The sequence below is a fragment of the Aeromonas sp. QDB11 genome (genome assembly GCF_027705265.1).
GTDB lineage: Bacteria > Pseudomonadota > Gammaproteobacteria > Enterobacterales > Aeromonadaceae > Aeromonas > Aeromonas allosaccharophila.
In genome coordinates this window covers 1-57671 of sequence record NZ_JAPDBM010000020.1, presented here as the reverse complement: position 1 = coordinate 57671, position 57671 = coordinate 1, and the positions used below count along the sequence as shown (strand labels likewise).

The window sequence follows — 57671 nt, the reverse complement described above, 5'->3', positions numbered from 1 at the left end:
GCGCCTACTGGATGAGCGTTTGCTCACATTCCCCCACGCAATGTTTGCCGCGCGGCCGCAATCTTGCGTATATTCCCGACCCTGCGCCTCGCCAGATTTTTGACAACAGACCGATCCGATGAAGACCTATATCTACTACCCCGGCATGGAGGTACGCGACGAGCTCTGGCTCAAATTTGCCCTGCTCTATCTGGAGCGGCTCGCCTTCGTCTTCACCGTCAGTGAAAAAAGTGGCCTAACCACCCTGCTCGATACCCTGCAGCAGCAGACCGATCTGCTGGCCGAGCGGCCCGATGCCGCCTTCTTTGCCGCCATCACCCCGCAACTAGAGAGCCAGATCAGCGGCCTGGTGGCCCCCGATTTCGTACGCCACAAGGTGTTTGGCAACAAGGAGCTGATTGGTCGCTGGCGCCAGGGCGCCAACCACGACTGCTTCTGCCCGGAGCAGGCCGGACTGGAGCGGCTGCACGGCTTTTGCCTGACCCACGGCTTTGCGACCCGGGATGAGGGGGGGATCAGAATGGCACGGCGCTTTGCCAACCTGCTCTCCATGCGTCTCGCCCGTGAGTGGGCACTCGCCAATGACGGGGCGCTCATTACCGATCACGACTATCTCGACCGGCTGCTCCACCTGCTCGAATCCCGCTACCACAACCGGGGCGGGCAGGATTGCTTCCACCTCGAAATCCCGTTGCAAGTGCCCACTCACCTGGCCGACATTCCGTTTGCAGAGCTGATTGCCCTGCGCGGGCGCAGCGGCTTTCGCCAACAGCTGGCCGAATTTCATCTGGCCCTCGACAGCCTGCTCGCCATGCTGGGCAGCGGCTATGCAGACCCGGCGGCCCTGACTCGCTTTGAGCAGGCTCAGCAGGGGCTCAATCAACTACTGGGGCCCGAGACCCTCAGCATGCCACTCACTACCCTGGTCCGCACCAGCCTGCCTGCCGTGGCGATGCTCCACCAGTTAAAGGCGAGCCACCCCGAAAGCAACCTTATCTTCCATCCCATCAAGAAGAGCCACTTTCACCAGCGCAAGAGCCAGCACTTCTTCACCCGGCTCGGCCATCTGCGCCACCCGGGCTGAATTGGCGGAATGAAAAAGGGGTTGGCATCTGCCAACCCCTCTCGTTATCTGCGGCCTACCAATCATCACCACGGTGATTGGCCTGCTCTTGCGCCTGCCTGCGCGCCTCCATCGCCCTGTCACGGCGGATATTGGCAGGGGTACAGGCAAACTGTTTCTGATAGCAACGCACAAAACTCTCGGAAGCAGGTTCGAAAGGTGAATAGAACCCGGTACGTTCAGGATAAACATGGTGATCACCATGATTGGTTGTGGCACAACCCGCACTCATCAGCACCAGCAAGGGACACAGAACACGCAGCAAAAGAGAACTCCCGATTGGATTTGAATGAATTCGTAATTATTCATAAATTAATTCATCCAATCAAATATTGATGCATTTCAAATAGTTAATTACATTCACCTCAATGGCTGTCGGCAAAACGCTCAACGGGTGATGGCGCCGGCATCACTGTCAGGATGCACGACGCGAAACTCGATACGATCGCTGTTGCCCGCTGCATCGACCACAACCAACTGGTAGCGCCCCGCCACGCTCAGCACCTGATCCCCGTCCCAGCGCAGCCGCTGGCCGTTGAGAAACCAGGCCGGCTTGCCGACACCGCCCAGCACTTTGGGCTGCAGCCGATAGCGCTGACTGCGGATAAGATTGCCCTCCCCCAGCGCCACTATCCGAATCGGGGCCTGCAGCTCGGCGCTCTGCCCTTCCCCTGCACAACCGCTGGCGAGCAGCGCCTGCCGCCGCTCGCCGGGTGTTCGCCACGGCTCCAACGACAGTGGCCAGAGCGCCCGAAAACCGGATTGCGCCGCATCCAGGCAGCGAGTCAGAGTCGGCTTGCCCGCGGCGGTCAGTGCCACCTGGCGCAGCGGCGAGGGCCAGTCCATGGGATCCGGCAAGGTAGGGGGATCGCGCCCTTCCAGCAACCAGGCGCTCTGACGCTGCAAACAGGCCTCAGGCAGGGTCGTGCTCGCCTTGCGCCCCAGCGGCCAACAGATCTCGGCTTCGCTCACCGTGTTGGGCTGTGCTGGCAGAGGGTTATTGTCGGCCAGTCGCGAGTAGACCGAGAGCAGCAACGGCACTGCCGCACTCTGGCCGTAAAAACCGGGCATGGGGGTGCCGTCGGGGCGCCCCAGCCAGACGCCGATGGTCCAGCGACCAGAGACCCCCATCGCCCAGCTATCGCGATAGCCATAGCTGGTGCCGGTCTTCCAGGCCAGCCGGTTGACCCGGCCAGTCGCCTCGCTGGCAAAAGGCTGATCCGCCCGTCCCTGCACACTCAGGATCTGCCAGATGATCCAGGCCGCCCCTGGGCTCAGCAAAGGGCGCGATACTGCCTGCTGCCCCGCCAGCCAGACCGGCATTGCCACCTGCCCCTCACGGGTCAGCGCACTGTAGAGCGCCACCAACTGCTCGAGCCGAATGCCTGCCGCCCCCAATGCAATGGCCGAATTGGGCTTGTCGGAGAGCGCCAGCCGCACCCCGGCGTTGTCGAGGCGGCTGACAAGTTTGTCTGGCCCCAGCGCCTCCAGCACCTGCACCGCTGGCACGTTGAGGGATTGCTGCAGCGCCTGAGCGAGGGTTACCGGCCCCTGAAAGGCGCCGGAGAAGTTGGCGGGGCGGTACTCCGAGCCCAGTCTCGGTGCATCGGAGAGCAGGGAGGCCGAGTGCACCAACCCTTCATCCATGGCCAGACCGTAGATGAAGGGCTTGAGGGTGGAGCCGGGAGAGCGGATCGCCTGCACCATGTCGAGGTAACCGTGGCGGCGCAAATTGCCATACTCGGCGCTGCCCACATAGGCGCGCACCGCCATGGTTTTGTTATCTACCAAGAGCAACGCCGCTGAGGTCTGCTCAGGGAAGCGACCGATATAGCTCGCCACCCGCCCCTCCAACCAACGCTGCAGATCGCCGTCGATGGTGGTGTGCACCAGCGCCCCAGCCTGATTGTCAGCGGCAAGGCGGGCAAACAGCGGCGCCTCCATCGGCGTGAAGTGACCGCGGGCCAGCACCGGCTCGATGCGTCCCTCCAGCCACGCCTGTTCGGGCCAGACACCCTGCGTTACCAGTCGCTGCATCACCTTGTCACGGGCGGTGCGGGCCCGCTCGGGATGCCGGTCCGGCCGGTTGCGGCTAGGGGCCTGCGGCAGCACCGCCAGCAGCGCCGCTTCGGCATGGGTCAGCTTGGCGGCACTCTTGCCGAGATAGGCAAAACTTGCCGCCTGCACCCCCTCCAGATTACCGCCAAACGGCGCCCGATTGAGGTAGACGGTGAGCAGGGTGCGCTTGTCGTAGTGCCACTCCAGTTGCAGCGCACGCACCATCTGGCGCAGCTTGCCGGGCACGCTCCTGTGGTAGGGCTCGATAAGACGCGCCACCTGCATGGTGAGGGTCGAGCCGCCCGATACAGCCCGCCCATAGCGCAGCCACTGCCAGACCCCGCGCACCATGGCCACCGGATTGACCCCGGGATGACGCCAGAAGTAGCGATCCTCGTAGCCCAGCAGCGCCTCGATATAGCGGGGGGAGACCTGCTCCAGAGTCACGGGGTAACGCCACACGCCGCTGGTATCGGCAAAGGCGCGCAGCGGCCGCCCCTTCATGTCGAGCACCACCCGCGCATAGGCCGGGTCGAGTGGTGGCGGCGGGAAAATGCGATCCAGCGCCAGCAATAACAGGAGCAGTGCTACAACGCCCAGCACCGAGACACGCAGCCAGCGTGGCAAACGACCAAGCCAGCGCCAGCCAGCGCGGCCACTGCGACCCAATTTCAGCCAGCCACGCTGCCAAAAAGTGAGCGGGCGAACCCGCTCAAGGGAGGGAATGTTACTCAGAGATGCTCACCTCATGGATATCCTCACCCACGGCACGCAGCTCGGGACGGTACATATCTTCCACCTGGGTCGGCGGCACCTGATAGCGACCCGGCGTCACCGCCCGCATCAGGTAGACCAGCTGCTGGTTGCTCCCCTCGCTCAGATCCAGCGCCGCCGTATAGCGGTCATCGCGAAACTCCTGATGCTTGAGATAGTCGTTCCACTCGCTCTGCCACGCCGGTTTCCCCTCAATGGAGAGCTCTTCGAGCTTGATGCTGTTGCCAAGAGCCGGGTTCTCCAGCTCGAAGCCGGCGGGCACCATCTCCACCAGCAGGGCATCGGGCACCGCCGATCCGCTGCTGACGTTGAGCCGCACCACCACCAGATCGCCGACCTTCACCTTGGCGGGATCAAACGGCTGACCATCGCTGTTGAACCAGCTGCGGGTCACACTCATGCCCTTGCTGATCCGGGCAGGAGCCTGCTCGGGGTAGCCGATCAGGGTGCGCTGCACATAGAGGGAGCCCTTGCCCTCGTTGGTGACGGAGCTCGCGGCCAGCGCCTCGGGGGCCCCCAGCTGCAACGGGGCCGAACCGCTCAGGGATCCACTGCCAAGAGAGGAGGTCACCTTGGCCTGCCAGTCGACGGCCGGATCGACGCGGGCGAGTTGCAGCAGGGCGAGCCGCTCCTGAGTGCTGAGCCACTGACGGTGGGCCAGAGTATCGGCCACCTTGGCACTGAGGGCCGACCAGCGCTCCGCAGCCAGCTTGTGCTGGCGCAGCAAGGCAAGCTCGAGGGCTTCATCGCGCAGCGGTGAACCGTAATCCCCCAGATAGTCGTCCCCGCGCTCGGTCGCCAATGCCCGGCTGAGGGCCTTGGCGGCGTTCTGCTCATCCCCCATGGCCGAGAGGGCCAGCGAGAGGTGGAGCAGCGGCAAACCTGAGCGGGCGTGATCGGCCTGCTGCTCCCAGATAAGACGCAGGGTAGCGAGCGGTGCCTTGCCCACCCGGGCCAGCACATAGGCACTGTAGGCCTGATAGGCCAGCCGGCTGTGCTCGGGGGCACTGCTCCAGCGCTCACCATACTGACTGTCGGTGAGATAACTTTGCAGCCGGTTCAGCGCCTGATTGAGCATGGCCTCCGGCACTGCGTCGCCCGCCTCCTTGCGCGCCAGCAGGTAGTCGGCGGCATAGGCGGTGAGCCACTGCTCCTCGTCGGAGCGACCATCCCACAGACCAAACCCGCCGCTTGGCAGTTGCAACCGCTGCAGCCGCTGCAGCAGGGCGCGCTGCACATCCGCCTCGCTCACCGCGTTCTTGCCCTCTGCGGGGTTGCTCCAGGCAGCCCGCTCATCCGCAGTGGTCAGCAAGTAAGGCCAGGCACGGGACAGGGTCTGCTCCAGACAGGCGTAGGGGTAGTCAGCCAGCGCCTGCCACTGGGCTGCCGGATCCCAGGGGGGAGTGCCGGAGAGGCTGAGCTGCCCCTGCAGATTGGCGCGATCCAGCCCGGCCAGCTCAGCTGGCGCAAAGCTCATCTGCTGGCCGGGGGCCAGCATCTGGTAGCGTTGGCGAGTCTCGGCCGGCCAGGGGGAGCGCAGGGGCAGAGACCAGTCGCGGCTGATGGCAAAATCCTTGCCGCTGGCCGCCAACTGCAGGCTCGCTACGCCGCTCGCCCCGGTCACGGTGAGCGGCAGGGTCAGCCACTGCTCTTCGCCGTTTTTGAGGGACAGCGTGCCGGGCAACTCGCCGTTTGCCTTGAGCCCACCGTTGAGGGTCCAGGCAAGGGAGAGGGTCTGATCCTCGCCACTCATGTTGCGCAGTTGCACCAGCGCCCGGGTCTCATCCCCTCGGGCGCCAAAGCGCGGCCAGCCAATTTCGGCCACCAAGGGCGCCACTACCTTGACGGCGCGCTCGGCCTCCCCGACTTGCCGTTCGTTCCAGGCCAGCGCCATCAGTGCCAGCTCGCCGTTGAAGTTGGGCAGATCGAGCGGGATCACCGCCTTGCCCTGCTCGTCAAAACTCACATCGCCGCTCCAGAGCGCGGCAATCTCGACCCGGCTCTCCAGCGCACCGCCCTTTTTCAGTGGCGCCCGATCGCCGCCGTAGTTGAGGCGGGCCAGCTTGCCATCCTGCGGCGGGATCACCTGGCCATAGTTGTCGAACAAATCTTGGGAGAAACGCTTGCGACCAAAGAAGATCTCGAACGGGTCGAGCGGCTGGTAGTCGCTGATGTTGAGCACGCCCCGATCCACCGCCGCCAGCACCACGCGGCCCTGACTGTTGGGGGTGGAGGTCGCGGTCACTTCCAGCCGGGTAAGCGGCACCGCTTTATCAGGTGCGCTCAGGGTAAGCGGCAGACGGCGCGCTTCCCGGTCCAGGGTGAGCGGCACCAGACCGACCGAGCGCAAGCTCTGTCCTTGCTGCTTGCTGACCGGTCTGGAGGCGCTGTCTGGCGCGGCGATCTGGGCCGAGATATGCAAGTCATGACGCTGCCACTCGGGGCTGACCGGGATCTCGAACTCGCCGCGGGCATCCTTGGCATCGCCACCGGCCCCCTTGAGCTCGATACGCTGCCACCAGCGCAGGCCGTCGCCATCTTCCACCAGCAACAACCCCTTGCCGGGGCGCGGGGCTACCAGCGTCACTTTGGCCTTGTCGCCCGCCTGATAGGCGCGCTTGTCGAGGGTGATGGCAATCTTGTCAGGCCGCGCCTGCTCGCCACCACCGCCCCAGGCGTAACTGCCGATCTCCACCCGCAGGCTCGATTGATGGCCCTGACTGTTCTCCACCTCCAATCGATACCAGCCCGCCGCCAGTAGCAGCGTGAGCGGGGTCGGCCCCTTGCCATCCAGCTGCAGGGTCTGCTCCTGCTCCAGATAGGGCTGGCTGTTGAATTCGTACTTCCACCCCTCCCCATCGGCGTAGTGCCAGTAGTAGTCGCGGTACTCGTTGATAAGGCGCACCTTCACCGCCCCCGCCACCGGCTGCCCCTTGTCATCGAGGTTGAGGATCTGGAAGGGGAGCGGCTTGCCCCCCTCTACCCGATCCGCCACAAAATCAGCCTTGAGTGCCGGCCACTGGCTGCCCGCGGGCCAGCCATACTGGGTGCGGCTGCGATTGACGGCGCGACCACCGGGCTCGGAGAGCGACACCCGATAAGCTACTTCCAGCGGCCCGAGAACGCGCACCCCATCGAGTTCATCAGTAAGCGAAAAAGCCCCCTGCCCCTGCGCATTGAGGGTGATAATGAGAGGCTCAGGCTCCTTGTCCTGTTCGGCCAGCAGCACATCCCCCAGAGTGAACTCCTGCCACTGGGTAAAGGGCATGATGGCACGGCTGATCGTCACTTCCGCCTTGGCCTTGGTGGCACTGGCGGGAGCACCGTAGAGGTAATCCCCTTGCAGCGGCAGGGTAAGCGCCTGTTGCGGGGTCAGCACTTCCCCATCCGGCCCCTTGCCGAGCTGCAGTTTCAACCGCTCCGGCAGAAACTCCTCCACCAGGAAAGGCCACTCGAAGCGGCTGCCGGCGGCAGTCTTGAGGTTGATGGTCCAGCGCCCGAGCGGTGCATCATCCGGCAGACGCAAACCGTAGTGGGCAGCGCCAAGATTGTCCGGCAGCAGCCGCTTTTGTTCGAGCAGTTGGCCGTCCGGCTGTTTCACCTCCAGCTCTACCGCCATGCCGGGCAACAGCTGGCCATCCTGCCCCTTGAGCAGGATCTCGCTGTCGAGCCGCTCGCCGGGGCGATAGAGGTCGCGACCGCTGAACAGATAAAGCTGCTGGGCCTGCCAGGGCTGAGTGCCGAGATCGAAAGTGGAGAGATCGAGCGCCGCCCCGTCGAGGCGCAGCACCGCAAGATGGTTGCCCTGCTCGGCCAGCAGCAGGCGGGCCCCCTGCACCTGATCGAAGCGGCGATGACCCTGGGGATCGGTATTTTGCACCTGCAGCCGGTTGCCCTTCTCGTCGAGCAGAGAGAGTTGCACATCCTTGAGCGGGTCGGCGCTGGCCAGCGAGCTGACGAACACCTCCAGCTGATCGCGATAACGACGGGCACTGAGCCCCATGTCGCTCACCGCGAAATAGGTGGTCTCCTTGCGCCAGTCGTAGTTGCCAAGGGGCGACATCACCGCAAAATAGACGCCAGCCTCCGCCAGCTGCGGCTCCTTCACATTGACTAGACGAGTCTCGCGCCGGTTGGCATCGAGCTCAAGGGCGTAGCGGCCGCTGAACACCCGCTTGGCCCGCTTGGTGATCTGCTCAAGCTCCCAGTTGCCCATGCCGGAACCGGGGCGATACTCGGCCAGAAAACGGGGCAGATACTCGGCATCGACCCGGAAGAAGTCGATATTGACCTCGTCCACATTGACCGCGCTGATGGGCAGGCGCAGCTCGTCGCGCAGCGGCAATACCATGCCGCTGGCGGTAAAAGAGGCCCCCGCCTCCAGCGGCCGAGTCTTGAGAGTCCAGCTCTGGGGGGATGGGCCCAGCCCCGCCTTGAGGCTCACCTCGTAGCTTTTATCGGGATGAACGTTCGGAAAATAGAGGGTGCGACCATCGTCGGCGAGGATCCACTCCCCCTGCACCTGCTTGCCCCCCTCGCTCACCGCTAGCCAGCTCTGCCAGTTTGCCTTGGGTGCCAATGGGCCGGAGAAGACCAGCGCCAGCGCCGGGGCATCGCGATATTGGCGGGCATTGGCCTGCACCACTGTACTCGGCGCCCCAGCCTCCTGCTGGGCTGTGGATTCTGTGGTCGGTACTTGGCTGGCGGGCTTGTCAGGGCCGCAACCGGCCAGCAGCAAACCGGCCAGCCCGGAGAGCAGCAGGGCCGACCAGCGGTGGCGCAGAGCGCCAGTTCCAGCGTGAGAGCGGTGAGAAGCAGAGGGAGAGTCGAAGAGGCGCATAGGTTCCATCCCGAGTTGGAGCGCTGCAAGCGCAGCGTGGCAGGAAACAGGATAAGGCATCCTGCTCACCCGACACAAAGCTCATTACCCGAATGGGCACAATTCAGCGCCCCTGCAGCGCGAGACCCCCCTTGCCCACTGATTTAGTGCGGCAAGGGTTGTCATCTAGTCGTGGGTGGTCTCGTTTTTTGCCCCGCCTTTGAACCAGCGAAACAGGATGGCCATGACGGCCGCCAGAAACAGCACCAGCGAGGTGATGAGCAGCGCCCGGGTCAACAGTTCGCTGTGATGAAGGAAGAAGGGGGTATTCATCGCCAGCTTGCCCAGCAAGCTCACCGTGAGCGCCCACATAAAGGCACTGGCAAAGCTGGCCACGCACATGCGCACTACGCTCAGGCGGCCAATCCCCATCAGCATGGGGGTCAAGACCCGCACGAACGGGATAAAGCGGGAGGAGAACATCGCCAGAAAACCGTACTTTTTCAGCAGCCGGGTCGCCTTGGGCAGGCTGTCGGGGGGCAACATCCGCTCGATATGCTCCATAAAGCGGGTGCGCTGCAGGGCCCGCCCCTGCCAGTACGCCAGCACGGATCCCAGCCCCGCCGCCAGCGGCAGATAGCAGAGAGTCACCTCGGGGCCGAATACCCCCATGCCCACCAGCCCGCCGGCCAGCAGCACCAGACTGTCACCCGGCAGGGGCATGAAGACGAATGCGGACTCCAGCAGCAGCACCAGCATCAGGCAACTGATCAGCAGGGGCACTGCCTGCATCTGAACCAGGGCGTCAAAATCCTGATGCCAAATGGCCATCAGCATATCCAGCATGTCACTCTCCCTACTACACGGTTCATCATGAACGAGGCAGGGGTTATAGCACCCATCCCCTGAACAAAACGTTAATTTTGTCCGGTGCAGGAAAAAAAGTGTGTCGAAATATTGCAGCAACGAGGGGGAATGCAAGAAGGGCGAACAGCAGAGGCAAAAAGCCCCTCATCTTGCACGCACAAGGGAGAGGGGCAAACAGGCACAGAAATAAAACGGTTACTCGGCGGTGGCCATCTGCCAGGTTTTGAAGCCGCCGGAGAGATTCTTCACTTTAAAGCCGTGCTGGCTCAGCAGGCGGCAGGCGACATGGCCGCGCAGCCCGACCTGACAGCTGATAAGCAGCTCTTTGTCCTTGGGCAGCTCATGGAGGCGACCACGCAACTCGTCGAGGGGGATATGCAGCGCCCCCGGAATGCGGCCCAGCTTGTCGAGCTCGGGGCCATTGCGCACATCCACCACCAGCTGGTGCGGGTGGCGAGCCTGCACCTCGGCCACGTGGCAGAGCAGGGTGTCCCCCTTCAGGTGGTTGCTCGCCACAAAGCCCACCATGTTGATCACATCCTTGGCCGACCCGAACGGCGGCGCATAGGTGAGCTCCAGATCCTGCAGATCAAACACGGTGAGACCGGCACGCTGGGCCACCGCCAGCACGTCGATGCGCTTGTCGATGCCATCCTTGCCGATGGCCTGGGCGCCGTAAATCTTGCCATCCGGGGCAAACAGCAGCTTGAGGCTGACCGGATGGGCGCCCGGGTAGTAACCGGCATGACTGCCCGGGTGGACATAGACCTTCTCGAACGGCAGCCCCAGCTGCACCAGTCGCTTCTCGTTGAGCCCGGTGCTGGCCACCGCCAGATCGAACAACTTGCAGATGGCAGTGCCCTGGGTCTTCTTGTAGGTTTCGCTGCGGCCCAGCATGTTGTCGGCGGCGATGCGCCCCTGCCGGTTGGCCGGACCCGCCAGCGGGATCAGCACAGCTTCGCCGGTAACGAAGTCAATCTCTTCGACCGCATCCCCCACCGCATAGATAAAGGGATCCGAGGTGCGCATGCCGGCATCGACCTTGATGCCGCCGCGCGGGCCCAGCTCCAGCCCCGCCTTGGCGGCGAGCAGGGTTTCCGGTTTGACGCCGATGGCGAGGATCAGCAGACCGGTATCAAGATGTGAACCATCATTGAGGGTCAGGCGCAGGCCACCGCTGTTGGCGGTCGGCACGGCGGAGGTCTTCTCGGCAGGCAGATCCAGACTCTCGATGGCGGTGAGGCCGGTACGCAGGCGCAGGTCGATCCCCTCTTCCCGGATGCGAGCATGGAGCATGTTGGCCATCTCCTTGTCCACCGGCGCCATCACCTGATCGGCCAGCTCCAGCAGGGTGACCTCCAGCTTGCGCTGGTGCAGCGCCTCCATCATCTCCAGCCCGATAAAGCCGCCGCCCACCACGGTGACGTGGCGCGGCTGATCGTGGTGCAGAGCCGCCAGAATGCGATCCATGTCAGGGATGTTGCGCAGGGTATAGACATGGGGGCTGTCGATGCCAGGGAAGGGAGGACGGATCGGCGCCGCCCCCGGGCTCAGCAGCAGCACATCGTAATGCTCGTGCTGCTCTTCACCGGTTTGCAGGTTGCGCACCAGCAATGTCTTACCCGCCTTGTCGATCTCGATCACATCGTGGAAGACCCGCACATCGACGTTGAAACGGCGCTTGAAGCTCTGGGGAGTCTGCAGCAGCAAGGCATCCCGATTGGGGATATCGCCCCCGATGTGGTAGGGCAGACCACAGTTGGCGAAGCTGACAAACTCGCCCCGCTCGAACATCACGATCTCTGCCTCTTCACTCAAACGACGAGCGCGAGCCGCCGCTGATGCGCCCCCCGCGACACCACCGATAATCAGGATCCGTTTCATCTGCAAGACTCCTCAAACATGATAATGGGCAATAAATTAGGCTTTTCTAATTTAGAATTCAATGAAATTTTGTTTCACACCATTTTGCAGTATTCTTGCAACCCCGACGGTTGCTTAACAGGATGTTGTTTGTTCATGTCGTCTACCGCACTCAGTCATCTTCCTCCTGCCCTCCAGACGCCGCTCTTTTTCCGTCTGGATCTGCGCAGTCAACGGCTGGTCGCCCTGACCGACGTGATGCAAACCCCGCTCTACTGGCTCGACGAGCCGCGCGCCCCCTGGCCTGCCCAGCTGCCCGATGCCCTGCGCCTGCCCATCGAACAACTGCTGGCCAACGGTCATGGCGGCAAGATCACCGTGCGCTTTGCCAGCCAGCTGTGGCATATCGCCCTCGCCCACGAGCAGGATGGCTTCTGGCTCATCTGTCTGCAGGCCCTTCGTCAGGAGCCCATCGCCGATCTGGCATTGCAACTGCCGCGCCTCAGCCAGATGGCGAGCCAGCAGCAGTATGCGCCCCTGCTCGAGGCCCTGAAAGAGAGTTTGGGGGCCGATCGGCTCATCCTCTGGCACTATCAGGCCAACGGCGATCTCGGCAGCGAGCAGCTCACCCCGGTTTTCACCCTGGGGATTGAGGCGCTCTACCCCATTCGCGGTGACAGCCGCTATATCCGCGCCCTGCGCACCCGTAAATCCTTGAGCTTCTCAGAAGCAGCCCACCAGCCGATGCTGAGCAACCACCTCTATCTGACCAGTGCCGGTGTGCGCTCGCGCCTCGATGGCGCCCTGCTGGAGCAGGACAAGCTGTTCGGGGTGCTGAGTCTGGAGTATCTCGATCCTACCCCGCTCAGCGAAGAGATGCTGCAACTGGTGCGCAGCAGCGCCCAGCTGCTCGGCCACTGGCAGCCACAACCGGAAGAGCACCGTGCCGAGCTGGCCCTCCCGCCCGAGCTGCACCAACAGACCGGCATCGATTACTGCAAGACGCTGGTGAGCTGGGCCATGAGCGCCAGCGGCGCCCGGGTGGGCTGGATCGGCGAGTTTCAGCCCCGCGGTCAGGATCTCTGGATCATCCCCCGCTGCGTCATCAACGAGGAGATCTTCTCCACCCTCAAGCCCATCCAGCTCGACCCCGGCCCCGCTCAGGAGCTGTTCCAGCATGGTCAGGCCATCTATGTGGAAGATCTGCCTGTGCGCTATCCCAAGGCGACCCGGCTGCTGGCCCTCAATGCCAACACCTATATCGGCATTCCGCTCCATGGCCAGAGCGGCGCCCCTATTGGCCAGATCACCCTGCTGCTCGATACCCCCCTTGCGGATCCCGAGCATTTGCTGGATCTGTTGAGCAGCCAGCACGAGCGAGCGGCCATCGAGCTCAAGCGCCTCGCCGCCGACGACGCCCTGCGGCTGGCCGAAGTGGCCTTCAATACCCACGATGGGCTGATCGTGATGGATCACAGCGGCATCATCCTCAAGGTCAACCACTCCTTCAGCCGGATCACCGGGTTTGGCGAGGTAGAGGTGATCGGTCACTCCATTCGCAAGCTGCGCCCCACCTACTACGGGGATCATCTCAAGGAGGATGTCAGCCGCACCGTCAACGAGCAGGAGTTCTGGCTCGGGGAAGAGCGCTGCCTGCACAAGGATGGCCACCTCTTTCCGGTGCGCTTGATGGTGAACGGGGTCAAGGATGAGCGGGGGGAGCTCAGCCACTTTATCTGCAGCTTCTACGACATCACCCAGGAAAAAGAGGCCGCCAAACATATCGAGCAGCTCGCCTACTACGACGACCTCTGCGGCCTGCACAACCGGCGCAGCCTCAACCAGATTTTGCAGCAGACCCTGAGCGCCCCCAACGGCCAGTGGGGTGCCCTGCTACTGGTGGATCTCGACAACTTCAAGTCGATCAACGACTCCCTCGGTCACGCCTGCGGCGATCAATTGCTGCAGGCCGTAGTGCAGCGTTTCAGGGAGCTGCCTCAGGACAACCTGGTGCAGGCCCGCATCTCGGGGGACGAGTTTGCCCTGCTCTTTACCCAGCTTGGGCAGGGTGAGGTCACCGCCAAAATTCTGGCGGAGCACTTCGCCCGCGAGCTGATGGGGCTGTTTCGCACCCCGTTCGACATCGGTGATCACAAGCTGCACTGCAGCGCCTCGGTGGGGATCAGCCTCTTCTCCGGCAACGAGACCGATCATCTGGTTCTGATGCAACAGGCCGACACCGCGACCCACATGGCCAAGCGGGCCGGTCAGGGCCACTATGTTTTCTTCACCGAGGCGATGGCCCGGCACGAGAAAAACCGGCTGACCCTCACCAATGAGCTGCGCGATGCCCTGCGTCATCACGAGCTGCAACTCCACTATCAACCGCAATACCGGGTCGACAATGGCTCGCTGTCGGGTATCGAGGCGCTGCTGCGCTGGCAGCGCAGCGACGGCACCATGGTGCCGCCCGGGGAGTTTATCCCCATCGCCGAAGAGACCAGCCTGATCCTCGAGATCGGCTACTGGGTGATGAAGACCGCCTGCGCCCAATACAGCTTCTGGCTCAACCGTGGCCTGCAGATCCCCCATCTGTCGGTCAACGTCAGCGCTCGCCAGTTCCACACCCAGGGCTTCGTACAACAGGTGGAGTACATCTTGCGCGACACCGGTGTGCCCCCTTCCCGCCTGCTGCTGGAGGTGACCGAATCGGTAGTCTTGGAGAATCGGCAGGAGAGTATTGCCAGAATGCGCCAGCTCAAGGAGCTCGGCATCCTTATCTCCATCGATGACTTCGGCACAGGCTACTCGTCGCTGGCCTATCTGCGGGATCTGCCCGCCGACGAGGTGAAGCTGGACAGAAGCTTCATTCAGACCCTGGTACACAGCGAACAGGACAGAGCCATCGTCAAGGCGATACTCGATCTGGCCCAGGTCTTCCGTTTTACCGTCACCGCCGAAGGGGTGGAAGAGGAGGCGCAGCTGGCCATCCTCAAAGCGCTGGGATGCCAGCATTATCAAGGGTTTCTCACCAGTCGGCCGCTCACCGTCAAGGGGCTGGAGCAGCTGCTTGGCAGCCGGGCGCCGGACTAAAGGTGTAGGATCAATAGGGGTTTATGTAATAAAATAACGGCCTGCTCGAATCGTTGGAGTTGTTTATGTCTGTCATTAATCGGATCCCTGCCGTTGAAATCAGCCAGCCAGCCGGAGCTCACGGCACCGTTGGCCGGATCCATTCCGTCGAAACCTGCGGCACTGTCGATGGCCCGGGAATACGCTTTATCGTATTCATGCAAGGCTGCCTGATGCGCTGCAAGTACTGCCACAACCGCGATACCTGGGATACCGAAGGTGGCCGCGAAGTGACCGTACCGGAGTTGATGAGTGACATCACCAGCTATCGCCACTTCATGAATGCCTCCGGCGGTGGCGTGACAGCGTCCGGCGGTGAAGCCATGCTGCAACCGGCTTTCATTACCGAACTCTTTACCGCCTGCAAAGAGAAAGGGATCCACACCTGTCTCGACACCAACGGCTTCGTCCGTCATCTCGACGAACAGGTGGACAAGCTGCTCGACCAGACCGATCTGGTGCTGCTCGACATCAAACAGATCAATGACGAGAAACACATTCCACTGACCCACGTCAGCAACAGATACACCCTGGAGTTTGCCCGCTATCTGGCGGCCAAAGGCAAGACCATGTGGATCCGCTACGTGGTGGTGCCGACCTGGAGCGACGACGACGAGAGCGCCGAAGGGCTGGGCCAGTTTATCGCCGAGCTGGGCGATAGCGTGGAGAAGGTGGAACTGCTCCCCTACCATGAGCTCGGCAAACACAAGTGGGATGTGCTGGGCGACCCGTACGAGCTCAGCGGGATCAAGCCCCCCAGCAAGGAGACCATGGAACGGGTCAAGGGCATCCTCGGCAACTACCACAACAACGTCAAATATTGATGGTAAAAGCAGGCTGACTCGTCAGCCTGCTCTGCTATGGGCGGTCGGGAAGGCCGCCCGGACTCTACTGCATGAATGGACGACAAGATGAGTGAAGGACAACTCGCCGCCCTCCTGATCTGGCTGGTACTGCTGGCCTTCAGCCTGCGCCGCTCCCTGTGGCAGACCCTCCGTGACAACCCCCTCTATCAGCACCTGTTGCTGGGTAGTGCCATCGCGCTGGTGCCGCTCTGGTATCTAAGGGCCGGTCTGCATGAGGGGCTGGAGGTCCATTTTCTCGGGCTCACCTCCCTCACCCTGCTGCTTGGCTGGCGGCTGGCACTGCTCGCCCCTTGCCTGACCCTGCTGGTGCTCGGTTACTTCGGTGTCACCAATCTGGCCGATTTTGGCTGGCAAGCGCTGGTGGGCATCGCCCTGCCGGTAGCCACCAGCTGGCTGCTGTTTCTGGCCAGCTGGGCCTGGCTGCCGCGCCACCTCTTTGTCTATATCTTCGTGGCCGCCTTTCTCGGCGGCGCCATCACCATCTCGGTCAAGGTGGCCGCCAGTGCGTTGCTGATGGGGCTGAGTCACAGCTACCCCTGGCACACCATCACGGCGGATTACCTCTCCATCTGGCCACTGCTGCTATTCCCCGAAGCCCTGCTCAACGGCATGGCGATGACGGTGCTGGCCATCTACCGCCCTCACTGGGTCAATACCTTCTTCGACCGTACCTATCTGGGCAAGTAACGCTCTCTTTCCTGATCTGCGCCCATAAAAAAGGAGAGGCCATCGCCTCTCCTTTTGGTATTCAACATGTTGCCAAATCCCGGCTTAGTGCAGCTTCAGGGTCGGGCGCAGTACCCGGTTGATGCGACCCACCAGCATGATGAGGCCGGTCTTGACGTAGCCGTGCAGGGCGATCTGGTGCATCCGGTAGAGGGAGATGTAAACCAGACGGGCAATGTAGCCCTCCACCATCATGGAGCCGCGCATCAGGTTACCCATCAGGCTGCCCACGGTGGAGAAGCGGCTGAGGGAGACCAGCGAACCGTGGTCGTGGTAGAGGTAGGGCTTCATCTCGCCGCCGTTCATCCTGGCCAGGATGTTCTTGAACGCCTGGCTGGCCATCTGGTGGGCAGACTGGGCGCGCGGCGGCACGAACTTGCCATCCGGCTGCGGGCAGGCGGCACAGTCACCGATAACGAAGATGTTCTCGTCACGGGTGGTCTGCAGGGTCTCTTTCACCACCAGCTGGTTGATGCGGTTGGTTTCCAGACCGGCGATATCCTTCATGAAGTCAGGCGCCTTGATACCGGCCGCCCACACCATCAGGTCAGCTTCAATCAGCTCGCCATCCTTGGTGTGCAGACCGTCGCTGGTCGCTTCGGTGATCATGGTGGCGGTACGCACGTCCACACCCAGCTTGACCAGCTCCTGATGGGCGGCGCCGCTGATACGCTCCGGCAGGGCCGGCAGAATGCGCGGGCCCGCTTCCACCAGCGTCACCTTCAGGCTGTCGGTGGTGAGGTTTTTGAAGCCGTAGGCGTAGAGTTGCTCGACCGCGTTGTAGAGCTCGGCAGAGAGCTCGACGCCGGTGGCGCCGCCGCCGACGATGGCAATCTTCACCTTGTCGCCCGGCTTATATTCAGTCGCGAACTGCAGGAAGCGGTTCATCATGCTGTTGTGGAAGCGGTGCGCCTGGGAGGGGCTATCGAGGAAGATGCAGTGATCCTTGATCCCCTTGGTGTTGAAGTCATTGGAAACAGAACCGATGGCCATCACCAGAATGTCGTAAGGCACGGCGCGCTCGTTGACCACGATGTCGCCATTGTCGTCGTGGATCGGGGCCAGCACGATGCGCTTCTCGTCGCGCTGGATGTCGGTCAGGGTGCCGAGCTGGAAGTCGAAACCGTGGTTCTTGGCATGGGACTGGTAGCTCAGGGCATCGATGCCCGCATCCATGGAGCCGGTGGCCACTTCGTGCAGCAGGGGCTTCCACAGGTGGGTGCGGTTACGGTCAACCAGGGTGATCTTGGCCTTGTTCTTTTTGCCAAGCTTGCGACCCAGACTGGTGGCCAGCTCCAGGCCACCGGCGCCGCCGCCTACAACGACAATATTCATCATGATGATTTTCCTCGGTTCCTCAAAACGAAAGGGAGCCATTGGCTCCCTAAAACGAAATCGGTCGACGTGATGGATCAGGCTTCTTTGAAGGCCTTCATCCGCTGCAGATGATGCGAGATATTTTTGAACTTATGGGTCTCGCGCTCATCCCACACGATGTCGTAATAGTTCTTCAATTCACGTTCAGTGTCCCGATTATCGCGCACTTCATCCTGAACGGAAAGGATGCACAGACAGTTTCCTGAATTTTTCTTACGAAATTCAGTTACACACTTGGTGCCGATATCGTCATATTCCTCTGGCCGGTCGATCTTGCCCTGCATGTTCTCTTCCGGATGGAGGTTGGGGTTGAAAATCACCTGGCGAATGCCGCACAGAAAGCCGATCCGCTCACTCCAGTAACCACCGAGACCCACACCGCAGATCAGCGGCTTGGGATCGGTACTCATGTCGAGCTGTTTCTTCACTTCCTTAAGCAGGTGGCTCATATCATGACGGGGGTGAACCGTGCTGTAGTGCACGAAACGCACATCATCATCAATAAACTGCAACTGCAGCACTTTCTCGTGATTGCCGGGGCTGGTGGCATCAAAGCCATGCAGATAGATGATCATGGATAAGACCTCAGGATCTGTGTCGGTTTTATCGAAACTACCCCAGCGGCGGCCCCGTGCGCCACCAAAACATCGCACTTTCTTGCTTTGGATCACGCCCGCCCCCTGATTACGCACTGGGGCAAGGGGGCGCCATCAGGCTCTTGCCAGAGCGTAGCTATCAAAGTGAGATCGCCAGATCGATAATGATAAAACGCTTACCAATCTGAGATGCCGCTGCGAACGCCCGCCCCCTGACCAGGGCATTTATCGGGCCGGGATGTGACTCACCCCACAAAAACAAGGCGTTACAGCCAAACGTTTTCGCTCATGACCGGCGTTGTGCATGTTTTGTGCACTGACCCACACCAGCACCAGATCCCCTCATCACACCTGCGGATGGATCGGGTACGTCAGACCATGCTCGCTATCAATGACCGGGAAAGCGGCGGCTTTCACTATCTTGCCTGTGGCGGTAGCGCGGGCTTCAAGGAGTGCTGTGTTCATGAACGAGACCAATCCCCCCTCCCCCCGACAGGGTGCGCGCAAGTACCCGGTGGATGAAGTGGAGCGCATGCTCCCCATGGGCCAGCTCTTTACCCTGGGCCTGCAACATGTGCTGGTGATGTATGCCGGCGCCGTGGCGGTGCCACTGGTGATTGGCGGCAGTCTGGGGCTGCCCAAGGATCAAATATCTTATCTCATCAGTTCAGATCTCTTCTGCTGCGGCATCGTCACCCTGCTGCAATGTGTCGGGATTGGCCGCTTTGCCGGGATCCGGCTGCCGGTCATCATGTCGGTCACCTTTGCCGCCGTGATGCCGATGCTGGCCATCGGTGCCAACCCGGATCTGGGGCTGACCGGCATCTTTGGCGCCACCATCGCCGCCGGTATCATCTCCACCCTGTTGGTGCCGCTGATCGGCCGACTGATGCCGCTCTTCCCCACAGTGGTGACCGGGGTGGTCATCACCTCCATCGGGATCAGTATCATGCAGGTGGGGATCGACTGGATGGCGGGGGGCAAGGGCAATCCGGAATATGGCAGCCTGCGCTATATCGGCACCAGCTTTGCGGTGCTCGCCTTCATCTTGCTGGTGACCCGCTTCACCAAGGGCTTTTTCAGCAATATCTCGGTGCTGCTGGGGATCATCTTCGGCTTCGTGGTGGCCATCGGTATGGGCGAAGTGAGCCTCGACGGTCTCGGCAATGCCGCCTGGTTTGCCCCCATAGTGCCGTTCGCGTTTGGTTGGCCCACCTTCGATCCCATCTCCATCGCCACCCTGACGGTGATCATGCTCATCACCTTTATCGAGTCGATGGGGATGTTTCTGGCCCTTGGCGACATTGTCGGCCATCCGGCCAGTCGCGGCGACATCGTACGCGGGCTGCGGGTCGATGCCATCGGCACCATCGTCGGCGGGGTCTTCAACAGCTTCCCCCACACCTCGTTTTCCCAAAATATCGGGCTGGTGAGCGTGACCGGGGTATCGAGTCGCTGGGTCTGCGTGATGTCGGGGGGGATCCTGCTCGCCTTTGGCCTGATCCCAAAAATGTCATTGATGGTTGCCTCCATCCCTCCTTTCGTTCTGGGGGGCGCTGGCATAGTGATGTTTGGCATGGTGCTGGCGACCGGCATTCGCATCCTGGCGCGCGCCGATTACAACAGCAACCGCCATAACCTCTATATCGTCGCCATCAGTCTCGGTCTTGGCATGATCCCGACGGTCTCCGGCTCCTTCTTCCAGCACTTTCCGGCGGCGCTGCAACCACTGGTCCATAGCGGCATCCTGCTAGCTACCATCAGTTCAGTGGTGCTCAACCTCTTCTTCAACGGCTACCAACCGGACCTGACTCACCAGACCAAGCCATTGCTGGTCGGTCCGGTCAAACCGGAGCAGGAGCAGGCATAACAAACAGGCCCCCGGACACTCTCGCGGTCCGGGGGCCTGTTACTCACATCACCGCTCAGCCAATCAGGCGGGCAGCTGCTCGAAGCGTTCTACCGCCTGCGCCACCTGTGCCAGACTCCCCTGCCAGAAGGCAGCCTCACGGATATCCTGCCCCAGATGTTTGGCCACCAGCTCTTCGGCGCTCATCCGGCCGGTATCGCGCAGCAAGGCGCGATACGCCTCGGCCACCCCCTCTTCCCCTGCAGCTTTGCGGCTCATCAACTGCTGATAGACCCCGAGGCTGAACAGATAACCGAACAGATAGGGATAATTGTAAAAACCCAGCCCGGCGATGGAGAAGTGCGCCTTGGCGGCCCAGAACATGGGGTGATAGCGGGTCAGGCTCCCCTCATACCAGCGCCCCCACGCCTCGTCGGTCAACGCCTTGAGCCGCTCTGCCGGCACATAGCCCTGCGCCCGCTCGGCAACCAAGGCCTGCTCGAAATCGAAGCGGGCCGGGATATTGACCAGGAAAGTGGCGGCGCCATCGGCTTCCGCCCAGGCGATGGCCAGCTGCTCTTCCGGGCTTTGCGCCTGCTCAAACAGGGCGATGCGCACCAGGGTTTCAGCGAAGATGGAGGCGGTCTCCGCCAGCGTCATGGGATAGCTGCGCTGGCTCATCGGCAGATCGCGAATGACCCAGTTGTGCCAGGCGTGGCCCAGCTCGTGAGCCAAGGTAATGACGTTATCCATGGTACCGGCGTAGGTGACAAAGACCCGCGGCTCCACCGGCGCGGCAAACTTGGTGCAGTAGGCGCCGGTACGGCGATTTGGCGTGGGCGCCGCATCAATCCACCCCTTCTCGGCCATCATGCGGGCAAATTCCCCCATCTCGGGATCGAAACGGCTAAAGGCATCGGCAATCAACGCGATCGCCTCCTCAAACGGGATCTCGCGGCTGCTGGCAGCCGGGGGCGGCGCAAACAGATCCTCCGGCCCCAGTTCGTCGAGTCCGAGACGCGCGGCCATCAATCCCAAGGCGCGCTGACCCAGCCCACGGGCCCGCCAGGTTTCGCTCATCAGTGCATCGAGGGTGGTGCGCTCGATGTGGCTCTGGTGGCAGGAGAGATCCAGCGCATCGAGCAAACAGGTTTTGCCGCGCTGGCGGGCCAGCTCCAGCCGCCAGCCGTTGAGGGCATTGAGGATGGCGGCGACCGTCTCCTGCTCCCCTTGCCAACCGGCACTGATGGCATCAAACGCCTCAAGGCGCAGGGTCCGCACCGGACTGGAGAGCAGATTGCTCGCCTCCGCCAGCCCCATCTCGCGGCCATCAATGGTTAAGCGGATCTTGCCCACCAGATCGTTGTAGAGGTTGCCCCAGCCGTGCAGGCCATCGGTGCCCAGACCAATCACCAGCTGCTCCGCCGCCACCGGCAGGCGCTGATCCTGCAAACGACGCTCATGGCGCAAGCGGTACGCCTCCTCCCCGAGCAGCGGATCCCTCATCAGCGCGGCGAATTGATCTTCCGGCAGCGCCAGCATCAGATCTTCCACCGGCGCCAGGGTCTTGAACAGATCGGCGTTGAGGGCGCGGGCGCGAGATGCCAGCTGTTTGGCCTGCGGATCCCGCGCATCCTGACTGCCGCGACACGCGGCCAGAATGGCCACGTTCCAGCCGATATGGCGGATATCACGGGCGCGCAGCCGCACCTCCCGCAAAAAATCCAGCAGCGCGGCGTCATCGCCGCGCACCCCGTCCAGACCCGCCATATAGCTGGCCAGCTCCCCCAGCGCATGGCGGGCGGCGTTCATGTCCGCCTCCAGCTCTGGGCTGTCGAGGCCCGGGTAGATATGGTCGTTATTCCACTGTTGTTGATACATAGCTTCTCGCAAAGGCCTTCATCGGGAGGCGCAACAGGCCTGCGGGCACCAAGCCAGAAGCCGAGCATCCCGCAGGCAGAAAAATGAAAAGAGGAAAAAGAGCGAAAATGGCCCGTAAGCTCATTTATCCCTTGGCCGGGGCAAGACGGCTCACCAGCGTCATCACCGCAACCAGCAGCAGACCCGCCACCACACCGGCCACGGCGTTGAGCAGGGTCGGTGTCACCGCCGCCAATACGGCCCCCACGGTGGGCAGGGTGGCGACAACGGCGGCTACACCTTCAATCAGGTGATGGGCAAAAGGCCAGCCGTGTACCAGAATGCCGCCCCCCACCATAAACATAGCGATGGTGCCGACCAGTGCCAGCAGATGCATCAGACGGGGCGCCGTCACCAGCAACCCCTGCCCCACCGCGCGGCGCAGGGCGCTGCCATCGGGCTTTTGCAGCAGATGCAGACCGATGTCATCGAGCTTGACGATAAGCCCCACCAGCCCGTAGACCCCCACTGTCATCAGCACGGCGATACCCGCCACCACTGAGATCTGCAGCGCGAGGCTCGCCCCCTGTACCGTGCCAAGGGCGATGACGATGATCTCGGCTGAGAGAATAAAATCGGTGCGGATCGCCCCTTTCACCTTCTGCTGCTCAAACGCGGCCAAATCATCGGGAATGGGGGTGGCGTGACTCTCCCCCTCGCTCACCTCATGAGGCAGGAACTTGTGCGCCAGTTTCTCGGCCCCCTCAAAGCAGAGGTAGGCGCCCCCCAGCATCAGAAGCGGCGTGATCAGCCAGGGCACCAGCGCACTGATGGCGATGGCGGCGGGCACCAGGATCAGCTTGTTGCGAAATGAGCCCTTGGCCACCGCCCATACCACCGGCAGCTCCCGCTCGGCGCGCACCCCGGAGACCTGCTCCGCGTTGAGGGCGAGATCGTCCCCCAACACCCCGGCGGTCTTCTTCGCCGCCATCTTGGTCATCAGTGCCACATCATCGAGCACGCTGGCAATATCGTCGAGCAGGGCCAACAGACTGGTTCCGGCCATATCAGAGATTCCTTATATCAATGGAAGAGCCCCCGGGCGCGGCCACATGCTGCCTGTTTATGACGGGTCATCAGGGCAACGCCATGGCAGATGCCAACCGTCATCACCGACAGAGCCCGTCAGCTGGCCACGGCCATCGGGGTTACTTATTTCGGGCAAAAGATGGCACAGTGTAACGAGAAGCCGCCGTTTCGGCAGCACCCCTGAGCCATTTGATCTTGGTTCCCTCTGAATCACCTCAAGGAGTTCCCATGCAACCCTGGCAACCTCTGCTCGATCTCTGGTTCGGCGATGATGCCGACGACGCCACCCGCGCCAAACGGCAAGCCCCCCTCTGGTGGGGCAAAAATCACGAGACCGACCTGCTGCTCGCCCAACGCTTTGGCGCGCTGGCAGCAGCGGCGGCCAACGGAGAGCTGGCCGACTGGGCCGACGTGCCCCAAGGCAGACTGGCGCTGATCCTGCTGCTCGATCAGTTGCCCCGCAATATCCATCGCGGCACGCCAGCAGCGTTTGCCCAAGATCCGCTGACACGGGATATCTGCCTGAAGGGGCTGTCCATCGGTGCAGACAACGCTCTCTCGCCGCTGGAGCGGGTCTTCTTCTATCTGCCGCTGGAACATGCCGAATCTTGTGAACAGCAAGCCAGAAGCGTGGCGCTGTTCGAGGCGCTGGCAGCGGAGCAGGCCAGCACACCGGCGCAAGCGACTTTCGCCGGATTTGCCGACTTTGCCCGCCGCCATCAGGTGATCATCGAGCGCTTTGGCCGCTTCCCGCATCGCAACGACATACTGGGCCGCATCAGCACGCCGGAAGAGGTGGCATTTTTGCAGCAACCGGGCTCCGGCTTCTGACACCCGCCATATAAAAAAATCCCCGTCATGGTCATGACGGGGATTTTTCGTTCAACCTGCCAACCCTGCGGGTGGCTTAAACCGTTGTTACGCCTTGGCGGGCTCGCGCTCGCCCAGTTCATCGGTTTCGCCCAGACTGTCTTCGGTCTTGGCCACCACGCTGGCAGCGATGGCGTTACCCAGCACGTTGGTGGCAGAGCGGCCCATGTCGAGGAAGTGGTCGATACCCAGCAGCAGCAGGATGCCCGCTTCCGGAATATGGAACTGGTTCAGGGTGGCGGCAATCACCACCAGAGAGGCGCGCGGCACCCCGGCCATCCCCTTGGAGGTGACCATCAGCAGCAGCAGCATGGTGATCTGCTGGGCCATGGAGAGCTCGATGCCATAAGCCTGGGCGATGAACATCACCGCGAAGGTGCAATACATCATGGAGCCATCGAGGTTGAAGGAGTAACCCATCGGCAGCACGAAGCTGGCGATGCGCTTGTCACAGCCGAACTTCTCCAGACGATCCAGGGTCTTGGGATAGGCGGCTTCAGAGCTGGCGGTAGAGAAAGCCAGCAGGATAGGTTCGCGGATAAGCGCCAGCAGTTTGATGACGCGACCACGCAGGAAGACGCTACCCATGGCGATCAACAGCAACCAGAGGCAGGCCAGCGCGATGTAGAACTGGGCCATAAAGCTGCCATAGGTGACCAGAATACCCAGTCCCTCTTTGGCGACCATGGCGGCGATGGCACCAAATACCGCGAACGGCGCAAAGTTCATCACGTAACCGGTCACTTTCAGCATGATCTCGGCAGCGCTGGCCATCAGCACCACCACCGGCTTGGCCAGATCGCCGAGCGCGGCGGCAGCCAGACCGAAGAAGAGAGAGAACACCACGATCTGCAGGATCTCGTTGGTGGCCATCGCCTCGACCACGCTTTTGGGGATAGCGTGGGTCACAAAATCTTTCAGGGTAATGGCACCGGCAGCAATACCGGAACTGGCGGTGTCATTGGGCAGGGAGAGTGAAAGACCCACGCCCGGCTGCATCAGGGTCACCATCACCAGACCCAGGCTCAGTGACATCAGGGAGGCCAGCATGAACCAACCGAGGGTTTTGGCGCCGATGCGGCCGACAGTGCGGGTGTCGCCCATCTTGGCGATGCCGACCACCAGAGTGGTGAAGACCAGCGGTGCGATGATCATCTTGATCAGTCGCAGGAAGATATCGGTCAGGATCGTGATGTTATTGGCGAAATCCGCAGCCTGATCTGCGGCAAACATGCGATAGCCCTGGCCGGTGAGGATGCCAAACATCATGGAGATGAGGATGGCGACCGTCAGTTTATTCATTTTCATGGGGGAGTCCCGGTTTTGATTGGTGCAAGCCGTTAACGGTGGCATGGGAGCCACTACAGTCCGTTTTTGTGATCCGAGCCGTTGATTCCTGGCGGCTGGTATGCTGGGAGAATGCCTAAAAGCAGGGGGTAAATCTAGAGGGTTGTTCCAGAATTTTATGCTACCATTAGGTGTATGTGATATGGATCTTGCAAACCACCAATATTAATCGCTGTTGGTTTTAATTGTGGCGAGATATTTCGCGTTGAGGGTTCGCTCGTCGATTGCCCGTGGCAACAGGCGAAAAGTGAGCAGCGCCGAGATGCGGTGCTGCACCTGCATCTGGGCCATAAAGAGATCCGGTTCATCATCGTCAAAGCCGAAGATCGGCCGTGATGGCGTCACCCTGACGGCATCACGGGTAATAGTCAGTTCATCGACGCCGAGCCAGCCATAGCCTTCTGCGAGCGCCAGCTCCCCTGCCCGCTTGAGCACATATTTGCGGGCGGTCTCCCTGTCTACCAGATCGTTGCCGACAAACTCCAGCTGCCACTTGTCCGGGCCAAGCCGGGTCTGGGAGAAACCGGTCTGGCCATTCCAGAACGACTTTTCACTCTGGTAAGGGGTGGCGCAACCCACCAACAGCAGGGTGAGCATCAGCAGACAAACCGGTTTGAACAGACGTGCAGGCACAGAAGACCTCGGCTGGGGGGGGGTGGCAACTGAGCCGTTACTACAGCACAAACCCCGGTGGCGACACAATCACAGTGGCTATCTCCGCTCTCCGTTGCTTCTAGCCGCCTCTTCTACCCGTCTCTGTTCGCTGCTGCCTCTGCCCGCCCTTCCGGCCAGCTTCGCCTGTCCGGGCCACATATCGGCACCGAATTGCGCGCAAAAGAAAAGGCCTTGTCGTTTGACAAGGCCTTTACCGGGGAATTTGGTCGGTGTGAGAGGATTCGAACCTCCGACCCTCTACACCCCATGCAGATGCGCTACCTGGCTGCGCTACACACCGACGGAGTCAGCTCGGCTGACGGGGGCAGAGTTTATGGAGATGACCCCGCCCTGTCAACAGGGAAACACGGCCAATTCCCCGACCACGGTGCGTTCGCCTGCTTTGCGAACAATCAGCGGTTAAAGGTCAGCCGCTTGCCCAAAATACCGTCGCTAACCTGACCGTTCTGCCAGGCAATCTGGCCGTTCACCAGAGTCATCTCTATCGTGCTGTGGAAGCGGTAGCCGTTGAAGGGCGACCAGCCGCAGTGGTAGAGAAGGTTGTCATCGTTGACCACATAGGGCTTGCCCAGATCCAGCAACACCAGATCGGCGAAGTAACCTTCGCGGATATAACCGCGATCTTCCACCTGAAAACGCTCGGCCACCGCGTGGGAGGTCTTCTTGACGATGGTCTCCAGAGTGAACACGCCGTTGTGGTAGAGCTCCAGCAGCGCCTGCAGGGAGTGTTGTACCAGCGGCACGCCGGACGGCGCCTTGAAGTAGCTGTTCTGCTTCTCTTCCCAGGTGTGGGGGGCGTGGTCGGTGGCAATGATATCGAGCACGTCATTGCGCACCGCATCGAGCAGCGCGTGCTGGTCAGCCGCGCTCTTCACCGCCGGGTTGCACTTGATCTGGCTGCCCAGGGTGTCGTAATCGGCCTCGTTGAAGAACAAATGATGCACACACACCTCGGCGGTGATGTTTTTGTCCTTCAGCTCGCGCAGATCCGGAGTAGCGGTAAAGAGCGACAGCTCCTTGGCCGAGGTCAGATGCAGCACGTGCAGCTTGGCGCCGTACTGTTTGGCCAGCGCCACCGCCATGCTGGAGGATTTGTAGCACGCCTCGTCACTGCGAATGCGGCCGTGCTCGCTCATCGGCACATTCTCGCCCCACTTGGCCCGCGCCGCCTCTTCCGCTTTGGCGATGGTCGGGGTGTCTTCGCAGTGGGTGACGATCATCACCGGACTCTCGCGGAAGATGGCCGCCAGGGTCTCCTGATTGTCCACCAGCATGTTGCCGGTCGAGGAGCCCATGAACACCTTGACCCCGCAAGACTGCTTGGGATCGAGTCGCTTGATCTCTTCCAGGTTGTCGTTGGTGGCGCCGAGATAGAAGCTGTAGTTGGCGACGGAGGAGTTGGCGGCGATCTGGTATTTGGCTTCGAGGGCGTCGAGGGTGGTGGTCTGGGGATTGACGTTGGGCATTTCCATGAAACTGGTGGTGCCACCGGCGACGGCGGCGCGGGATTCGCTGGCGATGGTCCCCTTGTGGGTCAATCCCGGCTCCCGGAAGTGGACCTGATCATCGATCATTCCGGGGATGAGGTGACGACCTGCGGCATCGATGACCAGCGCATCGGGCGCCTCGATATCCGGGGCGATGCGGGCAATCCGTTCCCCCTCGATCAACACGTCAGAGGCATAGATGCGGCCTTCGTTGACCAGGGTGGCATTTTTGATAAGCAGTTTGTTCATGGGGGGTTCCAGTTCCTTTGCCGATAATCGCGGGTCATAATATCGCAAACTGCCCTTTCTCTGTAGCAAGGCCTGACTGATGAAGTTATTTGTAAGAGATTTGACCGTGATCGACTCCAGCTACCTGTGCGAACGCCGCGGCATGGTCGGCGAGAGCTGGCTGGTAGATATCGAAATGAGCGGTGAGCTCAACGAAATGAGCATGCTGCTGGACTTTGGCCGGGTAAAGAAGCTGATCAAGTCGATCATCGATGAAGAGGTGGACCACAAGCTGCTGGTGCCGACCGAGTGCCCGCTGATCCATATCGAAACCCTGGATGGCGACGAAAGCACGGTGGATCTGCTGCGCCCGGGGCGCTCCATCCACCTGCGTTGCCCAACCCAGGGCTTCGCCTTTATCCCCGCGCCTCTGGTCGATAAAGAGTCGGTGACTCGCTACCTGCTGGCGGTACTGGCCAAACGGCTGCCGGGCAATATCAAGGATCTGTCGCTGACCCTGCGCCACGAAGCCATCGACGGTGCCTTCTACCACTACAGCCACGGCCTGAAAAAGCACGATGGCAACTGCCAGCGCATCGCCCACGGCCATCGCTCCCCCATCGAGATCCACGTCGATGGTGAGCGCGATGGTGAACTTGAGCTCAACTGGGCCGAACGCTGGGGCGATATCTACCTCGGCACCGAGGAAGACAAGGTGGCGCAGACCGAGCTCGCCTTGAGCCCCCGCGCCAATGCCCAGCTTGGCGAGCATCACACTGGCTTCAAATATGTGGCGCCGCAGGGGCTGTTCCAGTTGGCCATCCCCAGCGCCGAGGTGGAGATGATCGACACCGACACCACGGTCGAGCTGCTGGCCTGCTACATCGCCCGCGAAGTGAAGAAGATGGTGGGCGACAAGTTCGTCAAGATTGTCGCCTATGAAGGGGTCGGCAAGGGTGCCATCGCCTACGCGTAATTTCTGCGTTGACTACCGCAATAACAAGGCCCCGCATCTGCGGGGCCTTCTATTTTCAGCTCTTTCAGCTCGCGACCATCAAGCACTGAGGCGGAAGCGCTTGACCAGACTCTCCTGCTGCTCGGCGAGGGAGTCGAGCTGCTGGCTGGTCTCGGCCACCCGCTCGATCCCCTGATAGTTGAGATCCGAGATATCGGAGATGCGGTTGAGGTTGGTGGCGATATCGGCGCTGGTAGCCTGCTGCTGCTCGGCGGCAGAGGCGATCTGGCTCGACATGTCGCTGATCAGCACCACGATCCCCTGCACCTCCTCCATGGCGTTGTTGGCGTGAGAGCTCTGCTCCACGCAGCTATCCATTTCGCGAGAGCACTCCTGCATCACGGTCACCGCCTTGGCAACCCCCTGCTGCAGGTTCTCGATCATGGTCTGGATCTCGCTGGTGGACTGGGCGGTGCGGCCAGCCAGACTACGCACCTCATCCGCCACCACCGCAAATCCGCGCCCCTGCTCACCGGCCCGCGCCGCTTCGATGGCGGCGTTGAGGGCCAGCAGGTTGGTCTGCTCGGCGATGCCGCGAATGACGTCGAGGATATTGCCGATCTGGCCGCTCATGTCGCTCACATCGCCAATCACCTTGCCGGTCTGTTGCAGCTTGCCCGCCAGCTGATGAGTGGTGGTGATATTGCCTGCCATCACCTTGCGGCCGGTCTCGGAGGCCTTCTCCACATCCTGCACCCGCTCCAGGGTCTGGTTGGCAGCCTGCGCCACCTCCCGCACCGAGGCCTCCATCTGGGTCATGGCGGCGGCGACCGAGGCGGTCTCCTGACGCTGTTTCTCCAGATCCGCCCGCACCGATTCGGTGGTGTGGCGGTTGCCGTGGGCGGCATCGTTAAGCTGGGCCGACGCTTGTGAAAGCTGCGCCAGCACCTCCCCCATCTGAGCGATCAGCAGGTTTATCTGGCTGCCCAGCTGACCGAATTCGTTCTTGCTCTGAAAACCGATGCGCTGGGTCATGTCGCCCTGAGTCACTTCGGTCAGCACCCGCAGCAGCTCCCTGAGCGGGCGGCGAATGGCTTTGCCGAGGGTGTAGGCCACCAGCATGGCGATCAGGATGGCGACCACGATGCTGGCCCCCTGAGTCAGGGTGCTCTGGCTCTGCACCGCTCTGGCGTGCGCAATGCTCTGGCTCATCAGCTGCTGGCTCTGGCCGGTGATCCGCTCAAGCCGGTTCTGGATCTCGACGATGAGCGCGCTGGCCTGCTTGCTCTTCTCCCGCATCTGCTCCTGCTGCTTCATCAGCGCCAGATACTGGGAGAGCACGCCTTCGCTCGCGGTGGTGTCACGTACGAAGCCGTGAACATAGTGGCCCATGTCGTTCTCGAAGTTCTTCAGCTCACTCTGCAGATCCTTGATGGTGCTGTTGAACCCTTCAATCTGCATCTTGTTGCGCTTGAGCGCCCCTTCGATTGGAGCCGGAATGGTCTGGTTGAGGGCGTCCATGGTGGAGAGTTCGATGGCGGAGAGCTTGGTGGTCAGGGTCTCGGAGAGCATCTTGATGAAGCTGTCGTCGATGGTGACCATCATGTCCCCCAGACTCTTCTTGAACTGGGGCAGACTGACCTGAAACTGCCCCTTGGCCAGATTGACCTTGTGCAGCCGGGTGAGCAGCGCCTCATGTTCGCCGGGCAGGGTGTCAGTCAGTTGCAGATAGCTGTCGACCTGCTGGCTGAGGCTGCTCATCTCCCCTTGCAGTTCGGGGTGGTGGGCGACCTGCTGGCGCAAGGCGTCAAGACTCTTGCCTACCGCGGCCTTGGCCTGTTTCAGTTCGGCCACTTCGGCCGGCAGCTGTTTGGGATCCTGCTCGGTGAGCACATCCCCCAGCCACTTGTTGGCACTGAGCAGGGTGATCTGGGTCTGGCTGCTGGCAATCACCAGCGGCATCGACTGCTGGGTAACCTGTTCCAGTGCGTTCCCCAGGGTCTCCTGACTACGAAATGTGAGCAGTGAACTGGCCACCATCACGGCCACCAGGATCGCGAAGCCAAGGTAGACTCGCTGCAAGATGGAGAGATCCGACATTGTTTGTTTCATTATTGTCCCGCTGTATATGCAAAAGTCCCTTGCCTGAGTACCCCGTCCTTTTGATACCCTGCAGACCACCCTGAACAGGCGGTGCAGATGACGTCCCTCTGGCTATCGGTATTTTTAACAATAACTGAAGGGAATGGGACATCAGCTGTGTCAAATGTCGGCTTGTGTCACACTTGGCGTGCTGCTCGCCCCCCTTTCGGGAGCCGCTTGGGGTTCTAGTTCAATTTTCTGTTTCATATAAGGGAGTTAGCCATGGCGCAAGAAACCATTTTCAGCAAAATCATCCGTAAAGAGATCCCTGCCGACATCCTTTATCAAGACGATCTGGTCACCGCATTCCGGGATATCCAGCCCAAGGCCAAGACCCATGTTCTGATCATCCCCAATACCCTGATCCCCACCGTCAACGACGTGGAAGCCGAACATGAACTGGCCCTTGGCCGGATGTTCACCGTGGCCCGCAAGCTGGCCGCTGAGGCGGGCATCGCCGAAGATGGCTACCGCCTCATCATGAACTGCAACCGCCACGGCGGGCAGGAGGTCTACCACATCCACATGCATCTGGTCGGTGGCCAGCCGCTGGGGCCGCTGCTCAGCCTGTAATGAATCGCCACGCCTCAACCTGCCGCAGCGCCCTGTTGCTCTGCGGCGCCCTGCTGTTGCTGGGGGGCTGCGCCTCCCAGTGGCAGGATATGTTCGTCTCCTGCTCCGATCAGATGGTGCCCCTGCGCAACCAGCTGCTGCTGGGCCATGCCGCCGAGGCGCTGCCCGAGGTGCGTGACTCCACCCTTGGCGATGACACCTTTGTCCTCGATCGCCTTGAAGAGGGGCGCATCGCCTGGCTGGCGGGACAGGATGCCGGCAGCAAGCAGGCGTTCACCGCCGCCGACAGCCGCCTTGAGTGGGAAGACAATCAGGCCGAATACCGGCTGAGTCACGGGCTCGATCAGGTGGGCAGTCTGCTCACCAACGATCAGTCGATGGCCTATCTCACCCCCGATTACGAACGCACCATGCTGCACCACTATCTGGCCCTCAACTACCTGCAACGGGGAGATGCCGATGGCGCGCTGGTTGAGGTTCGCCGCGCCAATCAGGTGCAGGAGCAAGCCCTGAAACGGCGAGCCGATGAGGTTCGCAAGGCAAAGGACGAGAGCGAAGAGGCCGAGGCAGAAGGCGAGATGCGCCAGCTGATGTCGCGCGGCGCACCGGATCTCGACCGGTTGATCGGTAAGGTCAAAAACGGTTTTCAGAACGCCTACACCTTCTATTTTTCCGCCGTGCTCTATGAAGCTGCCGGGGATCTCAACGATGCCTGGGTCGACTATCAGCGCGGCTACCAGATAGCACCGGACAACCGCAGCCTGCAAGATGCCTTGCTGCGACTGGCGCGGCTGCGTGGTTCGCCGGACGAGATCCGCGCGACCGAAAAAAAGGTGGGCCGCAAAGCGCCGCCGCTTGCCAAGGATCAAGGCCAACTGGTGGTGCTGTTTGAAGATGGCTTGATCCCGGCGCGGCGCGAGCTGTTCCTGCCGCTGCCCATCTCCACTTCCAGCGGCGATTTTCGTACCTTTACCGTCGCCATCCCCTATTACGATAATCGGGCCAGCGACACCGGCCCGCTGACGGTAGAGAGCGGCAAACGGGTCGAGCAGACCAGCGAGCTGGTGCGACTGGAAGCGCTGGCCGCCAAAGACCTGCAAGAGCGGCTGCCCGGCATGCTGACCCGTCAGGCGCTGCGACTGGTGGCCAAAGAGCAGATGCGCCACACCGCTGCCAAAGAGGGGGGCGATGTGGGCAATATTCTGGTGGGGATCTTCAATACCCTCTCCGAGCGGGCCGATACCCGCAGCTGGCTGACGCTACCAGCTAAGGCATCAAGCTGGCAGGGGATGGTGCCTGCGGGCGATGTGAACCTCACCCTGAGCGCAGGGGCGGCGCAGCGGCAATTGCCGCTCTCCATCCACAAGGGACGCACCACCCTGGTCTGGGTACAGCGCCTCGGCGCCGGTCTGACCACCCGGGTGATGCCGCTCTGAGCAGACGGCGAAGAGAGATGAGCAAGACGATTAACCGGGCAGCCCCAGTGCCGCCCCACTCACCCCGATTAAGGAGAGCAAGATGAAAGCATACGGGTTGGCCCTCGGGCTCGCGCTACTGCTCAGCGGCTGCGCCACCAATACCTCCGGCATTGCGCTCTATGGCCCGGCGGGCGGCGCTCCCACGCTGGAGCAGCATCAAAACGTCAATGTCACCCTGACCGAGTTGAGCCGCCGCCAGCAAAATGGCCTGCTGCAGGTCAATGTGGCCGCCGCCAGCACCCAGCGCGGCGATAACAAACTGCAATACATGTTCTATTGGTATGATGAGGCCGGTCAGGAGGTCGCCAGCGATGGCCGTGGCTGGACCCCCATCAAGCTGCATGGCTATCAGACCCGCACCCTCTCGGCCCTGGCGCCCAGCCCGGCGGCGCAGGGTTACCGGATTTACGTACGCGAAGTGATTGAGGAATCCAACTGATGAAAATGAATCATGCCCTGCTGATCCTGACCGGCGCGTTGCTGCTGGGCGGCTGCTCCAGCACCACCGTCAGCTATGGCGATCCCACTGAAACCGAAACCGTCACCGTCGATTACGGCTCAAGCGATCTGCAGGCCATCGCCGACAAGATGGCGGACTCCATGCTCGCCTCCCCCGCCACCAGCGAGATCACCGTGGGCGGTCGTCCGGTGATGTTTATGGACTCCATCCGCAACAAGACCTCCGAGCACATTGATACCGAAGCCATCACCGATACCATCCGCACCAAGCTGCTGCGGGCCGGCAAATTCCGCTTCGTTGACATGAGCAAAGTCGCCGCCGTCAAACAGCAGCTCGAATATCAGCAGAGCAGCGGCATGGTAGACCCGGCCTCCATGGTACGTCTGGGCAAACAGACCGGTGCCCGCTACATGGTCTATGGCAACCTCAGCAGCATCGTCAAGGACAATGGCAAGGTGAAGGATGTCTACTACCAGATGACCATGAACCTGATGGATCTGCAAAACGGCGAACTGCTGTGGGCCGATCAGAAAGAGATCCGCAAACAGGCGAAGAAATCCACCTTTGGCTGGTAACCGACCGGGCAACGGTGATCCGCTGCTGGCCAGACTGCCCGCCCCCTGGCGGGAGGGGCAGCTGGAACCACTCGGGTTAGGTCTGACCAACTGCAACTATCGACTGCGCCTCCCCTCGGGGCGCAGTTACTTTTTGCGTCAGGGCCACCCCGACCCGCTGCGCCTTGGCATCGACCGTCTCACCGAGTGGCAGCTTTATCAGGGGGCGATGGCCGAAGGGCTGGCGCTACCCTGCCACTATGGCGATCCCGCGAGCGGACTGATGCTGCTCGAATGGTGCGATGAGCCCAACTGGGCGCACGCGGCGCCACCGGCAGCCGATCAGCCCCGTCTGCTGGCTGAGGTGCTGCGCAAGCTCCATCACCTGCCGCTGCCTGCGGTGGTGATGGCGGTGCGAGCCCACGCAGCAGGCTATCGCGCCCGGCTGGCCCACATACCCTCCTGGCTGCCTTCGCTGGAGCGGGGCTTGCTCGCCAGCAGTGAACCAAATGATTGCTGGCGCCCTTGCCACCATGATCTCAATCCGGCTAACTTGTTGGGAAGCAACCCCTGGGTCATCGACTGGGAATATGGCGCGGCAGGTCACCCCGGCTTCGAGCTCGCCAGCATCCAGCGCACCCACGAGTGGCCCGCCGAGCGGCGCGACGCGCTGGAAGCGCACTATCTGCAGGCCCTGCCGCGCCACCAGTGGCCCGATTTTCAGAGCGAGGCATTTTTACCCTGGGTCGACTATATCGGCCTGCTCTGGGCCCTGCTGATGGCAGAGCAACAGGCCTCACACGACTATGACACCCTGATCGCCATCAACCGGCAACGACTGGAGTAACAGATGATAAACAAGGTGCGCTGGCACAAGCCGAGAACCTGGGGTCTGCTGCTGATCGGCCTGCTGCTGACCGGCTGCTCTACCCGGGTGATCTACTACTGGCTCGATACCGCCATCATCTGGCAGCTGGATGACTACTTCGCCCTCTCCTACGCCCAAAAGGATCTGCTCAGCCGCGAAGTGAAGGGGTTGATGGCCTGGCACCGCCAGCATGAGCTGCCCCGCTACGCCAAGGATCTCGATGCGCTGGCCAAAGCCATTGCCAGCCCCATGACTCCGGCACAGATCTCGACCAACCTCGATGCGGTGCAGCAGAGCCTGACCCGCACCCTGGAAAACACCATTCCCCGCGCGGTCAGACTGGCGCGCACCCTGACCGACGATCAGGTCGCCCGCTTCATGACCGATCGGGTCAAGCGGCAACAGGAACGGCAGCACGACTTCGCCACCGAACCCAAAGAACAGATGCTGGCGGAGTTTCGCGACAAGATGAACAAGCGGCTCGAGTTCTGGATTGGCGAGGTGAAACCGGCACAGGCGCCACTGGTGGCCCAGTGGGCCGAGTGGCAATACGAGCTGATGCCCCCCTGGCTGGAGTTTCAGGCGTCATGGACCCAGGAGCTGGACAGGCTGATGAAGCAGCGCCAGAGTCCCGACTTTACCCGCGAGCTGACTGACCTGCTGGCCGAAGGAGATGGCCTGATGGATGGCCGCTTTACCGGCTATACCGAACAGTCGCGCCAGCGCACGGTCAACTGGCTGAGCGCCATGAGCCAGTCGCTGGACATCTCCCAGCGGGCCCATCTCTACTCCCTGCTCAAGGGCTACGCCCGCGACTTCGAGCAGATGACCGGAAGCTGACAACGCGACCTCGGAATCATCCTAATTAGGCGGCAAGGGTTGTCCCTCCGCCGCCGCCTGTGGTAGTTTGCCCTTTCTATTTATCGGGAATTAACTTTTTGCGCCTTATCGACAAAGCCAAACTGGTGCTGGTAACCCTGGTTATCGCCCTCACCCTGCTTTGTTCCATCACCCGAATGGAAGGCCCGCTGCTACCCGCATATCCCCACAGTGAACAGCAGCAGACTCAGGTGTTCAATCAGTTGAGCGACAGCGATGATGGCGTCATCAAGTTTGTCGGCAGCCATCAGAATCACCTGCTGCGTCTCGAACAATCCCTGCGCAGTGACGACCAGCCCGACAGCGTGGTCTACGAGCTGATCCAGAGCTGGTCTGCCCAGGCCATCCTACTGTTGCTGCTCGGCTGGCTGATGCTGGCCCCCGAGCTCTATCACAAACAGAGTTTTCGTCATCGCTTCGGCGCGATCCACCGGCGTCATCTACAGCGCCAACATCTGCAATACCGCTTCAGCCAGAGCTATCTGAGCGCCTGACCCCGGAGGGGTTGGCACATCCACTGTTTGCACATCTCCTCATTCTGACGGATCCGGCTGCCGCCTGATCCGCACCCGATGCATCCCATTTTTTGCGCCTTGCCGAGCCTTGCTGCTATCGGCCTGCGCACCATTCTCCTGACAGAGGCTTGTTTGCCATGAGAAAGAGCAATCGCACCATTCTCAACCGCATGAGCAAGTGGCAGTACGCACTGCTGCTGTTGATGCTGTTGACCTTTACCTTTTACTCCCTGCCCACCTTTTTCGGTGAGCAGCCCTCCCTCGGTCTGCACGGACAGCAGCGCCTGACCACCCAGCAGCAGATGCTGCTGACCGACAAACACCTGACACCGCTCAAGGTGATCGAGCAGCCTGAGCGGGTCGAACTGGTCTTTGCCAGCCAGGGCGAGCAGCAGCGCGCCAAGCAGTTGCTGGAGCAGCAAGGGGTCGACAGTGCCGCCCTCACCCTGGAGTTTCACTCCAACGCACCGAGCTGGATCACCCGCCTCGGCGCCGATCCCATCAAGCTGGGGCTCGACCTACGTGGCGGCTCCCAGCTGCTGATCGGGGTAGACGTGGATTTTGTCATCGATACCCAGACCAAGAACCTGGTGGATACCCTGCGCACCCGATTTCGTGAAGCGAACCTGCGCGGCGCCAGCGTCATGCGCAGCGCACAGGGCGCCGTAGCCGTGACCCTGCCGGAGGTCGCCGAACAGGAGAGCTGGCTCTCTATCATCAAGGAGAGTGCCGGTACCCGTCAGGATCAGTGGAAGCTGACCCGCTCCGGCAATGATCTGAAACTGGTGCTGAGCGACGCGGAGCGCACCCTGCTGGTCAACAACGCCGTGACCCAGAACCTGTCGATCCTGAAAAAACGGATCAACGAGCTCGGCATCGTCGAGGCCTCGGTGGTGCGTCAGGGGCAGGATGGTATCCGTATCGAACTGCCCGGGGTTCACAACCCCAAGCAGGCGAAAGAGGTGATCGGCGCCACCGCCTCGCTGGCTTTCTACGAGGCCAAAGCCGACAGCCACTTCTATATCGCCGATCGCAGCGGTCAGGCCGTCGGCATGGCGCGCAAACCGGTGCTGACCGGCGAGCACATCGTCGATGCCCGCGCCAACATGGGTGAGATGGGCCAACCCCAGGTCAACATCGTGCTCGACACCCTGGGTGGCAGCAAGATGAACCAGTTCAGCCGCCAACATGTGGGCAAACCGATGGCGACCGTCTTCACCGAGTACAAGACCAACGCCCATGGCAAGCTGCGCGCCCAGAGCGAGGTGATCAACGTCGCCACCATCCAGACCGCCCTTGGCAACCAGTTCCGCATCACCGGCATTGGTAGTCTGCCGGAGGCGCAAGAGCTGGCAATGCTGCTGCGCGCCGGCGCCCTCACCGCCCCTCTCAAGATCCTCGAGGAGCGCTCCATTGGCCCGACCCTGGGGATGCAGAATATCGAGGCGGGCTTCACCGCGCTGGCCTTCGGCATGGCGGGCATGATGCTGTTCATGATGGCCTGGTACCGCAAGTTCGGCTGGGTTGCCATCACGGCGCTGGTCGCCAACCTGTTGATGCAGGTCGGCATGCTGGCGGTGCTGCCCGGCGCCGTACTGACCCTGCCGGGGATCGCCGGTCTGGTGCTGACGGTGGGCATGGCGGTGGATACCCATGTGCTGATCTTCGAGCGGATCAAGGACCGTCTGCGAGAAGGGGGCTCACTGGCCAACGCCATCGACTTTGGCTATCGCTCGGCCTTCCACACTATCTTTGATGCCAACATCACCACCCTCATCTGCGCCGTGGTGCTCTACTCCATCGGCTCCGGGCCGCTGCAGGGCTTCTCCATCACCCTCATTCTGGGTCTGCTCTCCAGCATGATCACCGGGATCTGGGGGACGCGCGCCATCATCAACCCCCTGTGGGGACGCAGCAGCGAGCGCACGTTGAAGGTGTAACGGGACAGCAGTCCCTCTGATGAGCGGCTTTGACTGCGCCATCGGCCATGGAGATGGCCGGGGCGGGCCAAAGCAGAACCCTTTTCCCCGGCGTGTTGCGACACGTCGTGATGGGCCAACAGCCTGATGCTGGCTGGCCAAGGAGAGAATTATGTTGAGAATGATCGTTGCCATGGGGCTGACCCGTTGGCGCTATATCGGCCTGTGGGCTTCCATCCTGCTGACCGTGGCCAGCGTCGCCATCTTGCTGGTGAACGGCCTGACACTGGGGCTCGATTTTACCGGCGGGATCCTGCTGGAGTTTCATATCCAGACCCTGAAAGAGGCCCATGAGCTCAATGCCATGCTGGTCTCCCCGCTGGCGGGGGCCGTTGAGCTGAGCTCGGCCGGTATTCCCGGCGAGTGGCTGATCAAGCTGCCACCGCACGAACTGCCCTGGCCCGCGGCGGATCTCGCCACCATGCTGACCCAGCAGTTGGGGATGCCGGTCGAGCTGCTGCGCACCACCATCGTCGGCCCTCAGGTGGGCGCGGAGCTGTTCCAGCAGGGGATGCTGGCAGTGCTGGTGGCTTCGCTGGCGATGTCGGCCTATCTGGCATTTCGCTTCGAGTGGCGTCAGGCCATCGGCATCCTGCTCTCGGTGGTGCATGACGCCATAGTCGCGCTGGGGCTGCTCTCCCTGTGCCAGATCGAGTTTGACCTCAACATCATCGCTGGCTTGATGGCGGTGATCGGCTACTCCCTCAACGACAGCATCGTCATCTCGGACAGGCTGCGGGATCTGCTGAGCTCGCGCACCCAGATGGGGATCCACGAGTGCTCCGATGTGGCCATCAAGGCGACCTTCAGTCGCACTATGATCACCTCGGGCACCACCCTGTTTACCGTAGGCGCCCTGCTGCTGTTTGGCGGTGACGCCCTCTACGGCTTCTCCTTCACCCTGTTTGCCGGGATCCTGGTGGGCACCGTCTCCTCCATCACCGTCGCCTCGACCGTGCAGGAGCTGCTGGGTCTCACCCCGCAGGCCTACCAGAAGAAGAGCGAGGAGCCACTGGCCAACGCGGCCTGACCCTTGTACTGACCAGGCCCCTGCCAACCCGCGGCAGGGGCCACCGCTCCCAGTCTCGTCTCAATTGACAACTGAACAGATTCGCAACACTTTCTGATCGGAACATCGTTTTTAATGACAGAAGAGTCATTTTGTTACGAAATCAACCGCCAAAATGTGACTGAAAGCACTTTCTTGAGGGCTCAAAAGCGGCACCATTGTAGTGATTTATCTACAAAGGGATATGAGATGTTGTTACAACCTGCCAATACAGCGAAATCCAGACAGTTGCTGAACGAGACCATGGCCTTGGTGCTCGCAGGAGGGCGGGGGAGTCGCCTCAAACAGTTAACCGACAACCGGGCCAAGCCTGCGGTGCATTTTGGCGGCAAATTCCGCATCATCGATTTCGTGCTCTCCAACTGCATCAACTCCGGCATCCGCCGGGTCGGTGTCGTCACCCAATACAAGTCCCACAGCCTGTTGCGCCACCTGCAATCCGGCTGGTCCTTCTTGCGCTATCAGATGAACGAGTTTATCGATCTGCTCCCTGCCCAGCAGCGGGTGGACGAGGTGAACTGGTATCGTGGCACCGCTGATGCGGTCTATCAGAACCTGGACATCATCCGCGATCACGCCCCCAAATATGTGGTGGTGCTGGCGGGCGATCACATCTACAAGATGGATTACGCCGCCATGCTGCTGGATCACGTCAATATGGGCGCCAAGGTCACCGTGGCCTGTATCGAAGTACCGCGCAGCGAGGCAAGCGCCTTCGGGGTGATGGCAGTGGATGATGATCGCAAGATCAATGCGTTTGTCGAAAAACCGGCCAATCCGCCCGCCATGCCGGGCAAACCAGAGCACGCCCTCGCCTCCATGGGGGTCTATATCTTCGATGCCGAGTATCTCTATCAGCTGCTGGATGAAGATATCGCCAACGCGCAGTCCCACCACGATTTCGGCATGGACGTGATCCCCCGCGTGGTGAAAGAGGGCACCGCTTACGCTCACCCGTTCAGCATGTCCTGCGTCGGTTGTGCCCCTGACAGAGCCCCCTATTGGCGCGATGTAGGCACCGTAGACTCCTTCTGGGAAGCCAATATGGATCTTGCCTCGGTGACCCCGGAGCTCGATATCTACGATCAGGAGTGGCCCATCTGGACCAGCCAGAACATGACCCCCTCCGCCAAGTTCGTGCAGGACAGAAATGGCCAGCACGGCATGACCATCAACTCGATGTTCTCTGGCGGCACCATCGTCAGCGGCTCCTTCATCCTGAGTTCGGTGCTCTTCACCAATGTACGGGTCGATTCATTCTGCACCCTGGATCAGGCAGTGATCTTCCCGGGTGTGGAGATCGGCGCAGGTTGCCGGCTGCGTCGGGTAGTGATCGACAAGGGGTGCAAGCTGCCGGAAGGGATGGTGATCGGTGAGAACGCCGATGAAGATGCCCGCCGCTTCCATCGTTCCGAACAGGGGATCGTACTGGTCACCAAGCCGATGCTGGATGCACTGGCAAAAACGGCGCGCAAGCAGGCTGTAGAGCAGGCCGTGCCGGCATAACTCTCCGCCCCGCACTGCTATCGCGACAAACAACGGGAGCCCTTGCAGGCTCCCGTTTTTTACGGCCACTTGCCCCCGCCATGCGACCTCCCCTTGCCAGGCCGTAAAGATAAGATTACGCCAGTGGCTTTTCATGGACAAATCTGGCAGTTAATCCAAACCTTTGGCGATGAGCAGTACTTTTATATTGCCAAAAGGCTATTAAATTCCATATTCAGACTTGAAAGTTGGCATTTACTTGGTATTGTGGTGGCCATTCGTAACGAAAGCGGTACTTTCGTAAACATAAAATTACAGCCGGTGGTATCAAAACCAGTGTGCTGACTCTGGCGAGGCAAACAGGCTATGCAGCGAGATCCCCTGAACAACATCCATATCCAGTCCGAACAAGTGATGATCACCCCTGCCCAGCTCAAGGAGAAGTTACCCATCTCCGACAAGGCACTGGCATTCGTGCAAGGGGCCCGCACTACCATCGCCGATATCATTCACCGCCGCGATCACCGGCTGCTGGTGATCTGTGGACCCTGTTCCATCCACGACATGGACGCCGCCAAAGAGTACGCAACCCGACTCAAAGCGCTGCATGATGCCTATCAGGATTCTCTCTACATCGTCATGCGGGTCTACTTTGAGAAGCCACGCACCACGGTCGGCTGGAAGGGGTTTATCAACGATCCAAACCTCGATGGCACCTTCGACGTGGAGCTGGGGCTGCACCGCGCCCGCGAGCTGCTCTGCTGGCTGGCGGAGCTGGAGCTGCCACTGGCGACCGAGGCGCTCGATCCCATCAGCCCGCAATACCTGGCGGAGCTCTTCTCCTGGTCGGCCATCGGCGCCCGTACCACCGAATCCCAGACCCACAGGGAGATGGCGTCCGGTCTCTCCATGCCGGTCGGCTTCAAGAACGGCACAGACGGCAACCTGGGTACTGCCATCAATGCGCTGCAGGCGGCCTCCTCCCCTCACGCCTTTATGGGGATCAACCAGCAGGGCCAGGTTGCCTTGCTGCAAACACAGGGCAACCCGGATGGCCACGTGATCCTGCGCGGCGGCAAACATCCCAACTACGACTCGGTTAACGTGTCGCTGGCGGAAGAGGCGCTGGAGAAAGCGGGCCTGCTGCCGAGCCTCGTGGTGGATTGCAGCCACGGCAACTCCAGCAAGGATCACCGTTTGCAGCCCAAGGTGGCCGACAACGTCATCCACCAGATCCAGGAGGGCAACCGCTCCATCATAGGTGTGATGCTCGAATCCAACCTGTTCGAGGGCAACCAGTCCAGCGAGCAGCCGAAGTGCGAGATGCGCTACGGTGTCTCCATCACCGATGCCTGCATCGACTGGGATAGCACAGCCACTCTGCTGGCGCGATGCCATCGCGAGCTGGCGGCGCCGCTCAAGAGCAGAACTGCACGGTAAGCCGTGGTATCTTGTCGTAACTGATTGAACCATAGAGGTATCACTGCCCACGCGGTGATACCTTGTTGCCTCTTGAATGACAGGGCGCCGCCGCCCGCGGCGCCAGCAAGGACTGGATATGGCTGAAGAGTTGAATGTGCTCAGGGACAAGATAGATGCGGTGGACAAGCAGCTGATCGATCTGCTGGCCGCCCGTCTGGCCCTGGTGGGGGAAGTGGGTGAAGTGAAGAGCCGCCACGGCCTGCCCATCTATGCACCGGACAGGGAGGCGAGCATGCTGGCCCGCCGTCGCGCCGAGGCAGAGCTGCTGGGGGTGCCCGGCGATCTCATCGAGGATGTACTGCGCCGGGTGATGCGTGAATCTTATGCCAGCGAGAAAGACACCGGCTTCAAGTGCATAAAGCCGGATCTTGGCAAGGTGGTCATCATCGGCGGTCAGGGCCAGCTTGGCCGCTTGTTTGGCCACATGTTCAGCCTCTCCGGCTATCGGGTCGAGACGCTGGAGCAAGCCGACTGGCCGCGCGCCGACGAGCTCCTCGCCGGCGCCGGTCTGGTGATGGTGGCGGTGCCTATCGACATCACCTGCCAGATCATCGACCAGCTCGGCAACTTGCCCGCCCACTGCCTGCTGGTGGATGTCACCAGCGTGAAGGCTGCGCCGCTCGAACATATGCTGGCGGTACACAAGGGGCCGGTGCTGGGGCTGCACCCCATGTTCGGACCGGATGTGGCGAGCCTCGCCAAGCAGGTGATCGTCTGCTGCCAAGGTCGTGACCCCGCCGCCAGCCAGTGGCTGCTGGATCAGATGACCATCTGGGGCGCCCGCTTGCAGCAGGTAGAAGCCAAGGCCCACGATGAGGCGATGACCCTCATTCAGGCACTGCGTCACTTCGCCACCTTTGCCTATGGCTGGCACCTCTCCCGGGAGCAGGCCAATCTGGATCGCCTGCTGAGTTTGAGCTCCCCCATCTACCGACTGGAGCTCGCCATGGTCGGGCGGCTGTTTGCCCAGGATCCCCACCTCTATGCCGACATCATTTTGTCGTCACCGCAGAATCTGGCGATGATCCGCCGTTACTACCAAAACTTCGGCGAAGCGCTGGGGCTGCTGGAGCGGGGGGACAGAGCCGGATTTATCGACGCCTTCTCACAGGTCTCCGGTTTCTTCGGCGAACATGCCGACCAGTTCCTGCGGGAAAGCCGCATGCTGCTGGCCCAGGCCAACGACCGCCGCCAACACGGCTGATCCTGCAAAAGCAGTAACGCTCATATCACCAAAAAGGGAAGATACTCCGGCATCTTCCCTTTTTTGTTTATTACCGATTTCAACGCTAACGTCAGTCGCGCTCGGACGTACGTTGAGTCCCCACCTCTAACTGGCCTCAATGCCCTCTCCTGTACTCCATCACATCCACCAAGCATGTCCTCTCAATATCAGCGCAAATAGCGCCCCCCCTGCTGGGATGCTAGAGACTTACAGTCAAACCAAGCTACAACGAGCAATGACTGTACTGCACAAAGGAGAGTAGTGACCCCATCAATCAAAAAGATAAGCAGGAAGCAGGAAGCAGGAAGCAGGAAGCAGGAAGCAGGAAGCAGGAAGCAGGAAGCAGGAAGCAGGATAGATTAGCCGAGACAGACGGTTTGCCAAATATCACTTAACACAGCAATCCGGCGATTCATCATGGCGCCAATACGCCGCAGCAACCGCCAAAAAGAAAATGGCCGAGATATCATCTCGGCCATTCGTAGCTTGGTCAAAGACTCAAGCCAGGATATTACTCTTGTGCAACTTATTAGAAGTTGTACTGCATACCGAATTCAAACTGGTCGTCTTTTTCACCAGCATTTTCGATTGCATAGTTAGCGTAAGACTTCAGATTGCCAGTAAATGCATATTCAACACCGAGTACTACACGGTCAAAAATATCGGCATAACCAGCACTCTTACCAGTATAAGTTGCTTCGCTTTCAAGGAAGTTATAGCCAGCAAGCAACTTCCAAGCATCGATGGTATAAGAACCGGCGATTTCATAACCACGAGCTTTCATGCTTTCATCTGCATAAGACTCAATCTTGGACTGGTTATACATGGCACCAACGTAGAAGGCATCGTACGCATAAGATGCGCCCAGTGCCCAGTCTTCTTTAGATTTAGCGCGAACAATCTCATCACCAAGAGTAACAACGACACCGTCAGCAAGGCTTCCTGCGGTCACATCTTCAAACTTCTTGTCTTGGTAACTCGCACCAAAACCAAAGCCATTGGTGAAGTTATAACCAGCGCCGACCGCATAACCGTTTTTCAGGCCAGCGTCATTAGCATTGATCTGACCACCGTTTGTTCCAATACCAACTTGCTCATCAGAAGATGAATAGGAGCTGTTGTGGCTGATGTAGGAAGCATTAAAGAAGGCGCCATCCCATGCACCACGATAAATCACTTGGCCTTCTTGACGACCGTCGTCCAAGTTGCCTACGTTGCCCAACTCTTCGAAGATATCGGCACGGTCACGAACACCCCATTTAGCAGCGGTATCAGTCTGACCAAACAGGAATTGACCGTACTGGGAACCATCAAAACCGGCAAAAATATGACGCGAAGCGAACTGTTTATCGTCAGCACCTGAGTTTTCGGATTCGACCTGCCACTCACCCATGGCCAGAGCAGACCATGTATTATTCAGTGCGACCTTACCACTGAGACCCATACGAGCATAGGTATTAACCTCACCCTTTTGAGTTTGATCCTGCTGCTTTACAAAGCTATTTTTAACTGCATCAAATTCCGCTTTGTCTTCCTCACCTTGATAACGAGCATGTACACGACCGTTCACATCAAATTTGGTGCCATCTTTGTCATACACGGTAGCTGCGTTGGCTGCGGAAGCGAACAGAGCCGGGATAGCGATTGCCAGAATTGTCTTTTTCATAGTTTCCAATGCCTACTGTAAGTTAAACACTAAGTCGTTGTTATTCCCTGTGTTAGCGATGTTCTTTGCATCACTATGCCGCCGAGACTAGCACCGGATTTTTTGAACCGCAATGAAAAAACTTGGAACTTTTTATGGAAATCATGGTCCCCAAGATGAAAATGTGATCCAAATCTCACTTGAGGCTCAATAAAAGGGAAAACGTTTACAACCAATCCTGCTGATTATATGGACTCAAATAGCTTGTTTTGCATGCAGGCAACGCTAACTACCTGATAAACAACTAAAGTGGTCTGATCAGCGTAAAACTGCCGTGATAATGGCAGTTGCCTCGACCTCACCAAGGGGTTGCGGGTATCCTTGTCCTTCGATTAACCCTTAACTGGCCTTCTCTTCATGCTCTCTACTCGCCTCAAAGCCACCATTCGTCAAACCTATCGCCAGATTGCGGATGGATTACCCGGTTTTGTGCCGCGCAAAGAGCAGAACTTTCTGGTGGCCGAAATCGCCAAAACCCTGACCGGCGAGTACGACAAACAGCGCCGGATCCTGGTGGCCGAAGCGGGAACCGGTATCGGCAAATCTCTCTCCTATGCTCAGGGCGCCATCCCGGTGGCACGGCTCACCCAGAAGAAGCTGGTGATCTCCACCGCTACCGTGGCCTTGCAGGAGCAGCTGATCCACAAAGACCTCCCCTTTTACCACCGCCACAGCGAGCTGCCGTTTCGCTTTATGCTGGTCAAGGGGCGTCAGCGTTACTGCTGCGAGCATCTGCTGGAGCAGGGTGCCAGTGGTGCCGAGATGGCCAACTTCGAGCTCGACTTTTTTCTGCAAAATACGGGTGCCCTCAGCAAACACAAACCATCGGAGAGCGACAAGGATCGTTACCAGGCGCTGTGGCAGGCCTATACCAATGGCAAGTGGGACGGGGATCGGGACAACTGGCCGGAGCCGATCCCCGACCTCTGTTGGGATCGCATCGCTGCCGATCGCCACACCTGCAACAAGGCGCTGAGCCATCATCAGCACTGCCCCTTTCATCGCGCCCGCAACGATATGGACAGTGCCGATGTGCTGGTCGTGAACCATGCCCTGCTGCTCTCCGATCTCACCATGGGGGGGGGCATCATCCTGCCGCCCCCCGATGAGTGCATCTATGTACTGGATGAGGCCCATCACCTGCCCACCATCGCTCGGGATCACGGCGCCGCGTCGGCCAGCATCAAAGGCTCGCGCCGCTGGCTGGAGAAGCTGGTACAAAGCGCTGGCAAGCTGGCGCGGACGCTTAATAAAGAGAGCCTGCTCGACCCCCAGCTCAAACTGCAGGATGCGCTGGCCTCCATCCAGCCGGATCTCAAGGCCGTTGAACAGTGGCTCGGCGCCAACGATCGGCTGTTTGGCACTGAACCCCACTACCGCTTCGCCGAAGGGGTGTTGCCAGACCCCCTGCCGATGCTGGCGGAAAACCTCAAGGAGTCGAGCAAGAAGGCACTGCGGGCGCTGGACCGGATGCAGGGGGCCATCGGTGAAGCGCTGAAAGATGGCGAGATCCGCCGCAAGGAGGCCGAACCCCTGCTGGCCGAGAGCGGTTTTCATCTGCAGCGGCTGGAGAGTTTCTGCGCCTTGTGGGAGATGCTGGGACGCCATGTCCCGACGGGCAAGACCCCGCTCGCCCGCTGGATGGCCAGGAGCGACGATGGCGATATCTGGCTGCATGCCTCACCGATAGAAGTGGGGTATCTGCTGGAAGAGTGGCTCTGGTCCAAGTGTCTGGGGGCCGTGCTGGTCTCCGCGACCCTCACCGCCCTCTCCTCCTTTAGCTATTTTCGCCATCAGGTGGGGCTCAAAGAGCACGACGGCACTCGCTATCTGCGCCTGCGCTCCCCCTTTGACTATCAGAAGGCCGAGCTCTATCTGCCCAAAATGGCGCACGAACCCAACTCGCCTGCTTTTACCAGCGAGCTTGTCAGCGTGCTGCCGCGCATTCTGGCAGGCAAGGAGGCAAGCCTGGTACTTTTCTCCTCCTACCGGCAGATGAATGAAGTGGTGGCGGGACTGCGCGCCAAGGGACTCTCCCTGCTGGTGCAGGGGGAAGCATCCCGCAATGCGTTGCTTACCTTGCACAAGCAAAAATGCGATGGCGGTCAGCCCAGCATTCTATGTGGTACCGGCAGCTTCTCGGAGGGGCTGGATCTGCCGGGTCACTACCTCACCAATCTGGTGATCACCAAGCTCCCCTTCGCGGTGCCCAACTCGCCGGTCGAGGAGGCCACCTCCGAGTGGGTCGAGCAGCGGGGCGGCAATCCTTTCCTGCAACTGACGGTGCCAGAGGCGTCGCGCAAACTGATCCAGGCCTGTGGTCGTCTCATTCGTAAAGAAGCCGATCGGGGACGGGTCACCATTCTTGACCGACGGCTGCTGACCAAACGTTACGGCAAGGGGCTGCTCGATGCCCTCCCGCCGTTTACACGGCGGATCGAGTAAATAAGCCAGTCTTTATTGACAAATAGAGTGGCAACGGCACGAACTTTCGCCCCCAGAAAGAGCCATTGCCGCAGTGGGCCAAACCTGCAAAAATGAGCCCCTGTTTTCAGTGGGCAATCGCCTGACTGTTCAAGGAGATGAAATGAAACTGACTGTTCTGGTACCGGCACTGGCTGGTCTGTTGTGGGCCAGTAGCGCCCTGGCTGATGCTCAACTGGAAGTGACCAACCCTTATGTTGTCCAGCTGATTGATGGTCAAGCAATCAACCCCTCATTACTCGATAACACCAAGAAATTCCCACTTAATGTTGGTAAACATCAGCTCGTGGTTGCGTTTGAAGGCAATTATTCTAATCGAGACGAAATCAAGCTGGTGACCGCTGAGCCCTTGGTGATCAACTTTACCGCCGCCGACAATCAGCAGCTGGTACTGGACTACAAGAAGCCCCGCAACGAAGCCGAAGCCAAACAGTTCCTGAAAGATCAGAAAGTGGCGCTGAAAGACAAGGTCAGCGGCCAGCAGGTAAGCAGCGAACAGTTCGTGATGCCGAAAGTAGAAGGCTTCCAGCTGACCCGTGACTATCAGCAAGAGCTGATCAACATGGGCAAAGCCTTCAACCAGCCCAAAACCGTTGCCGTCTCCTCTGCCGCCGTAATGGCCGCCGCCAGCGCACCAGTCGTGGCTGCGCCGAGCAAGGCACAGAGCAATCCGGAAGCCCTGACCCAGCTGCAAAACTGGTACAACAAGGCGGATGCGGAAACCCGTAAAGCCTTCCAGATCTGGGTTATCCAGCAGCAGTAATCCGGGACCTTCATCCTGACCCGTCGGGAATGACAAGGGGAGCCTGGCTCCCCTTTTTCATATCCAGGTTCATCTCTGCACCGATGGAACCAATCCCTGATGTCACTGTATATTTTCTACCACCCCCTCTACTCAGCCTTGACTCTGCCCGAACGCCATCGCTTTCCGCTGGCCAAGTATCAGGGACTGTTTGAGCGCCTGCAGGTGCAGGGTTACCCCCTTGGCGAAGCGCCCGCGGCTACCCGGGAGCAAATCTGCCGAATTCACAATGCCGATTATGTCGCGGCGGCCCTGAGCGGCCAGCTGGAAGCGCGCGCCATCCGCAAGCTCGGTTTTCCCTGGTCACCCATGCTGATGGAGCGCACCTTGCGCTCGGTCGGTGCCACCATTGCCGCCAGCCGCTATGCACTTGAGCAGGGCTGCGGCTTGCAGATCTCCGGCGGCTACCACCACGCCCATCGGGATCACGGCAGCGGTTTTTGTCTGTTCAACGATCTGGTGATTGCCGCGCAAGCTTGCCTCGACGAGGGGCGCTGTGAACAGGTGCTGATCGTCGATCTCGATGTGCATCAGGGAGATGGCTGTGCGGCCCTGTGCGCCGGACGGCGCGATATCATCACCCTCTCCCTCCATGGTGAGCACAACTTCCCCCACCACAAAGCCACCTCTCACCTCGACTTTCCACTGCCAAGCGGCATGGCTGACGATGCCTATCTCACCACACTGCAACAGGCGCTCTCACTGGCACTGCGCCTCTATTTGCCGGATCTCATCCTCTATCAGGCGGGCGTCGATGTGCATCATGCCGACGAGCTTGGCTATCTCTCCCTGAGCGATGAAGGTGTTCGCCTGCGCGATGCCATGGTGTTTGACTACGCAGTGCAGCACGGCGTGCCCATCGCGGCGGTGCCCGGTGGCGGCTATCGCCGCGACTGGCAGCAGCTGATCCCGCTTCATATGTCGCTGTTTGAGACAGCTCGCCAACGTTTTGGCTGATGCGGAAACGCCATCCGAGTGGGCGGGCACTTCACCAGATTAAAATAGAAGAGGCGACCCTGGGGTCGCCTCTTCTTGTTTCGTTATCTCGGTCTCACAAGCTCGCTCGATGCCTAGCAAGCTTGGGACGCCTGAGAATCACTATTTCTGCCGCTTGCGGGCGTACTTGCGACGGGCGCGGGCCTGACGCTCCTCTTCCCGCTCGGCCTTCTCTTTGGCTTTTTGCTCGGCTTCTTCTGCGGCTTCGACAATCTCGATGCTCACCATCTCCGGCGTCTCCAACGAGATGCGGCCAAGCAGGCCGGAGCGGAACTCGTTGATCAGGATCTCGGACGCCTTGTGCAGATCGGCCAGACCCCCTTTGCGCACGAAGGCGCGTTGGCGGGCAATCATCTCCAGCAGCTCGATCTCGGTCTCGGGCAGTTCAGCTATCTGGTAGCGTGCCTTGATCCGCTCCGGATAGGCCTTGATGAAGTAGTCGGCGGCAAACATGGCGATATCGGCATAGTCGAACACCGTATCCTTGATAGCCGCGGTGATGGCCAGCCGATACCCGCAGGAGGGCGGGTTGAGTTTGGGCCAGAGAAAACCCGGGGTATCGGTCAGGATGACGTTGTTCTCCAGCTTGATCCGCTGCTGGGACTTGGTCACCCCCGCCTCGTTGCCGGTGCGGGCGATGATGCGTCCGGCCAGGGTATTGATCAGGGTGGACTTGCCCACGTTGGGGATCCCCATGATCATCGCCCGCACGCCGCGCAGCTCAAAATTGCGCTCCGGCAGCATCTCATGGCAGAGGGTCAGCAGTTGCTTGATCTTCTCCGGCTCTTGTTGCGTCAACGGCAGCGCCTTGATCCCCTTCTCTTTTTCCATGTGCGCCACCCACAGATCGGTGATCGCCGGATCGGCGAGGTCCGCCTTGTTCAGCACCTTGATCACCGGGGTATCACCACGCAGCTCGGGCACCAGCGGGTTTTCGCTGGAGAAGGGGATGCGGGCATCGAGCATCTCGATGATCACATCGACCTGGGGCATGACCTCGGCAATCTCTTTGCGGGCCTTGTGCATGTGACCGGGGAACCAGTTGATGGACATATCCGTTACTCTCTGTGGGGGCTGCGGGCGCGCGCATGGAACAACAGGCGCTCTGCCGCGGGCATCGAACGAAGGGGGCGCATTTTACCTGCTGCGGGCCCATTTTGACAGGTCATTCTAGCCATCACCTCATCAAATCAGCAAACCGTCGAGACGAAGCAATACAGCCGAAAACGAGCAGACCAACCTGCTCAATTGACAGATAACACATTGATATAATGTAACATTTCCATCCTCTTTTCACATAACCGTCACCGATAGTCAGTAAAAGTGTCATCTACCCCCTCTAGGCTGCGCTCAGGTTTTACAAGGAGCGAACCCCAATGAGAAAAATGGCAGGACTTGCAGTGATGATCGGCGCCGCCCTGGCCGCCGGCTGCAAATCAGACAATGACACGGTGGCGACCAAGCCCGCCACCCAGCCCACCAACGTCATCTTCTTCCTCGGTGACGGCATGGGCCTCAACACCCTGACGGCGGCCCGCATCTACGGTGTCGGCGAAGAGGGTGATCTGACCATCGATACCCTGCCAGAGACGGCCTTCATCAAGACCTTCTCCCACGATGCCCAGAAGGGCAGCAACGAACCCGGATTCTATGGTCGCATCAGTGGCAGATCCCGCTGGTAGTGGAGTCGGCCAGCCTCGACGGCTATCGCAGCTACCGGATGGAGGTGACCCTGCGCAAGCTGCCCGCTCAGCTCCCCTGGCTGCAACTCGCCGATTACGAAGTGCGCGATCTGCGGGATTTCTTCGACTGAGATCCCAACCCTTCAGCGGGTGGAAAGACAACGCAGGCAGGAATGTTACACTCTGACCATTCGACTCTGGCTCACGATCTTGATGCGCGCTCTCTGCCTGCCCTTTTTTGCCCTGCTGTTATTGCTGGTACACACCGGCGCCCAGGCTATTGTGCTGGTGGCGGCCGAGCTGCCCCCCTATGTCATTCGCTCCTCTCACGGCAAGCCAAGCGGTGTCGCCATCGAGATCATGGAAGAGGCCGCCCGACGCCTCAAAGAACCGCTCACCATCGAGTTGATGCCGCTGGCACGGGCGCTCACCCAAACCGCGCATCGCAAGGATGTCTTGCTGATCCCGCCGGTGCGCAGCTCTCAACGGGAACACCTCTACTACTGGGTGACACCGATCCTCGATGAAGAGTTCGTCATCGTCAGTGATCGCAACGCCCATCCCACTCCGCTCACGTTAAAAGATCTTCCTTCGCTCAAGCTGGGCGCCTTGCGTCACTCCTTCGGCCAGTACCTGCTCAAGCAGCGGCTTAATCTCGCCAGCCAAACCGTTGCCACCGAAGATCTCAATGCCCTCAAACTGCAACGAGGACGCATCGATGCCTGGGTCGCAGCCTGGAACGTCATCCTCTACAACCAGCAGACGGGTGGATTTTCCATCGATGAGATAGTCAAAGGCGAATCCTTGATGCGGACCCAGTTATTTATCGCGGCCAGCAAGGATTTCTCCTTCACCGAAGGTCGTCGCTGGCAAGCCGTGATCGACCAGATGCGCCATGATGGCGCCCTGGCGCGGATCATCCGTCAGTACAACTATCAGGCTCCTGAGTAGTCACTCAGTCACGGTTGCCAAGGCCAGCCAGAATGGTTATGGTAGCCCCATGAAAATACTCGTTATTTCCTCGCATTTGCTCACACCCTGCTGAGCCCCCGCCTCGCTCCTTCGGCCGCGAGTCGTTTGGGGGCATGGCATTTTCACTGTTTTGAATCTGTGTAAACCATTGTGTGACATCCAGCGTACTGTCCAGCCTTCCCTTGTCGGCCTGGCCTCTCTGCTATTGATAAGGAATATCCTATGAAACAACCTCATCTCGTTATCTCCAGCCTTGATCTGGATCGTATCGAACAACTGCTCGGCAACCACCCCCAGCATCTGGCCCTGCAAGAGGAGCTGGATCGCGCCGAGATCCGCGAACCGGCCGACATGCCGCCGGACGTGGTCACCATGAACAGCAAGGTGCGCTTCAAGATGCAGAACAGCGGCAACGAGTTCTGCCTCACCCTGGTCTACCCGCGCGATGCCAAGGGTGACGAGAGCAATATCTCGGTACTGGCGCCGGTGGGCAGTGCCCTGCTAGGCCTGAAAGTGGGCGACAGCATCGCCTGGCCGGGCCCGGCCGGTCGCACCATCGAGGTGGAAATTCTGGAAGTGGTCTATCAGCCGGAGCGCGCCGGCGAGCTGCACCGCTGACTCCGGTTGCGGGCAGGCCAGCCCGCACAGCCTGATCCCGATCAAGCTTCCCTTGCTTATCGAGCCGATTTTCCCCCTATCGTCCCCCGCCCCTTGAGCCTGACTCGGGGGGCAGGTATCTTGTTGGCCGCGTCATGGTCATGACGCACCGAATTTCAGGCTGACATCATGATAAAAATTGCCCTCATCGACGATCACCAGATCGTCCGATCCGGTTTTGCCCAACTGCTCAATCTGGAGCCCGACCTGCAGGTGGTCGCCGAATTCGGCTCCGCCAGCGACGCCCTTGCCGGTCTGCCCGGCAGCGGGGCGCGGGTCTGCGTCTGCGACATCTCGATGCCCGACCAATCGGGGCTGGATCTGCTCAAGCAGCTCCCCTCCGGTCTGGCGGTGGTGATGCTCTCGGTCCACGACAGCCCGGCCCTCATCGAGCAGGCACTGCAGACCGGTGCCAAGGGATTTCTCTCCAAGCGCTGCAGCCCGGACGAACTGATCGCCGCCGTGCGTACCGCCGCCCAGGGGGGGTGTTATCTGACGCCGGACATCGCCCAGAAGCTGGCCAGCAGCAGCCGGGATCCCCTCACCAATCGGGAGCGGGAGATTGCCCAGTTGCTGGCACAGGGACTGGAAGTAAAAGCCATCGCCGAGCAGCTTGGCCTCTCCCCCAAGACGGTCCACGTCCATCGCGCCAACCTGATGGACAAGCTCAAGGTCAGCAACAACGTCGAGCTGGCCCACCGCATGCTGGATAGCTGGTGATCTCCCGTTTTGCCAGCTATGTCGCCATCGCGCTGGCGGCCTGCTTCATCTTTGCCGCCGGCTGGTTTTGCCTCTGGAGCATCAGCCTGCATCTGGCGGGTGGCCCGGCGCTGGCGGTGCTGCTGTTCCCCTTCGGCCTGCGCCTTGGCTTGCTGCTGCAAAGTCCCGGCCACTACTGGCCGCCGCTATTATTGTGCGAAGGGCTGCTGCTCTACTGGCTCAATCAGGAGGTGGGGCTGCCCCACTGGCCGTGGCTGGTCGCGGGCAGCCTGCTGACCCTGTTGCCGCTACTGATTGCCCGTCGCCAGCAGGTGCGCAACGACTGGCAGCAACTGTTGCTGCTGCTGGCCACCGTCACGGCGGCAGCGCTGCTGCAAGCCCTGCTCTGGCATCTGGCGGGGGAAGATGGCCTCTCTGCCCTGCTGCTCAGCCTGACCGGGGGGCTGACGCTGACCTCCACCTGCATGCTGATCTGGCACTACCTCACCCGCGCCACCTGGGTGCCACTCGGTCCTGCGCTGGTGGATCAGCCGGTGGACTGGCGCTTTCGCCATCTGGTCTGGTACCTGCTGCTGTTCGTGCTGAGCCTCTGGCTGCAACTGGGATTGCCCAACTCGCTGGTGCGCTTCACCCCGTTTTGTCTCGCCATCCCCATCATCGCCATGGCGTGGCGCTACGGCTGGCAGGGGGCGCTGCTCGCCACCCTGATGAACACCATCGCCCTGCTGGCCAGTCAGGCCTGGCACGATCACCCCCTCGATCTGCTGCTCTCCCTGCTGGCCCAGAGCCTTACCGGCCTGCTGCTCGGCGCCGGGATCCAGCGCCAGCGCGAACTCAATCAGGCGCTGACCCGCCAGCTCGCCCACAATCGCCAACTCACCGAGCGGCTGCTGGAGACCGAGGAGAGCATTCGCAAGGAGGTAGCGCGCGAGCTGCACGATGATATCGGCCAGACCATCACCGCCATTCGCACCCAGGCCGGGATAGTGCGCCGGCTCGCCCCCGACAATGCGGGTGTGGGCCAGAGCAGCGCCCTGATCGACACCCTGTCGCTCGGGATCTACGATGCGGTGCGCGGCCTGCTCGGCCGCCTGCGCCCGCGCCAGCTCGACGACATGACCCTGGAGCAGGCGGTACGCAGTCTGCTGCGGGAGCTGGAGCTGGAGCGTCACGGCATCGTCACCCGGCTGGAGTGGCAGCTGGCGGATGGGGATCTCTCCGATGCCCAGCGGGTCACCCTGTTTCGGGTCTGTCAGGAGGGGCTCAACAACGTGGTCAAACATGCCAACGCCCACTCGGTCACCATTCGCGCCCGGGCCAGCGGCGAGCAGCTGCAACTGGTGCTGGAAGATGATGGCCGCGGCCTGCCACAGAGTCGCCCGCAACAAGGCTATGGCCTGCTCGGCATTCGCGAGCGGGTACAGGCGCTCGGGGGCAGTCTGCAACTCTCCTGCGTCCACGGCACCCAGCTGACGGTCAACCTGCCCAGTCGCAAACGGGAGGAGAGTCATGGCTAATCACCACCGGAGGGCCAGCCTGTGCTGAGTTTTATGAGAAGCGCGCCGCCCCAGCCCCTTATCCGGGATCAGGCCGAGATCGACGCGACCTATCGCCACTGGCGGCTGCACCTGCTGCTGACCATGTATCTGGGCTACGCGGTCTTCTACTTCACCCGCAAGAGCTTCAACTTCGCCATGCCGGACATGCTGGCGAGCGGCATGCTGGACAAGTCAGACATCGGCATGCTCTGGACCCTGTTCTACATCACCTACGGCTGCTCCAAGTTCTTCTCCGGCATCATCAGCGACCGCGCCAACCCGCGCTACTTCATGGGGATTGGCTTGATGGCCACCGGGGTCATCAATATCCTGTTCGGCCTCTCGTCGGCACTCTGGATGTTTGCCGCCCTCTGGGTCGCCAACGCCTTCTTCCAGGGCTGGGGCTGGCCCCCCTGCTCCAAGCTGCTCACCAGCTGGTACTCGCGCACCGAGCGCGGAGTCTGGTGGTCGGCCTGGAACACTGCCCACAACGTCGGCGGGGCGCTCATCCCTCTCATCGTCAGCACCATCGCCCTGCAACATGGCTGGCGCTACGGCATGATAGTGCCCGGCCTTATCGCCATCGTGGCGGGGTTGTTCCTCTGCTGGCGGCTGCGGGATACCCCGAGCGCCATGGGGCTACCGACAGTGGGCGAGTGGCGCAAGGACGCCATGGAGCTGGCCCAGCAGACCCAGGATGCGGGGCTCTCCCACCGCCAGATCCTGCGCAAATATGTGCTCGGCAACCCCTATATCTGGCTGCTGGCCTGCTGCTACGTGCTGGTCTATGTGGTGCGCACCGCCATCAACGACTGGGGCAACCTCTATATGACCGAGCAGCGCGGCTTCAATCTGATGAGCGCCAACTCGGCTATTTCGATGTTCGAGGTGGGGGGCTTTATCGGCGCCCTGGTGGCAGGCTGGGGATCGGACAAGCTGTTCAACGGCAACCGTGGCCCGATGAACCTGATCTTTGCGGTGGGAATATTGCTGGCGGTGGGATCGCTCTGGCTGATGCCCTTCTTCAGCTATGTGATGCAGGCGGCCTGCTTCTTTACCATCGGTTTCTTCGTGTTTGGCCCGCAGATGCTGATCGGCATGGCGGCGGCGGAGTGCTCCCACAAAAACGCGGCGGGGGCAGCCACCGGCTTCGTCGGCCTGTTTGCCTACATGGGGGCGGCGCTGTCGGGCTATCCGCTGGCCAAGGTGATGGAGATCTGGCACTGGAACGGCTTCTTCGTGGTGATCTCGGTGGCGGCGGGCGTCTCGGCCCTGCTGCTGCTCCCCTTCCTCAAGGCGCAGGCCCCCAGAACCGCTCAAGCGAATGCAGAGTAGCGGCTGGCATGGCAAGCCAGATCCGGCAAGCAGAAACAGGCAGGGCGCGGATCACCGCGCCCTGCCTTTATCCCTCCTTTATCCCTAAACCTATCCCTGCCTCAGGCCGCCTGACAGACCCGGTTCTTCCCTTCCCGTTTGGCCCGATAGAGGGCGTCGTCCGCGCGCCGGAACAGGTGGTCGAAATGCCACTCTCCCTGCCAGTGGGCGACCCCCATGCTGACGGTAATATGGATCCCCTCCACCTCGCTGGCCGCAAGCTGAACCAGCAGTGACTGGCAACGGGCGATCGCCTCGTCTGCGGTGGCATGGCGAAACAGCAGCACAAACTCCTCGCCCCCAAAGCGACCGGCCAACACCCCCTCCAGCTCGCGCAGCGCCAGCCCGACCCGCTCCAGTACCCGATCCCCCACCTCATGACCATGCCGATCGTTGACCTGCTTGAAGTCATCCAGATCGAGCACCACCAGCGCCCCCTGTTGTGCCGGCCGTCCCCGGGTCAGACGTTCCATAAAACCGCGACGATTGAACAACCCGGTCAGCGGATCATGACTGGCCTGATAGCGCAGCTCCAGCGCCCGGTGCTGGTTGCAGAGCAGCAGCACCCCGAAGGTGAGCATGGAGCTGCCCACCAGCATGGAGACATAGGGCAACACGTTGAACAACTGACGCTGGAACGGGCTTTCGATCACCTCGCCCCAGACGGCACATATCCGCATCAGGGTCATGGCAATCAGCACCAGATTGAGGCCAATCAGCACCCAGACCGCCACCTGATAATCGGGGCGTCCGTGGCGCCAGAGCTGCCAGATGATCAGCGTACTGAGCACGAGGAAGGTGGCGCTGCTGATCATCACCCGCACCGCAATCCGGCCATCGATGGCGACCGACCAGGTCATGATGGCGGCAAACAGCAGGATGAACCCCCAGCAAGCGCGCCAGCCGGGCGGTTGACGGAAGAAACAGCGCTGGGCGACCAGCAGCAACAACACATGAAAAATCAGGAAGACATTGCCAACCCAGGAGCCATAAGGCGTGGGGGTCAGCAGCAGACTGGCGAATCCCGCCTGACCCAGCATGGCAAACAGGCTGGACCACCACCAGACCCCGACGCCGGGAATATCGTGGTGAGTCACGCGAATGATGGTGAGCGTGAGGAAACCGAGACAATAGCCACACAAGGCCATGATCATCAAGGTAAAAATATCCAGCTTGAGCAGTAGTGAGGCGTCCATACCAAAGCCATACAGAGAGGGTAACTGAGTATATGAGAAGCGTTTGCCTAGACCCAGAGGGACCTGACTGTTTTCACAATAAAAACATCCTGTTCGCCGGTTTTTCGCGCTGCTGGATCACTATCGCCATTCAGTCACCACAGGCTCGATACATACCCGCTGATGAGATCCCCCCGACAAAAGCCACATGCGAGCCCCTGAGCCTGTAAATAATTCTGTGTAACTGCCCACGCCATTACAGGTGACCGTTCAGGCGATCACCGAACTCGATAATA

Annotated in this window: 43 protein-coding genes, 1 tRNA gene and 2 pseudogenes; 29 read left to right on the top strand and 17 right to left on the bottom strand. The window is 60.8% G+C overall.

Features of this window, described 5'->3' with window-relative positions; all coding sequences use genetic code 11:
• Positions 1 to 118: 118 nt before the first annotated feature.
• Positions 119 to 1084 carry a hypothetical protein gene (locus tag OKC40_RS09090; protein WP_270794893.1) on the top strand — a complete coding sequence of 322 codons (966 nt, stop codon included), beginning with the start codon at positions 119 to 121 and terminating at the stop codon, positions 1082 to 1084.
• A 55-nt stretch (positions 1085 to 1139) separates the two neighbouring features.
• On the opposite strand, the gene OKC40_RS09085 is transcribed toward OKC40_RS09090, so the two are convergent.
• The 5 genes from OKC40_RS09085 to OKC40_RS09065 form a co-directional block, all read right to left on the bottom strand.
• Positions 1140 to 1388 carry a hypothetical protein gene (locus OKC40_RS09085; RefSeq protein ID WP_184232237.1) on the bottom strand — a complete coding sequence of 83 codons (249 nt, stop codon included), beginning with the start codon at positions 1386 to 1388 and terminating at the stop codon, positions 1140 to 1142.
• Between the two features lie 122 nt (positions 1389 to 1510).
• Positions 1511 to 3856 (bottom strand): penicillin-binding protein 1C, encoded by a 2346-nt coding sequence (gene pbpC, locus OKC40_RS09080; RefSeq protein ID WP_270794905.1) that lies wholly within the window; start codon positions 3854 to 3856, stop codon positions 1511 to 1513.
• Positions 3857 to 3908: 52 nt separating this feature from the next.
• On the bottom strand, positions 3909 to 8795 hold the full coding sequence (locus OKC40_RS09075) for an alpha-2-macroglobulin family protein (RefSeq protein WP_270794889.1): 4887 nt from the start codon (positions 8793 to 8795) through the stop codon (positions 3909 to 3911).
• Positions 8796 to 8960: 165 nt separating this feature from the next.
• Positions 8961 to 9620, bottom strand: a complete 660-nt coding sequence (locus OKC40_RS09070) for a DedA family protein (RefSeq protein ID WP_075112606.1) — start codon at positions 9618 to 9620, stop codon at positions 8961 to 8963.
• A gap of 216 nt (positions 9621 to 9836) precedes the next feature.
• Positions 9837 to 11525, bottom strand: coding sequence for an FAD-dependent oxidoreductase (locus OKC40_RS09065; protein ID WP_182970778.1), 1689 nt, complete (start codon positions 11523 to 11525; stop codon positions 9837 to 9839).
• A gap of 135 nt (positions 11526 to 11660) precedes the next feature.
• Between OKC40_RS09065 and OKC40_RS09060 the strand changes: the two genes are divergently transcribed.
• From OKC40_RS09060 to OKC40_RS09050, 3 genes are all read left to right on the top strand, one after another.
• Positions 11661 to 14597, top strand: a complete 2937-nt coding sequence (locus tag OKC40_RS09060) for a sensor domain-containing phosphodiesterase (protein WP_270794887.1) — start codon at positions 11661 to 11663, stop codon at positions 14595 to 14597.
• 65 nt (positions 14598 to 14662) lie between these two features.
• Entirely contained in the window at positions 14663 to 15460 is a 798-nt protein-coding gene (pflA, locus tag OKC40_RS09055; protein ID WP_270794885.1) for a pyruvate formate lyase 1-activating protein, read from the top strand.
• A gap of 87 nt (positions 15461 to 15547) precedes the next feature.
• The gene (locus tag OKC40_RS09050) at positions 15548 to 16189 is read left to right on the top strand and encodes an energy-coupling factor ABC transporter permease (protein WP_064337685.1); all 642 of its coding nucleotides are present in this window, start codon (positions 15548 to 15550) and stop codon (positions 16187 to 16189) included.
• Between the two features lie 84 nt (positions 16190 to 16273).
• Here OKC40_RS09050 and OKC40_RS09045 read toward each other — a convergent pair whose 3' ends face one another.
• Positions 16274 to 17566 carry an NAD(P)/FAD-dependent oxidoreductase gene (locus tag OKC40_RS09045; protein WP_270794882.1) on the bottom strand — a complete coding sequence of 431 codons (1293 nt, stop codon included), beginning with the start codon at positions 17564 to 17566 and terminating at the stop codon, positions 16274 to 16276.
• Positions 17567 to 17640: 74 nt separating this feature from the next.
• Positions 17641 to 18180 carry an alpha/beta hydrolase YcfP gene (gene ycfP / locus OKC40_RS09040; RefSeq protein WP_005334000.1) on the bottom strand — a complete coding sequence of 180 codons (540 nt, stop codon included), beginning with the start codon at positions 18178 to 18180 and terminating at the stop codon, positions 17641 to 17643.
• Positions 18181 to 18664: 484 nt separating this feature from the next.
• On the opposite strand from ycfP, the gene OKC40_RS09035 reads away from it, so the two are divergent.
• A complete protein-coding gene (locus OKC40_RS09035; protein ID WP_270794880.1) occupies positions 18665 to 20071 on the top strand; it encodes a nucleobase:cation symporter-2 family protein in 1407 nt (468 codons plus the stop codon).
• A gap of 63 nt (positions 20072 to 20134) precedes the next feature.
• On the opposite strand, the gene OKC40_RS09030 is transcribed toward OKC40_RS09035, so the two are convergent.
• The gene (locus tag OKC40_RS09030; RefSeq protein WP_270794878.1) at positions 20135 to 21931 is read right to left on the bottom strand and encodes a M3 family oligoendopeptidase; all 1797 of its coding nucleotides are present in this window, start codon (positions 21929 to 21931) and stop codon (positions 20135 to 20137) included.
• Positions 21932 to 22055: 124 nt separating this feature from the next.
• Positions 22056 to 22976, bottom strand: a complete 921-nt coding sequence (locus OKC40_RS09025) for a DUF808 domain-containing protein (RefSeq protein WP_270794876.1) — start codon at positions 22974 to 22976, stop codon at positions 22056 to 22058.
• 251 nt (positions 22977 to 23227) lie between these two features.
• Here OKC40_RS09025 and OKC40_RS09020 point away from each other — a divergent pair, with 251 nt between their 5' ends.
• Positions 23228 to 23830, top strand: a complete 603-nt coding sequence (locus OKC40_RS09020; protein ID WP_270794874.1) for a DUF924 family protein — start codon at positions 23228 to 23230, stop codon at positions 23828 to 23830.
• A gap of 87 nt (positions 23831 to 23917) precedes the next feature.
• Here the strand turns inward: OKC40_RS09020 and OKC40_RS09015 are convergent, their stop codons facing one another.
• The 4 genes from OKC40_RS09015 to OKC40_RS09000 form a co-directional block, all read right to left on the bottom strand.
• Positions 23918 to 25177: a dicarboxylate/amino acid:cation symporter gene (locus tag OKC40_RS09015; RefSeq protein ID WP_042657367.1), complete on the bottom strand. Its 1260-nt coding sequence runs from the start codon at positions 25175 to 25177 to the stop codon at positions 23918 to 23920.
• A gap of 204 nt (positions 25178 to 25381) precedes the next feature.
• Positions 25382 to 25813: a CC0125/CC1285 family lipoprotein gene (locus OKC40_RS09010; protein ID WP_333563267.1), complete on the bottom strand. Its 432-nt coding sequence runs from the start codon at positions 25811 to 25813 to the stop codon at positions 25382 to 25384.
• Between the two features lie 281 nt (positions 25814 to 26094).
• A tRNA-Pro gene (locus OKC40_RS09005) sits at positions 26095 to 26171 on the bottom strand.
• Positions 26172 to 26283: 112 nt separating this feature from the next.
• Positions 26284 to 27627 (bottom strand): dihydroorotase, encoded by a 1344-nt coding sequence (locus tag OKC40_RS09000; protein WP_270794871.1) that lies wholly within the window; start codon positions 27625 to 27627, stop codon positions 26284 to 26286.
• 79 nt (positions 27628 to 27706) lie between these two features.
• Between OKC40_RS09000 and OKC40_RS08995 the strand changes: the two genes are divergently transcribed.
• Entirely contained in the window at positions 27707 to 28582 is an 876-nt protein-coding gene (locus OKC40_RS08995; protein ID WP_182939354.1) for a 6-pyruvoyl trahydropterin synthase family protein, read from the top strand.
• A 78-nt stretch (positions 28583 to 28660) separates the two neighbouring features.
• Here the strand turns inward: OKC40_RS08995 and OKC40_RS08990 are convergent, their stop codons facing one another.
• Entirely contained in the window at positions 28661 to 30673 is a 2013-nt protein-coding gene (locus OKC40_RS08990; protein WP_270794869.1) for a methyl-accepting chemotaxis protein, read from the bottom strand.
• A 252-nt stretch (positions 30674 to 30925) separates the two neighbouring features.
• Here OKC40_RS08990 and hinT point away from each other — a divergent pair, with 252 nt between their 5' ends.
• The 12 genes from hinT (at position 30926) to tyrA (ending at position 43249) form a co-directional block, all read left to right on the top strand.
• Positions 30926 to 31276 carry a purine nucleoside phosphoramidase gene (hinT, locus tag OKC40_RS08985; RefSeq protein WP_075114126.1) on the top strand — a complete coding sequence of 117 codons (351 nt, stop codon included), beginning with the start codon at positions 30926 to 30928 and terminating at the stop codon, positions 31274 to 31276.
• On the top strand, positions 31276 to 32712 hold the full coding sequence (locus OKC40_RS08980) for a COG3014 family protein (RefSeq protein ID WP_270794867.1): 1437 nt from the start codon (positions 31276 to 31278) through the stop codon (positions 32710 to 32712). Before hinT ends, OKC40_RS08980 begins: the two co-directional genes overlap by 1 nt.
• Positions 32713 to 32794: 82 nt before the next feature.
• The gene (locus OKC40_RS08975; protein WP_042022171.1) at positions 32795 to 33193 is read left to right on the top strand and encodes a YcfL family protein; all 399 of its coding nucleotides are present in this window, start codon (positions 32795 to 32797) and stop codon (positions 33191 to 33193) included.
• A complete protein-coding gene (gene lpoB / locus OKC40_RS08970; RefSeq protein WP_270794866.1) occupies positions 33193 to 33789 on the top strand; it encodes a penicillin-binding protein activator LpoB in 597 nt (198 codons plus the stop codon). Before OKC40_RS08975 ends, lpoB begins: the two co-directional genes overlap by 1 nt.
• Positions 33779 to 34615, top strand: coding sequence for a choline/ethanolamine kinase family protein (locus OKC40_RS08965; RefSeq protein ID WP_270794865.1), 837 nt, complete (start codon positions 33779 to 33781; stop codon positions 34613 to 34615). The genes lpoB and OKC40_RS08965 overlap by 11 nt, the downstream gene beginning before the upstream one ends.
• A gap of 3 nt (positions 34616 to 34618) precedes the next feature.
• Positions 34619 to 35476, top strand: coding sequence for a DUF6279 family lipoprotein (locus OKC40_RS08960; RefSeq protein ID WP_270794864.1), 858 nt, complete (start codon positions 34619 to 34621; stop codon positions 35474 to 35476).
• A 98-nt stretch (positions 35477 to 35574) separates the two neighbouring features.
• Positions 35575 to 36009, top strand: coding sequence for a hypothetical protein (locus OKC40_RS08955; protein ID WP_058053844.1), 435 nt, complete (start codon positions 35575 to 35577; stop codon positions 36007 to 36009).
• Between the two features lie 158 nt (positions 36010 to 36167).
• Positions 36168 to 37970, top strand: a complete 1803-nt coding sequence (gene secD / locus OKC40_RS08950; protein ID WP_270794862.1) for a protein translocase subunit SecD — start codon at positions 36168 to 36170, stop codon at positions 37968 to 37970.
• A gap of 151 nt (positions 37971 to 38121) precedes the next feature.
• Complete coding sequence (gene secF / locus OKC40_RS08945) at positions 38122 to 39039, top strand: protein translocase subunit SecF (protein ID WP_202904466.1); 918 nt, start codon at positions 38122 to 38124, stop codon at positions 39037 to 39039.
• A gap of 228 nt (positions 39040 to 39267) precedes the next feature.
• Positions 39268 to 40584, top strand: coding sequence for a glucose-1-phosphate adenylyltransferase (glgC, locus tag OKC40_RS08940; RefSeq protein ID WP_042655852.1), 1317 nt, complete (start codon positions 39268 to 39270; stop codon positions 40582 to 40584).
• 345 nt (positions 40585 to 40929) lie between these two features.
• Positions 40930 to 42003 carry a 3-deoxy-7-phosphoheptulonate synthase gene (locus OKC40_RS08935; protein WP_270794859.1) on the top strand — a complete coding sequence of 358 codons (1074 nt, stop codon included), beginning with the start codon at positions 40930 to 40932 and terminating at the stop codon, positions 42001 to 42003.
• 118 nt (positions 42004 to 42121) lie between these two features.
• The gene (gene tyrA / locus OKC40_RS08930; protein WP_270794858.1) at positions 42122 to 43249 is read left to right on the top strand and encodes a bifunctional chorismate mutase/prephenate dehydrogenase; all 1128 of its coding nucleotides are present in this window, start codon (positions 42122 to 42124) and stop codon (positions 43247 to 43249) included.
• 550 nt (positions 43250 to 43799) lie between these two features.
• On the opposite strand, the gene OKC40_RS08925 is transcribed toward tyrA, so the two are convergent.
• Positions 43800 to 44936: a porin gene (locus tag OKC40_RS08925; protein WP_270794856.1), complete on the bottom strand. Its 1137-nt coding sequence runs from the start codon at positions 44934 to 44936 to the stop codon at positions 43800 to 43802.
• Positions 44937 to 45332: 396 nt separating this feature from the next.
• Between OKC40_RS08925 and dinG the strand changes: the two genes are divergently transcribed.
• The 3 genes from dinG (at position 45333) to OKC40_RS08910 (ending at position 49218) form a co-directional block, all read left to right on the top strand.
• The gene (gene dinG, locus OKC40_RS08920; RefSeq protein WP_270794854.1) at positions 45333 to 47420 is read left to right on the top strand and encodes an ATP-dependent DNA helicase DinG; all 2088 of its coding nucleotides are present in this window, start codon (positions 45333 to 45335) and stop codon (positions 47418 to 47420) included.
• Positions 47421 to 47562: 142 nt separating this feature from the next.
• Positions 47563 to 48222: a YccT family protein gene (locus OKC40_RS08915; protein WP_270794852.1), complete on the top strand. Its 660-nt coding sequence runs from the start codon at positions 47563 to 47565 to the stop codon at positions 48220 to 48222.
• Positions 48223 to 48321: 99 nt separating this feature from the next.
• Entirely contained in the window at positions 48322 to 49218 is an 897-nt protein-coding gene (locus OKC40_RS08910; protein WP_270794850.1) for a histone deacetylase family protein, read from the top strand.
• A 141-nt stretch (positions 49219 to 49359) separates the two neighbouring features.
• On the opposite strand, the gene ylqF is transcribed toward OKC40_RS08910, so the two are convergent.
• On the bottom strand, positions 49360 to 50310 hold the full coding sequence (ylqF, locus tag OKC40_RS08905) for a ribosome biogenesis GTPase YlqF (protein ID WP_270794848.1): 951 nt from the start codon (positions 50308 to 50310) through the stop codon (positions 49360 to 49362).
• A gap of 323 nt (positions 50311 to 50633) precedes the next feature.
• Between ylqF and OKC40_RS08900 the strand changes: the two are divergent.
• From OKC40_RS08900 to OKC40_RS08870, 7 genes and pseudogenes are all read left to right on the top strand, one after another.
• Positions 50634 to 50924, top strand: a pseudogene (locus OKC40_RS08900) (alkaline phosphatase); the annotation flags it as partial.
• Positions 50882 to 51070, top strand: a pseudogene (locus OKC40_RS08895) (hypothetical protein); the annotation flags it as partial. The pseudogenes OKC40_RS08900 and OKC40_RS08895, both read left to right, overlap by 43 nt.
• 82 nt (positions 51071 to 51152) lie before the next feature.
• Complete coding sequence (locus tag OKC40_RS08890; protein ID WP_270794847.1) at positions 51153 to 51890, top strand: substrate-binding periplasmic protein; 738 nt, start codon at positions 51153 to 51155, stop codon at positions 51888 to 51890.
• Positions 51891 to 52133: 243 nt separating this feature from the next.
• Positions 52134 to 52529: a nucleoside diphosphate kinase regulator gene (gene rnk, locus OKC40_RS08885; RefSeq protein WP_201930015.1), complete on the top strand. Its 396-nt coding sequence runs from the start codon at positions 52134 to 52136 to the stop codon at positions 52527 to 52529.
• Positions 52530 to 52697: 168 nt separating this feature from the next.
• Positions 52698 to 53288 carry a transcriptional regulator UhpA gene (gene uhpA, locus OKC40_RS08880; protein WP_005334071.1) on the top strand — a complete coding sequence of 197 codons (591 nt, stop codon included), beginning with the start codon at positions 52698 to 52700 and terminating at the stop codon, positions 53286 to 53288.
• Positions 53285 to 54805: a signal transduction histidine-protein kinase/phosphatase UhpB gene (uhpB, locus tag OKC40_RS08875; RefSeq protein ID WP_270794845.1), complete on the top strand. Its 1521-nt coding sequence runs from the start codon at positions 53285 to 53287 to the stop codon at positions 54803 to 54805. The genes uhpA and uhpB overlap by 4 nt, the downstream gene beginning before the upstream one ends.
• A 21-nt stretch (positions 54806 to 54826) precedes the next feature.
• Positions 54827 to 56161 carry an MFS transporter gene (locus tag OKC40_RS08870; RefSeq protein WP_270794843.1) on the top strand — a complete coding sequence of 445 codons (1335 nt, stop codon included), beginning with the start codon at positions 54827 to 54829 and terminating at the stop codon, positions 56159 to 56161.
• A gap of 101 nt (positions 56162 to 56262) precedes the next feature.
• Here OKC40_RS08870 and OKC40_RS08865 read toward each other — a convergent pair whose 3' ends face one another.
• A complete protein-coding gene (locus OKC40_RS08865) occupies positions 56263 to 57396 on the bottom strand; it encodes a GGDEF domain-containing protein (RefSeq protein ID WP_270794842.1) in 1134 nt (377 codons plus the stop codon).
• Between the last annotated feature and the right edge of the window lie 275 nt (positions 57397 to 57671).

Excerpts from the sequence above, each read along its gene's own strand:
- secD (WP_270794862.1), top strand. The coding sequence starts at position 36,168 with ATGAGAAAGAGCAATCGCACCATTCTCAACCGCATGAGCAAGTGGCAG.
- rnk (WP_201930015.1), top strand. The coding sequence starts at position 52,134 with ATGAAACAACCTCATCTCGTTATCTCCAGCCTTGATCTGGATCGTATC.
- OKC40_RS09035 (WP_270794880.1), top strand. The coding sequence starts at position 18,665 with ATGAACGAGACCAATCCCCCCTCCCCCCGACAGGGTGCGCGCAAGTAC.
- OKC40_RS09070 (WP_075112606.1), bottom strand. The coding sequence starts at position 9,620 with ATGCTGGATATGCTGATGGCCATTTGGCATCAGGATTTTGACGCCCTG.
- hinT (WP_075114126.1), top strand. The coding sequence starts at position 30,926 with ATGGCGCAAGAAACCATTTTCAGCAAAATCATCCGTAAAGAGATCCCT.
- uhpA (WP_005334071.1), top strand. The coding sequence starts at position 52,698 with ATGATAAAAATTGCCCTCATCGACGATCACCAGATCGTCCGATCCGGT.
- OKC40_RS09060 (WP_270794887.1), top strand. The coding sequence starts at position 11,661 with ATGTCGTCTACCGCACTCAGTCATCTTCCTCCTGCCCTCCAGACGCCG.
- OKC40_RS08910 (WP_270794850.1), top strand. The coding sequence starts at position 48,322 with ATGTCACTGTATATTTTCTACCACCCCCTCTACTCAGCCTTGACTCTG.
- OKC40_RS08990 (WP_270794869.1), bottom strand. The coding sequence starts at position 30,673 with ATGAAACAAACAATGTCGGATCTCTCCATCTTGCAGCGAGTCTACCTT.
- OKC40_RS09030 (WP_270794878.1), bottom strand. The coding sequence starts at position 21,931 with ATGTATCAACAACAGTGGAATAACGACCATATCTACCCGGGCCTCGAC.
- OKC40_RS09020 (WP_270794874.1), top strand. The coding sequence starts at position 23,228 with ATGCAACCCTGGCAACCTCTGCTCGATCTCTGGTTCGGCGATGATGCC.
- OKC40_RS09015 (WP_042657367.1), bottom strand. The coding sequence starts at position 25,177 with ATGAAAATGAATAAACTGACGGTCGCCATCCTCATCTCCATGATGTTT.
- OKC40_RS09065 (WP_182970778.1), bottom strand. The coding sequence starts at position 11,525 with ATGAAACGGATCCTGATTATCGGTGGTGTCGCGGGGGGCGCATCAGCG.
- OKC40_RS08980 (WP_270794867.1), top strand. The coding sequence starts at position 31,276 with ATGAATCGCCACGCCTCAACCTGCCGCAGCGCCCTGTTGCTCTGCGGC.
- glgC (WP_042655852.1), top strand. The coding sequence starts at position 39,268 with ATGTTGTTACAACCTGCCAATACAGCGAAATCCAGACAGTTGCTGAAC.
- OKC40_RS09045 (WP_270794882.1), bottom strand. The coding sequence starts at position 17,566 with ATGATGAATATTGTCGTTGTAGGCGGCGGCGCCGGTGGCCTGGAGCTG.
- ylqF (WP_270794848.1), bottom strand. The coding sequence starts at position 50,310 with ATGTCCATCAACTGGTTCCCCGGTCACATGCACAAGGCCCGCAAAGAG.
- OKC40_RS09050 (WP_064337685.1), top strand. The coding sequence starts at position 15,548 with ATGAGTGAAGGACAACTCGCCGCCCTCCTGATCTGGCTGGTACTGCTG.
- pflA (WP_270794885.1), top strand. The coding sequence starts at position 14,663 with ATGTCTGTCATTAATCGGATCCCTGCCGTTGAAATCAGCCAGCCAGCC.
- OKC40_RS08975 (WP_042022171.1), top strand. The coding sequence starts at position 32,795 with ATGAAAGCATACGGGTTGGCCCTCGGGCTCGCGCTACTGCTCAGCGGC.
- OKC40_RS08995 (WP_182939354.1), top strand. The coding sequence starts at position 27,707 with ATGAAGTTATTTGTAAGAGATTTGACCGTGATCGACTCCAGCTACCTG.
- dinG (WP_270794854.1), top strand. The coding sequence starts at position 45,333 with ATGCTCTCTACTCGCCTCAAAGCCACCATTCGTCAAACCTATCGCCAG.
- OKC40_RS09025 (WP_270794876.1), bottom strand. The coding sequence starts at position 22,976 with ATGGCCGGAACCAGTCTGTTGGCCCTGCTCGACGATATTGCCAGCGTG.
- OKC40_RS09000 (WP_270794871.1), bottom strand. The coding sequence starts at position 27,627 with ATGAACAAACTGCTTATCAAAAATGCCACCCTGGTCAACGAAGGCCGC.
- OKC40_RS08915 (WP_270794852.1), top strand. The coding sequence starts at position 47,563 with ATGAAACTGACTGTTCTGGTACCGGCACTGGCTGGTCTGTTGTGGGCC.
- tyrA (WP_270794858.1), top strand. The coding sequence starts at position 42,122 with ATGGCTGAAGAGTTGAATGTGCTCAGGGACAAGATAGATGCGGTGGAC.
- OKC40_RS08935 (WP_270794859.1), top strand. The coding sequence starts at position 40,930 with ATGCAGCGAGATCCCCTGAACAACATCCATATCCAGTCCGAACAAGTG.
- secF (WP_202904466.1), top strand. The coding sequence starts at position 38,122 with ATGTTGAGAATGATCGTTGCCATGGGGCTGACCCGTTGGCGCTATATC.
- OKC40_RS08925 (WP_270794856.1), bottom strand. The coding sequence starts at position 44,936 with ATGAAAAAGACAATTCTGGCAATCGCTATCCCGGCTCTGTTCGCTTCC.
- lpoB (WP_270794866.1), top strand. The coding sequence starts at position 33,193 with ATGAAAATGAATCATGCCCTGCTGATCCTGACCGGCGCGTTGCTGCTG.
- OKC40_RS09010 (WP_333563267.1), bottom strand. The coding sequence starts at position 25,813 with ATGCTCACCCTGCTGTTGGTGGGTTGCGCCACCCCTTACCAGAGTGAA.
- OKC40_RS08960 (WP_270794864.1), top strand. The coding sequence starts at position 34,619 with ATGATAAACAAGGTGCGCTGGCACAAGCCGAGAACCTGGGGTCTGCTG.
- OKC40_RS08865 (WP_270794842.1), bottom strand. The coding sequence starts at position 57,396 with ATGGACGCCTCACTACTGCTCAAGCTGGATATTTTTACCTTGATGATC.
- OKC40_RS08890 (WP_270794847.1), top strand. The coding sequence starts at position 51,153 with ATGCGCGCTCTCTGCCTGCCCTTTTTTGCCCTGCTGTTATTGCTGGTA.
- ycfP (WP_005334000.1), bottom strand. The coding sequence starts at position 18,180 with ATGATCATCTATCTGCATGGCTTTGATGCCACCAGCCCCGGCAATCAC.
- OKC40_RS09090 (WP_270794893.1), top strand. The coding sequence starts at position 119 with ATGAAGACCTATATCTACTACCCCGGCATGGAGGTACGCGACGAGCTC.
- OKC40_RS09075 (WP_270794889.1), bottom strand. The coding sequence starts at position 8,795 with ATGCGCCTCTTCGACTCTCCCTCTGCTTCTCACCGCTCTCACGCTGGA.